Source organism: Streptomyces sp. NPDC050759 (assembly GCF_044456945.1).
In the GTDB taxonomy this organism is placed as follows: Bacteria; Actinomycetota; Actinomycetes; order Streptomycetales; family Streptomycetaceae; genus Streptomyces.
The window spans coordinates 447801-503628 of sequence record NZ_JBITGI010000002.1; the positions used below are offsets into that span (position 1 = coordinate 447801).

The 55828-nt window shown below is 70.2% G+C and carries 53 protein-coding genes (1 of these 53 running past the window's edge); 23 read left to right on the forward strand and 30 right to left on the reverse strand.

All coding sequences use genetic code 11. The annotated features are described in order from the left end of the window. The first annotated feature begins 15 nt into the window (after positions 1-15). Positions 16-1776 carry an NlpC/P60 family protein gene (locus ACIBJB_RS07900; RefSeq protein ID WP_398927629.1) on the forward strand — a complete coding sequence of 587 codons (1761 nt, stop codon included), beginning with the start codon at positions 16-18 and terminating at the stop codon, positions 1774-1776. 377 nt (positions 1777-2153) lie between these two features. Here ACIBJB_RS07900 and ACIBJB_RS07905 read toward each other — a convergent pair whose 3' ends face one another. After that, positions 2154-2978: a GntR family transcriptional regulator gene (locus ACIBJB_RS07905; RefSeq protein ID WP_398927630.1), complete on the reverse strand. Its 825-nt coding sequence runs from the start codon at positions 2976-2978 to the stop codon at positions 2154-2156. A gap of 157 nt (positions 2979-3135) precedes the next feature. Between ACIBJB_RS07905 and ACIBJB_RS07910 the strand changes: the two genes are divergently transcribed. Together ACIBJB_RS07910 and ACIBJB_RS07915 are read left to right on the forward strand one after the other, a co-directional pair. After that, positions 3136-4005, forward strand: coding sequence for a (2Fe-2S)-binding protein (locus ACIBJB_RS07910; RefSeq protein WP_398927632.1), 870 nt, complete (start codon positions 3136-3138; stop codon positions 4003-4005). A gap of 315 nt (positions 4006-4320) precedes the next feature. Continuing rightward, complete coding sequence (locus ACIBJB_RS07915; protein WP_398927634.1) at positions 4321-5361, forward strand: DUF2637 domain-containing protein; 1041 nt, start codon at positions 4321-4323, stop codon at positions 5359-5361. A gap of 104 nt (positions 5362-5465) precedes the next feature. Here the strand turns inward: ACIBJB_RS07915 and ACIBJB_RS07920 are convergent, their stop codons facing one another. The 3 genes from ACIBJB_RS07920 to ACIBJB_RS07930 all read right to left on the reverse strand — a co-directional run bounded on the left by ACIBJB_RS07920 (position 5466) and on the right by ACIBJB_RS07930 (position 7776). Further along, on the reverse strand, positions 5466-5888 hold the full coding sequence (locus tag ACIBJB_RS07920; protein ID WP_398927636.1) for an ATP-binding protein: 423 nt from the start codon (positions 5886-5888) through the stop codon (positions 5466-5468). A gap of 714 nt (positions 5889-6602) precedes the next feature. Next, on the reverse strand, positions 6603-7067 hold the full coding sequence (locus tag ACIBJB_RS07925) for a hypothetical protein (RefSeq protein WP_398927638.1): 465 nt from the start codon (positions 7065-7067) through the stop codon (positions 6603-6605). 97 nt (positions 7068-7164) lie between these two features. Continuing rightward, on the reverse strand, positions 7165-7776 hold the full coding sequence (locus ACIBJB_RS07930) for a hypothetical protein (protein ID WP_398927640.1): 612 nt from the start codon (positions 7774-7776) through the stop codon (positions 7165-7167). A 212-nt stretch (positions 7777-7988) separates the two neighbouring features. Between ACIBJB_RS07930 and ACIBJB_RS07935 the strand changes: the two genes are divergently transcribed. After that, the gene (locus ACIBJB_RS07935; protein WP_398927642.1) at positions 7989-9578 is read left to right on the forward strand and encodes a helix-turn-helix domain-containing protein; all 1590 of its coding nucleotides are present in this window, start codon (positions 7989-7991) and stop codon (positions 9576-9578) included. On the opposite strand, the gene ACIBJB_RS07940 is transcribed toward ACIBJB_RS07935, so the two are convergent. The 3 genes from ACIBJB_RS07940 to ACIBJB_RS07950 are packed head-to-tail and all read right to left on the reverse strand — an operon-like array spanning position 9575 to position 13193. Beyond that, positions 9575-9943 (reverse strand): bleomycin resistance protein, encoded by a 369-nt coding sequence (locus tag ACIBJB_RS07940; RefSeq protein ID WP_398927647.1) that lies wholly within the window; start codon positions 9941-9943, stop codon positions 9575-9577. The two genes, ACIBJB_RS07935 and ACIBJB_RS07940, sit on opposite strands and share 4 nt — an antisense overlap. Positions 9944-9971: 28 nt before the next feature. Beyond that, the gene (locus ACIBJB_RS07945; RefSeq protein WP_398927648.1) at positions 9972-11714 is read right to left on the reverse strand and encodes a pyruvate dehydrogenase; all 1743 of its coding nucleotides are present in this window, start codon (positions 11712-11714) and stop codon (positions 9972-9974) included. Between the two features lie 54 nt (positions 11715-11768). Continuing rightward, the gene (locus ACIBJB_RS07950; protein WP_398928419.1) at positions 11769-13193 is read right to left on the reverse strand and encodes a protein phosphatase 2C domain-containing protein; all 1425 of its coding nucleotides are present in this window, start codon (positions 13191-13193) and stop codon (positions 11769-11771) included. A gap of 1519 nt (positions 13194-14712) precedes the next feature. Between ACIBJB_RS07950 and ACIBJB_RS07955 the strand changes: the two genes are divergently transcribed. Together ACIBJB_RS07955 and ACIBJB_RS07960 are read left to right on the forward strand one after the other, a co-directional pair. Beyond that, on the forward strand, positions 14713-15198 hold the full coding sequence (locus ACIBJB_RS07955; RefSeq protein ID WP_398927649.1) for a DUF456 domain-containing protein: 486 nt from the start codon (positions 14713-14715) through the stop codon (positions 15196-15198). 97 nt (positions 15199-15295) lie between these two features. Then, positions 15296-15667, forward strand: coding sequence for a PPOX class F420-dependent oxidoreductase (locus ACIBJB_RS07960; protein ID WP_398927651.1), 372 nt, complete (start codon positions 15296-15298; stop codon positions 15665-15667). A gap of 18 nt (positions 15668-15685) precedes the next feature. Here ACIBJB_RS07960 and ACIBJB_RS07965 read toward each other — a convergent pair whose 3' ends face one another. From ACIBJB_RS07965 to rsgA, 3 genes are all read right to left on the reverse strand, one after another. Continuing rightward, the gene (locus tag ACIBJB_RS07965) at positions 15686-16168 is read right to left on the reverse strand and encodes a methylated-DNA--[protein]-cysteine S-methyltransferase (protein ID WP_398927653.1); all 483 of its coding nucleotides are present in this window, start codon (positions 16166-16168) and stop codon (positions 15686-15688) included. A 2-nt stretch (positions 16169-16170) separates the two neighbouring features. Beyond that, entirely contained in the window at positions 16171-17550 is a 1380-nt protein-coding gene (locus ACIBJB_RS07970) for a DNA-3-methyladenine glycosylase 2 family protein (RefSeq protein WP_398927655.1), read from the reverse strand. Between the two features lie 252 nt (positions 17551-17802). Beyond that, complete coding sequence (gene rsgA, locus ACIBJB_RS07975) at positions 17803-18903, reverse strand: ribosome small subunit-dependent GTPase A (RefSeq protein ID WP_398927657.1); 1101 nt, start codon at positions 18901-18903, stop codon at positions 17803-17805. 326 nt (positions 18904-19229) lie between these two features. On the opposite strand from rsgA, the gene ACIBJB_RS07980 reads away from it, so the two are divergent. After that, entirely contained in the window at positions 19230-20054 is an 825-nt protein-coding gene (locus ACIBJB_RS07980; protein ID WP_398927659.1) for a hypothetical protein, read from the forward strand. A 398-nt stretch (positions 20055-20452) separates the two neighbouring features. Here the strand turns inward: ACIBJB_RS07980 and ACIBJB_RS07985 are convergent, their stop codons facing one another. From ACIBJB_RS07985 to ACIBJB_RS08015, 7 genes are all read right to left on the reverse strand, one after another. Continuing rightward, positions 20453-21298, reverse strand: coding sequence for a PaaX family transcriptional regulator C-terminal domain-containing protein (locus ACIBJB_RS07985; protein WP_398928421.1), 846 nt, complete (start codon positions 21296-21298; stop codon positions 20453-20455). Between the two features lie 18 nt (positions 21299-21316). Then, entirely contained in the window at positions 21317-21802 is a 486-nt protein-coding gene (locus ACIBJB_RS07990; RefSeq protein WP_398927661.1) for an acyl-CoA thioesterase, read from the reverse strand. Next, the gene (locus ACIBJB_RS07995; protein ID WP_398927663.1) at positions 21799-24174 is read right to left on the reverse strand and encodes a bifunctional salicylyl-CoA 5-hydroxylase/oxidoreductase; all 2376 of its coding nucleotides are present in this window, start codon (positions 24172-24174) and stop codon (positions 21799-21801) included. The genes ACIBJB_RS07990 and ACIBJB_RS07995 overlap by 4 nt, the downstream gene beginning before the upstream one ends. Further along, a complete protein-coding gene (locus ACIBJB_RS08000; protein WP_398927665.1) occupies positions 24171-25820 on the reverse strand; it encodes an AMP-binding protein in 1650 nt (549 codons plus the stop codon). The genes ACIBJB_RS07995 and ACIBJB_RS08000 overlap by 4 nt, the downstream gene beginning before the upstream one ends. Positions 25821-25947: 127 nt before the next feature. Further along, positions 25948-26868, reverse strand: coding sequence for an acyl-CoA thioesterase (locus ACIBJB_RS08005; protein ID WP_398927667.1), 921 nt, complete (start codon positions 26866-26868; stop codon positions 25948-25950). Beyond that, positions 26865-27347, reverse strand: coding sequence for a cupin domain-containing protein (locus ACIBJB_RS08010; protein WP_398927669.1), 483 nt, complete (start codon positions 27345-27347; stop codon positions 26865-26867). The genes ACIBJB_RS08005 and ACIBJB_RS08010 overlap by 4 nt, the downstream gene beginning before the upstream one ends. A 2-nt stretch (positions 27348-27349) precedes the next feature. Beyond that, positions 27350-28174, reverse strand: coding sequence for a fumarylacetoacetate hydrolase family protein (locus ACIBJB_RS08015; protein ID WP_398927671.1), 825 nt, complete (start codon positions 28172-28174; stop codon positions 27350-27352). A 116-nt stretch (positions 28175-28290) separates the two neighbouring features. Between ACIBJB_RS08015 and ACIBJB_RS08020 the strand changes: the two genes are divergently transcribed. Then, positions 28291-28710 carry a RidA family protein gene (locus ACIBJB_RS08020; RefSeq protein ID WP_398927673.1) on the forward strand — a complete coding sequence of 140 codons (420 nt, stop codon included), beginning with the start codon at positions 28291-28293 and terminating at the stop codon, positions 28708-28710. A gap of 351 nt (positions 28711-29061) precedes the next feature. Here ACIBJB_RS08020 and ACIBJB_RS08025 read toward each other — a convergent pair whose 3' ends face one another. Continuing rightward, positions 29062-29787, reverse strand: coding sequence for an alpha/beta fold hydrolase (locus ACIBJB_RS08025; protein WP_398927675.1), 726 nt, complete (start codon positions 29785-29787; stop codon positions 29062-29064). 146 nt (positions 29788-29933) lie between these two features. Between ACIBJB_RS08025 and ACIBJB_RS08030 the strand changes: the two genes are divergently transcribed. Further along, on the forward strand, positions 29934-30902 hold the full coding sequence (locus ACIBJB_RS08030; protein WP_398927677.1) for an AraC family transcriptional regulator: 969 nt from the start codon (positions 29934-29936) through the stop codon (positions 30900-30902). Between the two features lie 280 nt (positions 30903-31182). On the opposite strand, the gene ACIBJB_RS08035 is transcribed toward ACIBJB_RS08030, so the two are convergent. The 3 genes from ACIBJB_RS08035 to ACIBJB_RS08045 all read right to left on the reverse strand — a co-directional run bounded on the left by ACIBJB_RS08035 (position 31183) and on the right by ACIBJB_RS08045 (position 34253). Next, complete coding sequence (locus tag ACIBJB_RS08035) at positions 31183-32013, reverse strand: alpha/beta fold hydrolase (protein ID WP_398927679.1); 831 nt, start codon at positions 32011-32013, stop codon at positions 31183-31185. 148 nt (positions 32014-32161) lie between these two features. Next, the gene (locus ACIBJB_RS08040; protein ID WP_398927681.1) at positions 32162-33796 is read right to left on the reverse strand and encodes an amidohydrolase; all 1635 of its coding nucleotides are present in this window, start codon (positions 33794-33796) and stop codon (positions 32162-32164) included. A gap of 295 nt (positions 33797-34091) precedes the next feature. After that, positions 34092-34253, reverse strand: a complete 162-nt coding sequence (locus ACIBJB_RS08045; RefSeq protein WP_398927683.1) for a hypothetical protein — start codon at positions 34251-34253, stop codon at positions 34092-34094. Positions 34254-34580: 327 nt separating this feature from the next. On the opposite strand from ACIBJB_RS08045, the gene ACIBJB_RS08050 reads away from it, so the two are divergent. The 4 genes from ACIBJB_RS08050 (at position 34581) to ACIBJB_RS08065 (ending at position 37763) form a co-directional block, all read left to right on the forward strand. Further along, the gene (locus tag ACIBJB_RS08050; RefSeq protein ID WP_398927685.1) at positions 34581-35771 is read left to right on the forward strand and encodes an acyl-CoA dehydrogenase family protein; all 1191 of its coding nucleotides are present in this window, start codon (positions 34581-34583) and stop codon (positions 35769-35771) included. 11 nt (positions 35772-35782) lie between these two features. Next, positions 35783-36340: a flavin reductase family protein gene (locus tag ACIBJB_RS08055; RefSeq protein ID WP_398927687.1), complete on the forward strand. Its 558-nt coding sequence runs from the start codon at positions 35783-35785 to the stop codon at positions 36338-36340. Further along, the gene (locus tag ACIBJB_RS08060; RefSeq protein ID WP_398927689.1) at positions 36337-36645 is read left to right on the forward strand and encodes an antibiotic biosynthesis monooxygenase family protein; all 309 of its coding nucleotides are present in this window, start codon (positions 36337-36339) and stop codon (positions 36643-36645) included. Before ACIBJB_RS08055 ends, ACIBJB_RS08060 begins: the two co-directional genes overlap by 4 nt. 176 nt (positions 36646-36821) lie before the next feature. Beyond that, positions 36822-37763: an SDR family oxidoreductase gene (locus ACIBJB_RS08065; RefSeq protein ID WP_398927691.1), complete on the forward strand. Its 942-nt coding sequence runs from the start codon at positions 36822-36824 to the stop codon at positions 37761-37763. Between the two features lie 4 nt (positions 37764-37767). Here ACIBJB_RS08065 and ACIBJB_RS08070 read toward each other — a convergent pair whose 3' ends face one another. Next, the gene (locus ACIBJB_RS08070; protein WP_398927693.1) at positions 37768-38925 is read right to left on the reverse strand and encodes an ABC transporter substrate-binding protein; all 1158 of its coding nucleotides are present in this window, start codon (positions 38923-38925) and stop codon (positions 37768-37770) included. A 161-nt stretch (positions 38926-39086) separates the two neighbouring features. Between ACIBJB_RS08070 and ACIBJB_RS08075 the strand changes: the two genes are divergently transcribed. Then, a complete protein-coding gene (locus ACIBJB_RS08075) occupies positions 39087-39890 on the forward strand; it encodes a MarR family winged helix-turn-helix transcriptional regulator (protein WP_398928423.1) in 804 nt (267 codons plus the stop codon). A gap of 138 nt (positions 39891-40028) precedes the next feature. On the opposite strand, the gene ACIBJB_RS08080 is transcribed toward ACIBJB_RS08075, so the two are convergent. The 4 genes from ACIBJB_RS08080 to ACIBJB_RS08095 form a co-directional block, all read right to left on the reverse strand. Then, positions 40029-41030, reverse strand: a complete 1002-nt coding sequence (locus tag ACIBJB_RS08080; RefSeq protein ID WP_398927695.1) for an LLM class flavin-dependent oxidoreductase — start codon at positions 41028-41030, stop codon at positions 40029-40031. Further along, a complete protein-coding gene (locus ACIBJB_RS08085; protein WP_398927697.1) occupies positions 41027-41416 on the reverse strand; it encodes a TIGR04076 family protein in 390 nt (129 codons plus the stop codon). Before ACIBJB_RS08085 ends, ACIBJB_RS08080 begins: the two co-directional genes overlap by 4 nt. Before the next feature lie 64 nt (positions 41417-41480). Then, positions 41481-43019, reverse strand: a complete 1539-nt coding sequence (locus ACIBJB_RS08090; protein ID WP_398927699.1) for a sodium:solute symporter — start codon at positions 43017-43019, stop codon at positions 41481-41483. Then, on the reverse strand, positions 43016-43321 hold the full coding sequence (locus tag ACIBJB_RS08095) for a DUF3311 domain-containing protein (protein ID WP_398927701.1): 306 nt from the start codon (positions 43319-43321) through the stop codon (positions 43016-43018). Before ACIBJB_RS08095 ends, ACIBJB_RS08090 begins: the two co-directional genes overlap by 4 nt. 199 nt (positions 43322-43520) lie before the next feature. Between ACIBJB_RS08095 and ACIBJB_RS08100 the strand changes: the two genes are divergently transcribed. From ACIBJB_RS08100 to ACIBJB_RS08140, 9 genes are all read left to right on the forward strand, one after another. Continuing rightward, complete coding sequence (locus ACIBJB_RS08100) at positions 43521-44057, forward strand: helix-turn-helix domain-containing protein (protein WP_398927704.1); 537 nt, start codon at positions 43521-43523, stop codon at positions 44055-44057. 223 nt (positions 44058-44280) lie between these two features. Further along, positions 44281-44472, forward strand: coding sequence for a ferredoxin (locus ACIBJB_RS08105; RefSeq protein ID WP_398927706.1), 192 nt, complete (start codon positions 44281-44283; stop codon positions 44470-44472). After that, positions 44469-45647 (forward strand): cytochrome P450, encoded by a 1179-nt coding sequence (locus ACIBJB_RS08110; RefSeq protein ID WP_398927708.1) that lies wholly within the window; start codon positions 44469-44471, stop codon positions 45645-45647. Before ACIBJB_RS08105 ends, ACIBJB_RS08110 begins: the two co-directional genes overlap by 4 nt. Before the next feature lie 10 nt (positions 45648-45657). Next, the gene (locus tag ACIBJB_RS08115; protein ID WP_398927710.1) at positions 45658-47046 is read left to right on the forward strand and encodes an MmgE/PrpD family protein; all 1389 of its coding nucleotides are present in this window, start codon (positions 45658-45660) and stop codon (positions 47044-47046) included. 1 nt (position 47047) lies between these two features. Beyond that, a complete protein-coding gene (locus ACIBJB_RS08120; protein WP_398927712.1) occupies positions 47048-47869 on the forward strand; it encodes a mesaconyl-C4 CoA hydratase in 822 nt (273 codons plus the stop codon). A gap of 4 nt (positions 47870-47873) precedes the next feature. Beyond that, complete coding sequence (locus ACIBJB_RS08125) at positions 47874-49100, forward strand: NAD(P)/FAD-dependent oxidoreductase (protein ID WP_398927714.1); 1227 nt, start codon at positions 47874-47876, stop codon at positions 49098-49100. After that, positions 49100-49894: an SDR family NAD(P)-dependent oxidoreductase gene (locus ACIBJB_RS08130; RefSeq protein ID WP_398927716.1), complete on the forward strand. Its 795-nt coding sequence runs from the start codon at positions 49100-49102 to the stop codon at positions 49892-49894. The genes ACIBJB_RS08125 and ACIBJB_RS08130 overlap by 1 nt, the downstream gene beginning before the upstream one ends. A 74-nt stretch (positions 49895-49968) precedes the next feature. Further along, positions 49969-50682 carry an alpha/beta fold hydrolase gene (locus ACIBJB_RS08135; RefSeq protein ID WP_398927718.1) on the forward strand — a complete coding sequence of 238 codons (714 nt, stop codon included), beginning with the start codon at positions 49969-49971 and terminating at the stop codon, positions 50680-50682. After that, on the forward strand, positions 50679-51743 hold the full coding sequence (locus ACIBJB_RS08140; protein ID WP_398927720.1) for a maleylacetate reductase: 1065 nt from the start codon (positions 50679-50681) through the stop codon (positions 51741-51743). Before ACIBJB_RS08135 ends, ACIBJB_RS08140 begins: the two co-directional genes overlap by 4 nt. A gap of 98 nt (positions 51744-51841) precedes the next feature. On the opposite strand, the gene ACIBJB_RS08145 is transcribed toward ACIBJB_RS08140, so the two are convergent. From ACIBJB_RS08145 to ACIBJB_RS08160, 4 genes are all read right to left on the reverse strand, one after another. Next, positions 51842-52933 (reverse strand): cytochrome P450, encoded by a 1092-nt coding sequence (locus ACIBJB_RS08145; RefSeq protein ID WP_398927722.1) that lies wholly within the window; start codon positions 52931-52933, stop codon positions 51842-51844. 104 nt (positions 52934-53037) lie between these two features. Further along, positions 53038-54297, reverse strand: coding sequence for an NAD(P)/FAD-dependent oxidoreductase (locus ACIBJB_RS08150; protein WP_398927724.1), 1260 nt, complete (start codon positions 54295-54297; stop codon positions 53038-53040). Positions 54298-54313: 16 nt separating this feature from the next. Further along, positions 54314-54640, reverse strand: coding sequence for a 2Fe-2S iron-sulfur cluster-binding protein (locus ACIBJB_RS08155; RefSeq protein WP_398927726.1), 327 nt, complete (start codon positions 54638-54640; stop codon positions 54314-54316). Between the two features lie 52 nt (positions 54641-54692). After that, positions 54693-55828: the 3' portion of a VOC family protein gene (locus ACIBJB_RS08160; protein ID WP_398927728.1), read on the reverse strand. 70 nt of this gene lie beyond the right edge of the window; the window shows 1136 of its 1206 coding nt (coding positions 71-1206); its start codon lies off the right edge, out of view; it ends in the stop codon at positions 54693-54695.

Sequence of the window (55828 nt, forward strand, 5' to 3'; positions counted from 1 at the left end):
CGGATCATGAAACACATGTCTGACACATCTCGACGAAGACTCCTCGCCGCCTTCGCGGCCTCTACCGCCGCCCCACTCACCGGTCTGGTCGCGGCGACCCCGGCGCGTGCTGCCACCGCAACTGCGGACGTGCCGGCCTTCCCGGGGCCGGATGGCCTGTCCTCGGCCCGTTCGTGGGTGCGCATGGCACCCCTGGACGCCACCTACTTCACCCCGGTGACCCTCACCACCCCGCTCACCACCACCGTGCTCGCCGGCACCCCGGCCCGCACCGAGGTCACATCCGGTGGCAAGCGCGTCGCGCTGCTGACGCACGGCGCGCGAACCGTCGTACTGCCCGGCCCGCAGCGGACGTTCGCGGAGAACAAGCGGCCCTTCGCGGACGAGTTCCAGCGGACACTGCCCGACCTCACGCTGAAAGAGGAGGACCGGGTGTACTGGGGCACCTCGCCGGGCGGCGGCAGGTGGATCACGTCCGACACCTTCAAGAACGACTTCTCGGTCGTGCCGGGCACCGGGATCATCGACCTCACGACCTCCGGGTCCAGCCGGCACGCCAGCCTGCTCGACGAGCAGATCACCGACGTCGACGTGCGCTGCACGGCCAGGTTCGACAAGGTCCCCACAGGGCAGGCCTGTTCGTTCGCGCTGACCTTCGGTTACGTCAGCACCCAGAACCACTACCGGGCGCGCCTGTCCTTCCTCACCTCCGGGGCGGTCGAGATGCGGTTGGAGAAGGAGGTCGACAACGACGTGACCGTGCTGGGAGCGGCGGTCACACTGGCCACGGGAGTGCGGGCAGGGACGGACTGGACGATCAGGGTGCGGCGCGAGGGTGCCCGGATCCAGGCGAAGGCCTGGCCGTCCGCGTCGACGGAACCGTCTTCGTGGGCCTTCGAACTCACCGACTCCACGCCCACGTTGACCAAGGGCCGGGTGGGTCTGCGCGCCTTGGCCAACGACGGCTGCACCAACCTGCCGGTCCGCCTGTCCGTGAGCCGCCTCGAGGCGGACGCCGCGAACTGGGCGGTCCTGCCGACCGTCTCCCACGGTGACTGGGTGCGTCTGCTGCCGGAGCCGTTCGACGGTACCTGGACGGCCGAACTGGAGCGGACGATCCGCGGCTGGGCCGGATCCACCGTCCCGGACGTCCTCGCGTACGCCGCGATGTTCCTCGGCGGCGCCGCGACGGTCACGGCCGGCGCCGGACCGGCGCAGGGCAAGCAAGTGCTGGGCGAGGCCGGGTACGGCTATCTCGACCCGCACGGCTACCGCCTCGAAGGCGCAGATTTCCACGAGTACATGAAGGTCGGCTGGACCTTCCCGGACGGCACGTACAAGGGGCCGTCCAGCAAGCAGGTCGGCAACCTCGACTGCTCGGGCTACACGCGCATGGTCTACGGCTACCACCTGGGCGTGCCCCTGGCCGCGGAGGAGGACACCTCGGGCACGCGGATCCCGCGCAAATCCCGGCACATCGCCGACTACGCGCCGGGCGTGGTCGTCGACCGTGCCACCGGGGCCACCCCGCCCGCCGCGGCCCTGCTCCAGCCCGGCGACCTGGTGCTGTTCAACGCCGACTCCGGTGACGACGGGGTGAGCCCGACCCTCGACCACGTCGGCATCTACCTGGGTCTCGACGCCGCCGGCCGACGCCGTTTCCTCTCCAGCCGCAAGACGGCCAACGGACCCACCATGTCCGACCTGGGCGGTGCTTCCCTGCTCGACGGCTCGGGGACGTACGCCAGGACACTGCACACCGTGCGCCGTATCTGAATCAAGTCGGGAGCCACCACGTCATGTCGTGGGGGGGGCGGGGGGGGGGGGCCCGGGCCGGCCCCCCCGGGGGGGGGGGGGGGGGGGGGCCGGGGGCGGGCCCCCCCCCCCCCCCCAACACCCCCGCGACAATGCCCGGGCGGGGGGGGGGGGGGGGGCGCCGGGCGGGGGGGGGGCGCCCGCCCCCCCCCCCCCCCCCCCCCCCCCCCCCCCCCCCCCCCCCCCCCCCCCCCCCCCCCCCCGGCCCCGACCCACCCACCGAACCCCACGCGCTACACAAGCCCCCACCGAAGCCGAAACGGGCCGCCGCAGGCATCCAGGGGCGCGGGGAACTGCGCAAAACGCCCGCCCCCACCGAACCCGCAGCCAAACACCGCTCAACCGCCGGCGGCGAAATGCCCGCCCACCAACCCCCGCACCACATCAAGATCCCGCGCGATCAACGCGTCCAACAGCGCCGTATGCTCCGCCGCGTCCGCAATCAGATCCGCCCGCCCCCGCGCCGCGGACCCACCCACCAGCGGCCACTGAGACCGCCGATGCAAGTCCTCCGCGACCTGCACCAGTTGCTCGTTCCCCGACAGCAACAGCACCGCACGGTGAAACGCCCGATCGGCCTCCGCGTACGTCGCCCGGCACCCCGACGACGCCGCCCGCACGCTCGCCTCCGCCACCGGCCGCAGCTCCGCCCACCGCTCCACCGACACACTCCGCGCCAGCCGCAACACCACCGGCACCTCGATCAGCGCCCGCACCTCGGCCAACTCGGCCAGCTCACGGGCCCCCCGCTCGACGACCCGGAACCCACGGTTGGGAACAACCTCGACGGCCCCCTCCAACGCGAGCTGCTGCATGGCCTCCCGCACGGGCGTGGCGGACACCCCGAACCGCTCCCCCAGCGCGGGCCCCGAGTACACCTCACCGGGAAGCAACTCCCCCGTGACCAACGCCGTACGCAAGGCGTCGAGGATCTGCCCCCGCACGGAGGCCCGCTGGACGACAGTCCGCGGAATCGGCACCTCACTGTGCGTGTGCTCACCCCGGACCCCGGAACCCACCTCGGCCCTGGCCCGCGCCGTGTCGGAGGCTCGCGCCGCATCGGAGGCCCGCATCTGCGGCGGCACCCGAACCGCCCCCGCGGCCAGGTCCACCTCCCGCTCCACACCCCCCGTCCCGGCGGAGCCCTGCGCACCCTGCTTCACGGGTCCTCCTCCGGACGTGTCGGTACTTGGGGTCATTAACGAGGGCTTGTTACTCACCCGTCAAGCACCTTAGGCGCAGAACGCTCCAGTTCAAATCCCAGGAGATCCAGGTAAGGTAAGCCTTACCTTTAGACGCCTCCGAATCGGTGCCCCCCACATGTCCCCACAGCCGCCCGCCCCCCGCCCCGCCCCCCGCTCCGCCGTCACAGCCGCCTACACGCGCGTGACCGAGGCCCTCCCGGCGCTGACGGTCACGGAGCTGCCCGAGGACACCCCCCTCCCCACCGCCGACGGCTGGGTCACCGCCGCGGCCCTCGCGGAGAACGGCACCGCCCTGGACACCTTTCTCGCCTGGGACGACGAGCAGGTCCTCAGGGACAACGCCAGGAAGGGCCGCCCGGACGTGATCGCCGGCTTCGGCCTGCACCGCTACGCCTGGCCGGCCTGCCTCCTCTTCACGACACCGTGGTTCCTGCACCGCAGGGTCCCCCGCTACCCGGTGACCCGGGTCTCCTACGACCGCACCCGGGGCCCGATGGCCCTCGCGGTCCACCCGGGCCCGTTCGCCTGCCTCCCGGACGACCCGGCCGCCGCGCTCCCCGGCGCGTACACGGTCCGCGACGAGGAGTCCCTGCGCGCCGAACTGAGGGACGCGATCGCCGAGCACATGGAGCCGCTCCTCGCCGCCTTCGGCCCGCGTATGCGCCGCCGCGGCAGGGCCCTGTGGGGCATGGTGACCGACGAGATCGTCGAGGGGATCTGGTACGTCGCCGAACTGCTCGGCGAGCAGGAGAAGCGCCGGGCCGAACACGCCCTGGAGCTCCTCCTGCCCGGGACGACGAAGCCGTACGTCGGCACCCCGGCCTTCCGCGTACTCACCGGCCCCGACGGCGGGCTCCTGGCCACCCGGGACCGGATCAGCTGCTGCATGTACTACACACTGGACCCGGACGACACCTGTGCGACCTGCCCGCGCACCTGCGACACGGACCGGATAGCCAAGCTCACGGCCGCTGCGGCCAGTTGAGTTCCCGTCAGAGGGGACCCCGCCGCAGACCGCCCTCCCGCGTCCCGTAAGATCAACGCCGACTGGGACGCCCGTTCGGTTACAGGCACTTCACAACTTCCTCACTTGCCGCAGGAACTTTCCGTGGAACCACCCGTACGGCTAGTCTTATTCGAACTCAACTCCCGCCCCTCAAGCGGCAGTTCGAGCAAAACGCCGCCCTGGGCAACCCCTTGCACTTCCTTGGCGGCCTCTTGCCCCGAAAACGCCTGAGGGCCGTTGGGATTGGGCCACTATGGCGGGCGTTACGCCCTATCCCAATGCAAGGGACCCCAGATGAGACTGACCGACATATCGCTGAACTGGTTGCTTCCGGGCGCCGTACTGCTCCTGGGCATGCTGGCGGCGGTGGCGGTGCTCGCGCGGAGCAAGCGGTCCGGCGGGGAGCACGCGAAAGACGACTCGTGGGAGCGGAGCGAGGAGCGCCGCAGGCGCAAGGAGGCCATATACGGCACCGCCTCCTATGTCCTCCTGTTCTGCTGTGCGGCGGTTGCCGCCGCCCTCTCCTTCCACGGTCTGGTGGGCTTCGGCCAGGAGAACCTCGGCCTCTCCAACGGCTGGGAGTACTTGGTCCCGTTCGGCCTGGACGGCGCGGCCATGTTCTGCTCCGTCCTCGCTGTGCGCGAGGCCAGCCACGGTGACGCCGCGCTCGGCTCCCGGATACTGGTGTGGACGTTCGCGGGCGCCGCGGCCTGGTTCAACTGGGTGCACGCGCCCAGGGGTTTCGGTCACGACGGCGCGCCCCAGTTCTTCTCCGGCATGTCCCTGTCGGCCGCCGTCCTGTTCGACCGCGCGCTGAAGCAGACCCGCCGGGCCGCGCTGCGCGAGCAGGGCCTGGTGCCGCGTCCGCTGCCGCAGATCCGCATCGTCCGCTGGCTGAGGGCGCCGCGTGAGACGTACAAGGCCTGGTCGCTGATGCTGCTGGAGAACGTGCGCAGCCTCGACGAGGCGGTCGACGAGGTCCGCGAGGACCAGCGTGAGAAGGAAGCGGCCCGACTGCGTCGGCGCGGCGAGCAGCGCGTGGAGCGAGCCCAGCTCAAGGCGATCAGCCGCGGACACCGCGGCTTCGTCGGCCGGGGCGGCGGGCGCCAGCAGTTGGAGTCCCCGGCGGCCCCGGCTCTGGAGCGAGCCTCCGCGGAGCCTGCCATATCCAACCCGGAGCCGCTGCCCGTACGCCAGCGTCCGTCTCTCCAGCCCGTCCGCGGCGCGTCTGAGTCGCACTCCGTCGACCTCACCGCGGAGGACGACACCATGGCCCTGCCGCGTCTCGACTCGCTGGAGCGCAAACTCAAGGACCTTGAGCAGCAGTTCGGCTGAGGCTGAGGCGAAAGCCAAAGCCAAGGCCTGAAGGGCCCGGCCGAGAGGCCGGAGCACCACGGGAGGGGGGCGTGACCGCATCGGTCACGCCCCCCTCCCGTGGTTCACGCCGTTCCGGCGTCGAGTTCGAACCAGACGGCCTTGCCCACGCCGTGTGCCCGTACGCCCCAGGCGTCCGCGAGGGACTGGACCAGGACCAGGCCCCGGCCGTGTGTACCGTCGTCGGCGTTCGGTACGCGCATCCGGGGTCTGCGGGCGACGAAGTCCCGCACCTCGACCCTCAGCGACCGGGCCCCCACCGTGGCCGTGACGACGGCGTCGTGGTCGGTGTGCACGAGTGCGTTGGTGACGAGTTCGCTGGTGAGCAGTTCGGCTATCTCGGATCGTCCGGGTCTCCCCCAATGTCGTAACAGCTCGCGCAAGGCCCTGCGTGTCTCAGGTACGGCCCCCAGGTCCGCCTGCTCCAGTCTGCGCCGGAGCTGAGGCGACTGCGCCTGCTCCAGGGCGCTGTCGGCCTTCTCCTCCATGGTCTCTGCCGAGAAGGCCCCTACTGTCGTGGGACCGCCTCCTCGTGCCTGCCTCTTCATGACCCCCGCCCGCGTGCCGATGTCGGTTTCCCTCCTGCTCGAACACGTTCACGGGGATCCATGCCCCGTAGTTCATGCGGCAGTCATGTCGAATCGTCAACGACCAGGTGTTCGGCCACGTTTGCGGTGGCGATCACGGCGATGCCGGCAGAGCGGACGAACCCGGGGCCACGCCCCGCGGCGGTCCGTACGGCCCGCCCGACTTCCGGCGTGTGTGCCACAGGTCCCCTCCGCGCGGCATGTGCCCCGGCGAACCGGTGTCGGAGTACCGGACGCCAGGGGCGCCGCGCGATTCCTTCACACCAGGAAGGCGCGGGAAACCACCTGGTCGGCCGGGGGGTTCCGAGGGACGCGAGGAGCGGCCGGACCTGGGCATCCGGGCGGGGACCGGCCCCGGATTCACACCTTCCGTCCCGGGCCCCGGGGCGAGGAGCCTGCTGTACGACGACCCGCGCGCCCCCTGAAACGGCGTGCACCCCCGCCCCCGGCATCCGGAGGCGACGGCCGGCCCCGCGGTGTCGCAGGGCTGCTGAGCCACGCGGTCCCGGGACACCGGGACCACCGGGCATGGGCCGAGCTGCCGACCCCGCGCTGCCGACCTCGCCGTATCCGAGGAAGGGGTGGGGCAGTCGGGAAACTGGCCGGAATCCGCCGCTACTTGCCCGCGAGGCCCTTGGTGCCGATGTGGAGGATCTTGTGGCTGCCGCGGGTCATGTCGACGACGAGGGTGCTGGTCTGGCCGGCACTCCAGGTGAGGGTGACGACGGCCTCCGTGTGGTCGGAGGTGCCGTTGTCGGTGACCTTCCAGGCGAGGGGCACGTTCTGGGCGCGCAGGACGCCGTCGGCATGCTCCTTGTCCTCCCACGCGTTCAGTTCCTTCTGGAAGGCCGGGGTGAGGTAGTGCGCGCGGAGCGCGTCCTGGAGATCACCGCCGCCCTCGTCGGTGACCGCGTCGATGTAGGCGCCGTAGAAGTCGGCGATGCGGGTGATGTTGTCGGAGGGCTTCCCGCTGACGCTGCGCGGTGCTCCGGCGGAGGCCTGGGCGGTGATACCGAGGCCGAGGGCCAGGGCGAGGCCGACGGCCAGGGTGGTGCGGCGGGCCGCCTTGGTCGTGTTCATGTGTGTTCCCCGTTTTCTTTCTGGTTCCTGCTTGCCGGTGATGCGGTGCGTGCGGGGCCGCCCGCCCGACCCCCGTGCGGGAGGGCGGCCCCGCTGGTCAGTGGAGCTTGTTCACCGCGGTGGCGGTCGTCTTCTTGAAGGCCTTCACCGGGGCGTCGGTGAAGTCGCCCATCTGGGACCACTCCACGACGGTGACGGTCCGGTCGTCCCGGCCGACGGACAGCAGGTGGATGTCGGTGGCGCCGTACGAGTGCTCCGTGTGCAGACCGTGCACCCGGGCGCCCTCCTCGACCGCGAACTTGCCGTAGTCCTTGTACGTCGCCTCGAGCTCCGGGTCGCCCTGTTCGAGGCGGTCCGCGCAGGTGCGGATCTCCTTGTTCATGCGGGCGGCGAGGGCCGCGGCCTTGGCCTTGGTGCCGACCTCGATGGTCAACTGGCGGGCGCTGGTGTCCAGGTCGGTGCGGAAGTCGCGGTACCGGGAGTCGTAGCCCGGCAGCGCGTCCTCGAGGCAGAGCAGCAGTTCGTCCGGGACGCCGGCGGTCACCTTGCCCGCCGTCCAGGCGGACGAGGGGTGTGGTGGGAGGTCGGCGGCCGAGAGGAACCTGGGCGCGGCCGGCGCGGCCCCGGCCTGCACGGCGAGTGTGACGCCCAGCGTGAGGCCGGTGAGAGAGAGTACGGTGAGCGCGCCTGCTCGGGTGCGCTTGGGCATGGGTGTCCCCCGTGAGATATGTGCATGAGTGTGGGATGCCACGACGACGGCGGATGGTCGGTCCGGCCCGGTCGGTGCGACACCAAGAGCATCAGCGGTCACACGGGGCGGATGCAACACGGGACACGGGATCCGTCGGCATGGAACCATCCCAGGCCGTCTGACGTGCGGGTATATGGAGTGCCTGGGATGCTGGATCAAGGGGGAAATCGTTGTCGGCACCAGAACCACAGGACGACGTCCAGGAGTTCGCGGCCCAGCTGCGGCGGCTGAAGGAGCGCACGGACCGCAGCTACGGTTCGCTGGCCCGGCGGCTGAACATGAACACCTCGACTCTGCACCGGTACTGCGCGGGCGACGCGGTACCGGTCGACTTCGCACCGGTGGAGCGGTTCGCGGCGCTGTGCGGGGCATCGGCCGAGGAGCGTATGGATCTGCACCGGCTGTGGCTCTCGGCGGTGGCGGCACGACAGCGGCCACGGGCCGGGGAGGCGCCGGGGCAGGACGAGGCGGAGACCGCGAGTGCGTCGGCGGGGACGGTCGCCGTGACGGCAACGGAAGCAGCGGTCGGCGAGGGCAGCGGGGCAGGACCAACTGACGGCGCGACAGCGACCGCCGCTGAGGCGACCGCGGCGGCGGGCGGCGACGCGGCGTCCGACAGCGCGCCGAGCGTCGGCGCGCCCGGCGAGGTGAGCGCGGCGACAGGCAGCGACCCGGCGGCGGACAGCCACGCGGCGGGCGACGACGCGGCGAACGTTGGCGCGGCGAGCGTCGGTGGGGGCGGTGAGGTGGGCGCGAGCGTCGACGGTGCGGGGGACGCCCTGCTCGCGGGGCGCGGTGCTGCTCCGTCCCGCCCCTGGTACCGCAGCCGGCGCGTCGCCGTGACCGTGGCCGCCGCGGTGGCGCTTCTCGCCACGCTGGGCAGCCTGTCGGCGCTGCCCTCGGGGCGTTCCGCGTCGGACGAGGTCGCCCAGGCCCCGGACCCGACGTCCCGTACGGCCACGACGGCGTCGGGCTCACCCGGCCACTCCCCGTCCACGTCGCCGAGCCCCTCCGCCACCTCCGGCTCCCCGTCGCCCAAGGGCACCCGGAACAGCACCTCCGCGTCGGCGGCGGATGGTGGCGCCGCCACGAAGGGCACCGGCAGGTCCGGGCAGCAGGGAACCGCCACCGGCACCCCGCTCACCTGGACCGTCAACTCCCATGTCTGGGACGCGGGCTGTGGCCACGACTACGTCATCGACAAGCCGCCCGCCCAGGTCCCGCCGCCCCCGACGGCCCAGGACGCCGCGAACTGGGCGGGCACGCTGGGCGCGATCCACGGCCGGCAGACCATGGTGCAGATCTCGGTGCAGGGCCGGAACTCGACGGCCGTCGTCCTGGAGGACCTCAGAGTCCGGGTCGTCTCGCGCGGGGCCCCGGCCAAGGGCAACGCGTACGCCATGGACCAGGGGTGCGGAGGCGCGCTCACCCCGCGCTCCTTCTCCGTCGACCTGGACAAGGACCGGCCGATCGCCCACTCGCAGTCCGGCAACGACGGCGAGAACGTCATCCCGGCCGTCAGGATGCCCTACCGCGTCTCCTCCGAGGACCCAGAGGTGCTGCTGGTCACGGCGGAGACCGAGGGCTGTGACTGCAGTTGGTACCTGGAACTGGACTGGTCCTCCCAGGGCCGCACCGGCACGGTCCGCGTCGACGACAACGGCCGGCCGTTCCGCACGACCGCCATCAAGGGCCTGCCCCGCTACTGGTACGGCACGAACACCGCGGGTGAGCGGGCCTGGGTGGACTACGACAGCTAGGAGCCGGCCGCGGACCCCACACGGTGAGCGGTGCCGTCGGGGTCCACGTAGGCGAACTCCCGTAGCCCGTAAGGCGTGTCGGCCGGCTCGACGAAGCGGCCCTCGACGCCGGACGCCGTCCACTCGGCATGGACGGCGTCGGCGTCACTCACGTACAGGTAGACGACGGCTCCGGTGCGCAGGGGGTCGTGCTCGGACCACTCACTGAGGTGCATCGAGACCGCACCCCGCTCGACGAAGCCGTACCGCTGCGGACCGTCGTAGGCACGCGCGGCGAATCCCAGCCGACGGTAGCGCTCCAGGGCGGCAGCGAGATTCCGGACCGGGACGACGGGCGCGACGTCGGTGAAGGCGATCTCTGGCATGCGGCCAGTCTTGCATCCACGGGGCTCCTCAGGGCCGTGGCACGTTACGGAGGTTGGATCGGGCCATCTGGAGCATGCGGCCGACTCCTCCGTCGAGGACGATCTTCGAGGCGGACAGGGCGAACCCGGTGACCATCTCGGTGCTGATCTTCGGCGGGATGGAGAGGGCGTTGGGGTCGGTGACGATGTCGACGAGGGCGGGGCCCTTGTGCTTGAACGCCGACTTCAGTGCCCCGGCGAGGTCCTTGGGCTTCTCCACGCGCACGCCATGGGCACCGCAGGCACGGGCCACGGCCGCGAAGTCGGGGTTCTTGTTCGTGGTGCCGTAGGAGGGGAGCCCGGCCACCAGCATCTCCAACTCCACCATGCCGAGGGAGGAGTTGTTGAACAGGACGACCTTCACGGGGAGGTCGTACTGGACGAGGGTCAGGAAGTCGCCCATCAGCATGGAGAATCCGCCGTCGCCGGACATCGACACGACCTGCCGCCCGCGGTCGGTGAACTGCGCCCCGATCGCCATCGGCAGCGCGTTCGCCATGGATCCGTGCGAGAAGGAACCGATGACCCGGCGGCGGCCGTTGGGCGATATGTAGCGGGCGGCCCACACATTGCACATGCCGGTGTCGACGGTGAACACCGCGTCGTCGTCCGCGAGTTCGTCCAGTACGGAGGCCACGTACTCGGGATGGATCGGGACGTGCTTGTCGACCTTGCGGGTGTACGCCTTCACGACGCCTTCGAGTGCGTCGGCGTGCTTCTTGAGCATCTTGTCGAGGAAGCGCCGGTTCGTCTTGGCCTTCACCCGCGGTGTGAGGCACCGCAGGGTCTCCTTCACATCGCCCCAGACGGCGAGGTCGAGCTTTGAACGGCGGCCCAAGTGCTCGGGGCGCACGTCGACTTGGGCGATCTTGACGTCGTCGGGGAGGAAGGCGTTGTAGGGGAAGTCGGTGCCGAGCAGGATCAGCAGGTCGCACTCGTGGGTGGCCTCGTAGGCGGCGCCGTAGCCGAGCAGGCCGCTCATCCCGACGTCGAAGGGGTTGTCGTACTGGATCCACTCCTTGCCCCTGAGGGCGTGTCCCACGGGTGACTTGACCTTCTCCGCGAACTCCATGACCTCGGCGTGCGCGCCCGCCGTGCCGCTGCCGCAGAACAGGGTGATCTTGTCGGCCTGGTCGATCATCTCGACGAGTTTGTCGATCTCGGCGTCGCCGGGGCGGACGCTGGGCCGGGAGGTGACGAGGGCGGTCTCGGCGGCCTTGTCGGGGGCGGGCCGGTCGGCGATGTCGCCGGGGAGGGTGACGACGCTGACGCCGGAGCGGCCGACGGCGTTCTGGATGGCGGTCTGCAGCAGCCTCGGCATCTGCTGGGGGCTGGAGATCATCTCGCTGTAGTGGCTGCACTCCTGGAAGAGGCGGTCGGGATGGGTCTCCTGGAAGTAGCCGAGGCCGATCTCGCTGGAGGGGATGTGCGAGGCGAGGGCGAGGACCGGGGCCATGGAGCGGTGGGCGTCGTAGAGGCCGTTGATGAGGTGCAGGTTGCCGGGCCCGCAGGAGCCGGCACACGCGGCCAGGTTCCCGGTGATCTGTGCCTCGGCGCCCGCGGCGAAGGCGGCGGTCTCCTCGTGCCGTACGTGCACCCAGTCGATGGCGGCGTTGCGGCGGACCGCGTCCACCACCGGGTTGAGGCTGTCGCCGACGACGCCGTAGAGGCGTTTCACCCCGGCCTTGACGAGGATGTCCACGAACTGTTCGGCGACGTTCTGTTTGGCCATGGATCGACGCACCCCTTCGGTCTCCTTGGGTCCATCAATCCACAATGGCCGCGATCACGCCTCCCAAACAGCTGCGGCTGTACGGTCGTCGGCGTATCCCTTGACCCGGACTTGGGAGTCGGCGAGGAACGTGGCGAGACCGGGCGGGGGGCCTGACCACCTTCCCGTGAGGTACTCGCAGAGTTCGGGCTCGCCGCGCAGGGGGTCGGCGAGGCCTCCGGTGCACATCAGGAGGGTGTCACCCGGGCGGGCGACGGAGGCGCGGAAGCGGAAGGGTTCGCGGGGCGGCTCCGGGGCGGGTTCGTAGGGGCTCGGGGGCGTGGGAATGCCGAGGTCCATGGTGAGGCGGTCGCCCTCGGGGGTCTCGGTCGGCAGCGAGCCGAAGCCGACGACCGGTTCGCCGGTGACGTCGGTGATACGGGGTTCGATGTCGTGCCACTCGCCGTCGCGGAGGCGGAACAGGCCGCCCGCGCCGACGCCGAAGAAGACGCGGATCCGGCAGTCGGGGTCGGCGGGCAGGAGCAGACAGCGCAGGGTGGCGGCGTACTCGTCCGGGTCGATGCCCTGCTCGACGGCGCTGGCGCGCAGCTTTCCGAGGCTGCGGTCGGTGAGCCGGTGCAGCCCGGACTTGAGGTCACCGCGGCGCGCGGCGCTGATGTCCTGCGCGAGCCGGGCGTGACTGCGCCCTATGGCCCGGCCGATCCAGTGACAGGCCTCGGCGGCGGCGCGGTGGGCACCGGGGGTGGCGCGGGCGCCGGTGGCCATGGCGACGAGGATCAGCGCCTGCTCGCCGGTACCGAACCGGGCGGTGAGCAGGGAGTCCCTGCGGGGCTCGCCGCGGAACCTGGCCGAGTCCCCTCGAACGGACACCGCTCGCAGCGTGCACGCCCCATACCTGGCGCCGTCCAGCACGGTGTCCGCCACCAGGTCGTCGAGTTCGTCGGGGTCGGCGGGTGGGAGGGCGGTGGGTTCGGCGTCGTAGGTGGGAGGGCCGGATCCGACGAATCCGACGGGGGCGGGAGGGAGGGTGGGGATGTCCACGCGGGTTGCGGTGCGGGGCGCCTGCGACGCGGGGGCGGGGTCCGGGTCGGCACCTTCGCGGTCTTGGGTGGGTCCGTCCTGGCGGGGGCCGGCGGTCCGGTCACGTCCGGCCGGCTCGGGGGGCTCAGGGGTCGGGTTGGGCTGAGTGGAACCCGGGCCGGCTGCGGGGGGTTCCTGGGCGGGGTCGGCTTCGACGTCAGGTGCCGCGGCCCACCAGTCGCCTTCGACCCGACGCGCACCGGCTCCGCCTCGGCCCGTGGTCCGTGGAGGACTCTCGGGGCCGCGAGATGTGGGCACGTCCTCGGCGCCGCCTACGGGGGCACCTGTGTCCGAGCCGACCCTGTCCGGGGCGCCGCCACGCGGGTCGACTCCACCGACACCGCGCTCTCCGGAAGCGCCGCGGCCTGGCGAACCGACCCGATCGGCGTCCTGCGGCAGAGCGTCAGCGACACGACCCCGTGAAGCCGCTTCACCGGCGCCACTCCCACCCGAGCCGCCACCGTCAGGTGAAACGGCCCGGTCACCGTCCTGCGGCGGACCGTCACCGGCACCGCCCCGCGTGACCGCTGCACCGACGCCACGCGCCGCGGAATCGCCGCGGCCGGAGGAAACGACCCGGTCACCGCCCGGCGGCGGACCACCAGCGGCACCACCCCTGCCGGCCTGGTCGGCGTCCTGCGGTGGCGAGGGTGGACCCGCGGGGCGAGGTGGGGCTGAGGGGTGTGGGGGTGCCGCGGTCGGCGGCCTCGGGGGCTCGGTCGGCATCCGCGAGGTCGGAACGGTCGTGGCCGGAGGCGTCTCGGTGGACGTGCGGCCGCCGAGTGGCGGGGGCGGGCGGTCGTCGGCGGGCCGCTCGACGAAGCCGGGCGGCTTGGGGCCGGGCGGGAAGGACGCCGGGCCGTCGGATGCGTCGGGTGGCGCCTGCCAGGGGACGCGGTGCCGGCCGGTTGAGGGAGCCGTCGCTTCAGGGAAGCCTGTCCGCGGCGCGGGGACCCCGGTACCGGGGGGACGGCTCTGCTCGTCCGCAGCCCCCGGCTCAGAACCGGACTCTCCTTCACCGGGCCCTGCCCCAGCACCGGCCCATCCACCAACCCCGGCCCCCGAGCCCGGCTGACCCTCACCAGACCCTGCCCCCAAGCCGGGCCGTCCCTCACCAGGCCCCGCCCCCGAGCCGGGCCGTCCACCACCGGGCCACGCCCCCGGGGGCGGCTGGTCCTCACCGAGCCCTGCCCCCGAGCTCCGCTGCTGCCCCACACCGGGCCCCGCCTCCGACCCCGGCTGACCCACACCGAGCCCCGCCCCCGGCCCGGGCCGTCCACCACCGGGCTGTGCCCCCGAACCCGGCTGACCCTCACCAGACCCCGCCTCCAAGCCGGGCCGTCCCTCACCAGGCCCCGCCCCCGGCCCGGGCCGTCCGCCACCGGCCCCCGTCTCGAAGCTCAGTCGCCCGCCCCCCGACCCGTCCCGCACCGCCCCCGCTGCCGAGGCGAAGCGGTCGTCCAGGGTGTCCGGGGCCGGTGTGGGGCCCGTGTCGTCGGTGGAGTCGTACAGCTGCCCCCACCAGTCGTCCTCGTGACCGCGACCGGTGGGCGTTCCCCCCTGCTGGCTCATGCCCCCAATTGTCCACCGCACGGGCCGTATGAAAACGGGGCATCCCGAAAATCAAGCCCCGCCCCGCGCATCGAACTGTGTAGCGAAGGGGTCGCCGGACGGTTCCACCCCCCAGGGAGAACCGCCCGGCGACGCCGAGTGACCCGGACTCCGATCCCCTACGGCGGACGCACGTCGTGGGTATCGGTCGGGTCGGCCCTGAGTGTGACCCGCTTCCCTGTCGCAGAGCTGTGACGGACGACGGCCCGAGTGCCCACCGTCGCGAGGCCGATGCGCGGCTCTTCATCACGGTCCGGGCCGATATCGCTGACCTGCGCTTTCTGCCTGCCTCCTGCACCCTGGACTCATGGGAGTGTGGGACCTCCTGCTGGTCGGCCTGGTCATGCTGTTCGGCCTGGTCGGGGTACTGGTGCCCGGGGTGCCGGGGTCGTGGCTCGTGTGGGCCGCGGTCCTGTGGTGGGCGCTGAAGGATCCGCAACCGGTCGCGTGGAGCGTGCTCGTGGGGGCCACGGTCGCCCTGTTCCTCTCCCAGGTGGTGCGCTGGTCGCTGCCGCCACGCCGGCTGCGGGCGAGCGGGGCCACCCCGCGCATGGGGGTCTACGCCGGAGCGGGCGCGTTCCTCGGCTTCTTCCTGATCCCCGTGCTCGGCGCGATCCCCGGGTTCATGGGCGGCATCTACCTCTCGGAACGCCTCCGCCTCGGCCGCCACGGGTCGGCGAAGGCCGCTCTGCGCACGGCGATGCACTCGGGCGGCTCCAGCGTGCTGGCCGAACTGTTCACGTGTCTGCTGATCATGGGCGCGTGGCTGGGGGCGGTGCTGTGGGGCAGCTGACCCAAGTCCCAGGGCCAGGACCTAGGACCGCGGCCCCGGACAGGCCTAGGACCCGATTCCGATGTGCGGGCGGCGCGGGCGTGTTTGGGTGGCTGCCATGACCGAATTCAGCGAGGCCGAGCGCGCGTACCTGAAGTCCCAGCGGCTGGGACGACTCGCCACCGTCGACCCGCAGGGACAGCCGCAGGCGAACCCGGTCGGCTTCTTCCCGCAGGACGACGGCACCATCCTGATCGGTGGCTACGCGATGGGCCGCACGAAGAAATGGCGCAACCTCCAGAAGAACCCGAAGGTCGCCCTGGTCGTCGACGACATCGTCAGTCTGAAACCGTGGACGGTGCGCGGCATCGACATCCGCGGGGAGGCGGAACTCCTCACGGGCCCGCACGACTTGGGCCCGCACTTCAGCGAGGAACTGATCCGCATCCATCCACGACGGATCCACAGCTGGGGGCTCGAGGAGTCCTAGAGCAGTCCTAGAGGAGTCCTAGAGGGCGCCTTCGAGGGTGAGCAGGGCCGTCTTGCGCTCCAGGCCGCCCGCATACCCGGTGAGCAGGCCGTTCGCGCCGATCACCCGATGGCACGGGCGGAGGATCAGCAGCGGGTTCGCACCGATCGCGCCGCCCACGGCCCGGACGGCGACGCGGGAGGCACCGACGCGGGCGGCGATCTCGCCGTACGTCGTGGTCGCCCCGTACGGAACGTCGTCGAGGGCGTCCCAGACGCGGGTCCGGAACTCGGTTCCTTCAGGTCGCAACTCCAGCTGGAACTCCTTGAGTTCACCGGCGAAGTAGGCGGCGAGCTGCTCCTCGGCCTCCCGGAAGGGGGTGGGGTCGTGGACCCAGTCCTCCTGGACGGTACGGCCTTTCTTCTGCTCCGGAACGGACAGCGAGGTCAGCGCGCCGGTCTCGTCGGCGGTGAGCAGCAGGGTGCCGACGGGGCTGTCGAGACGGGTCCAGCGGATGGCCATGATTACTCCAACTCTCCTGCTGTGCGCAGGTGTTGCCAGGCGTAGGAGCGCCAGGGGCGCCAGGTGTCGGGGGTGTCGAGGCCCGGTGGGGCGACATCGGGGTCACCGAGGGCGCGGGTGCGGATGACGGCGACCGTACGGGCGTCCAGGCCGGGCAGGGCGAGGAGTGCCTGCTGCACCTCGTCGCGGTCGGCGCCCGGATCGAGTCGTACGGCCCCGTCGGCCAGGGCGGTGGCCAGCGCGCCCAGCGGGCCGGCCGCCTCCGTCAGGGCCGCGGGCTCGGGGAAGAGGTGGGTGAGGCTGCCGCAGGGTGCGTCCAGGGTCTTGCCGTATCGCCGGACGAGCCGTTCGGATGCGCTACGGCCCACCAGTGCCCGTACGGCGAACTCCTCGGGGTCGGCGGCGCCGGGCGACCGGAGTCCTGGGCGGGCGGCGACCAGGGGAGCGAGCCGGGTGTCCTCGCCGAGCCGCTCGTCGACGGCGTAGGGATCGGCGTCGAGGTCGAAGAGCCGCCGCAGCCGTCCGACGGCGGTGGTCAGGTCGCGGGGGTCGGTGAGGTGGAGGTGGGCGTCGAGCCAGCCGCCGGGGTTCGCGCCGGAGGTGGTTCCGGTCGTGCCGGTGCGTTCCTGGACGGCGACGATGCCGGTGCCGTGCGGGAGGCGGAGGGTACGGCGGTAGGTGCGCCGCCCGGGTGCCCCGCTCACCTCCTCGACGCCGGGTACGGCCTCGCTCTCCAGCAGGTCGAAGACGGCTTCGGACCGGTACGGGCCGCGGTGGGCCAGCCGTAGCGGAATGCCCGCCGTGGGGGTGGCCGCGCGGCGTGCGGTCCGGGCGGCGGCCCGCAGGTCGCTGGGGGTGGCGGCGTAGATCTCCCGGACCGTGTCGTTGAACTGCCGCACGCTGGCGAAGCCCGAGGCGAACGCGATCTCGGTGACCGGCAGGCCGGTGGTCTGGAGCAGGACACGCGCGGTGTGGGCCCGCTGGGCGCGGGCCAGGGCGACGGGGCCGGCGCCGAGTTCGGCGGTGAGCTGGCGCTGGACCTGGCGGGCGCTGTAGCCGAGGCGGCCGGCGAGCCCGGCGACGCCCTCCCGGTCGACGACACCGTCGCCGATCAGGCGCATCGCCCGGCCGACCACATCCGCCCGTGCGTTCCAGTCCGCGGAACCGGGGACCGCGTCCGGGCGGCACCGCCGGCAGGCCCGGAACCCGGAGCCCTGCGCGGCGGCTGCCGTCGCGTAGAAGCGGACGTTGCGACGCTTCGGGGTCACCGCGGGACAGCTGGGCCGGCAGTAGATCCCGGTCGTCTCGACAGCGAAGAAGAACTCCCCGTCGAACCGGGCGTCCCGGCTGCGAACGGCTTCGTACCTGGTGTCTTCGTCCATCACGTGTTCCAGTCTCCGCCGTGGGCGAGGATGCCGCTGGCGGAAATCGGACACGGTGATGGGGGGTGCCGCGAGGTCGTGGGCGGGTGCGGGTCGGTCGTGGCTGGTCGCGCCCACGCGGCGGCAGCCGCAGTTCGACACAGCCCCGCGCCCCTGAGTGGGTGCAGTCAGCGCTTACCCAGCTGCCCCCACCTAGGGGCGCGGGGAACTGCGCGACCAGCCCCCACCCCGCCGCGGCCGAACCACTACCCGCTAACGCCAAGACCCCCGCTTCGCCTCCATCGCCGCCTTCCCCACCGCCCCCCTCTTCTTCCACTCCTTCCTGATCTCCGAACGGAGCCTCGCATCCGTCTTCGCCACGATCCGCTGGTTCTCCCGGATCAGCTTCCGGTAGCTCTCCAGCCGCCGCTCGGGCAGCTCACCGGAGTCGATCGCGGCCAGCACAGCGCACCCCGGCTCACTCTCGTGCGCGCAGTCGTGGAAGCGGCACTGTTCGGCCAGGGCCTCGATCTCGGAGAACACCTGTCCGACACCGGTCTCGGCGTCCCACAGCCCCACGCCCCTGAGGCCCGGCGTGTCGATCAGCACGCCCCCGCCCGGCAGGGCGAGGAGGTTGCGGGTCGTGGTCGTGTGGCGCCCCTTCCCGTCCGCGTCCCGTGCGGCCTGCACCGCCATCACGTCCTCGCCGATGAGCACGTTCGCCAGGGTCGACTTCCCCGCGCCGGACTGCCCGAGCAGCACGGTCGTACCGCCTGAGACGACCGCGACGAGTACGTCGAGCCCCTCCCCGTCCAGCGCGCTGACGGTCAGCACCGGGACGCCCGGCGCGGTCGTCTCCACGTCCTGCACGAGGTGCGAGAGCGTCACCGCGTCCGGCACGAGGTCGGCCTTGGTGAGCACGACCACCGGCTGCGCGCCGGACTCCCAGGCCAGGGCCAGGAACCGTTCGATGCGGCCGAGGTCGAGTTCGACGGCCAGCGACACGGCGACGATCGCGTGGTCGACGTTGGCCGCGAGGATCTGCCCCTCGGACCGCTTCGATGAGGTGGAGCGTACGAATGCGGTACGGCGTGGCAGATACGTCCGTACATAGCGAGGGTTGCCCGCGGGCTCGACGACGGCCCAGTCACCGGTGCACAGGACCCGCATCGGATCGGGCGGGGTGACGAAGGCCGTGTCGGCCCGCATCATCCCTTCGGCGGTGACGAGGTCGCACTGCCCGCGGTCGACTCGGACCACCCGTCCGGGCTGGAGCCCCTCGGGCTCGTAGGGGGCGAACTCGTCCGCCCAAGCCTCGTCCCAGCCGTAGGGAGCGAGAGCGGAGAAATCATGGGAAGTGGAGCTGGAAGTCAAGGGAAACCCTTCACAAGGGTGGCCCCGGCACCAGGAGTTGGTGTCAGCCGACGGCCACGGAGGTGGACTTGATGATCTGGATGCGAGCAGCGCTCATCGCAAAGACAGCCATCGGTCGACACCTCCCTCATTCCTCGCTCACGGGGCACGGCAGCCATGAGCCGCCGTGTGAAGCGGTCTCACCCTAGAGGCGCCGGCGTCGGGGGCGCCACCGGTTTTCCGGCCCCGGTGCCGTCGCCCCCCTCACTCGAACAGCCCGGTGCGCTGGTCGTACGGGAGGAGCGGTTGTGGCATGGAAGCACCCCTCATCTCCAGGAGACCGCGTGATGACCCACCGTCCGGCCCGCCCCTTCCGCGTCCTCGCCTCGGCCCTGGCGGCCGGAGCCCTGTTGACGACCGCCGCGTGTGCGGACGGTGACGACGGTGGTCCGGACCGCGCGGACACCACGGAGACCGCCACGGAGATCTCCTCCACGCCGCTCGCACAGCAGTCCCCGGCCGCGCTCACCCCGGCCGGGGCGCGTGCCGCGCTGGTGACGGAGGCGGATCTGGAGGACGACTGGACGCAGGTCAAGAACGCGGCCACGTGGCGCGACAGCCTGCTGGTCGGCCAGGTGGACGTCGCCGACTTCCTCACCGGCAAGGCCGACGCGGCCGACTGCCAGAAGCTGCTCGACCGGCTCTACGACGACGAGCTCCTGGGCAAGCCGTCCGGAGCCTCCGCGCTCACCGGCTTCAAGGAGGGCGAGTCCCGGCTGCTGTACCAGGTGGCCGCCTATGACAAGGCCACGCTGGACACGTCGTTCGCCTGGTTGAAGAGCCTGCCGGTGAAGTGCGACCAGTTCACGGTGAAGGGCAGCTCGGGCGGGCAGCGCACGGTCCAGGTCGTCGCGACCTCCCTTCCCAAGGAGGGCGATGCCCGGCAGGGGCTGCAGGTCACGGTCCGGGGCACCTCGGGTGGCGAGCCCACCACCCTCACCCTCGACGTCGCTGCCCTGCGGTTCGGCACGGACGCCATCACCTTCACCAACGGCGGCCTCGACGGAGCCGACGACAACACCACCGAGCAGGCGGCAAAGCTGGGCGCGGCACGTCTCGAGGACGTCCAGGCGGGCCGGACCCCGTCCGCGGTCCCGAGCGAGATCGACTGACGGCCCGGCGCGTCCCGCCCGTCACGCAGCCCGTGGTGAGGGCCACCCCGGCGGGCGCAGTGCTTCGCGCGTCTCACGCTGCAGGTGGCGATCATGCTTCGGCATGACGGCGAGCTTCACCGACGCCACGTTCGACATCGTCCTGGCCACAGCACCGGAGGCCGCGCCATGACCATCCAGCAACCGACTTTCACCTACGAAGCCTTGCCCATGAGAGTGGTCTTCGGCGCCGGAAGCCCCGCCCAGATCCCGCAGGAGGCGGAGCAACTGGGCCCACGCAGGCTGTTGGTGCCGGCCACGCCTGCGCAGGAGAAGCTGCGCAGGACCACGGCCAGCACATCGCTTCTTGCACCAGACGGCCTCAACTCCCGATACGCGCTGCGCTTCTGGACAGACGCTCAGGAGTCGGTCAGCAGGCCCCGCGCGAACTCGTGTGCCGGCTCCTCCAGAGCGCGCCGGAGCTCGAAGAAGAGGTCCGCCGCCGTTGTGCCGGACCACGTGGCCGGGAGGAGGGCGTCGGGCAGCCCCGGGTCGAGGTAGGGGAAGCGGCGCCAGGCTGTCAGCACGTGGACGTAGTCGACGAACGCGTCGCGGGCCGACGTCGTGTTCTTCTCGGCCTCGGCCAGTCGGGTGGCCATCGGCGTGAACTTGGCGACGAACTCGTCGTAGAGCCCCTGGAGCGCTTCCAGGTCCCACCAGCGGCTGACCTGTTCGGCGGGGTCTCCGAAGGCCACGTAGTCGCCCCGGAAGAGGTTGACGTACTGGTCCAGGCCGTGTCGGAGCAGGTGGTCGCGGGTGTCGTCGAGCGCGTGGGCGGGAGCGATCCATACCCCCGAGGAGACCGTGCCGAAGCCCAGCCATGCCAGCCGTGACCGGAGCTGGTGGCGGTGCTGCCGCTCGCTCTCCGGCACCGAGAAGACGGCGACGACCCAGCCGTCGTCGGGGGCGGTGTGGCGTTCGAAGATCCGGCGGTCGCCGGTCTCCAGGACGGAGCGGGCATACGGCGAGAGCGCGTAGCCCGCCCTGCCGTCCCGCCGCTCCGACACCAGGATCTCGCGGCGTTTGAGCCGGTGGATCGACGAGCGGACCGCCTGGGCGTCGACGCCGAGTTCGGCGAGCAGCCGTATCAGGGTGCTCACCCCGATCCAGCCGCCGACCTCGCGCGCGTAGAGGCCGTAGACCGTCACGATCAGGGATCGCGGTGGTGCCGCCTGGGCCGGGTCGTCGTCGAGGAGGTCGCTCATGGTCACGAATGCAGGATTTTACTGCGTGGAGCACTCTGCGCGACGCGCGGTCTCCGGCCTGCGCCTGGCTGCCTCCGCGGACGCCCCTGCTGTCAGCGCCGCACGCCAGGCGGCGGGCCATGGTGCGCTGCCGCCCGCCTCCTTGTCGGGGACGTGCACGGTGACATAGCTGCCCCGGGCGGCACGTCGGCGCGGCCCACTGTCGGCGGCCTCCCGCCACACCTCGAAGGCGAAGGTCATCGAGGATCGGCCGAGGCGGACGAGCTCGATCCGGGTCTCCACCTCCTGGCCGAACCGGAGGGACGCTTCGAACTCCACCTCGTAGCGCACTCTGGGCGCCACCGGGAAGTAGCCGGGGATGCCGTGCTCGCGCATCAGCGCGGCCTCCGCCGCCTCGGCGTACCGCACGACGGTGGTGTTGTGGTAGATCCCCGCGGCGTCGGTGTCCACCCACTCCACGCGGGCGCGGTGGACACCGGACGGGCGGACCGGGTCGTCGCTCATCCGGTCGTCCGGCTGGGCGTCCACCGCAGGTGGACGGCGTCCCGGGGGGTGTCGCGCAGCAGCGCCAGGCGCGGGCGGACCGCGTCGGTGCGTGAGGTCGGCGGCTTGCGGCGGCCGGCCGCGAACTGGGCCGGCCACTCGGCGCCCGGGCCGCGGTACTCCTGTTCGGCGGCCGCCTGCAGGGTCCACTGCGGGTTGTAGAGGTGGGTACGGCCGAGCGCGCACAGGTCGGCGCGGCCGGCCAGCAGGATCGAGTTGACGTCGTCGTACGACGAGATCGCACCCACCGCGATCACGGCGGCGCCCGCCGGGGCGGCGACCTCGTGCCGGATCCGGTCGGCGAACGGGGTCTGGTAGGAGCGGCCGAAGGCGGGCTTCTCGTCCTTGGTGACCTGGCCGGAGGAGACGTCGATCGCCGCCGCCCCGTGCGCGACGAACGCCCGGGCGATCTCGACCGCGTCGTGCTCGGTGTTGCCGTCCGGGGACCAGTCGGTCGCCGAGATACGGACCGTCACCGGGCGGTCGGCCGGGAAGGCGGCGCGGACCGCGTCGAAGACCTCCAGGGGGAAGCGCAGCCGGTTCGTCAGTGCGCCGCCGTACTCGTCCGTGCGGTGGTTCGCGACCGGGGAGAGGAAGGAGGACAGCAGGTAGCCGTGGGCGGCGTGCACTTCGAGCAGGTCGAAGCCGGCCTCCGCGGCCCTCCGCGCGGCCGCCGCGAAGTCGGCCACGACCGCGTCCATGTCCTGACGGGTCATCTCGCGCGGCACGTGGCAGCCCGCGCCGTAGGGCAGCGGGGACGGGCCGACGACCGTCCAGTTGCTCTCGTCGAGCGGCTGGTCGATGCCCTCCCACATCACCTTGGTCGAGCCCTTGCGGCCGGCGTGCCCCAGCTGGAGTCCGATCTTCGCCGTGCTGCGCTCGTGCACGAAGGAGGTGACCTCGGTCCACGCGTCGCGCTGGGTGTCGTTCCACAGGCCCGTGCAACCCGGGGTGATCCGTGCGTCGGGTGAGACGCAGACCATCTCGGTCATGACCAGGCCCGCGCCGCCGAGCGCCTTGGAGCCCAGGTGGACCAGGTGGAAGTCGTCCGGTACGCCGTCCACCGCCGAGTACATGTCCATCGGGGAGAGGACGATCCGGTTCTTGAGCTCCAGACCGCCGATCGAGAAGGGCTGGAACATCGCCGGAGCGGCCTCCGTGTCCGGCAGCCCCTGGGCCTTGGCGAAGCCTCGCTCGATCAGCTCGGCGAAGCCGGGGTCGCGGTCCTTGAGGTTGTCGAAGGTGATCCGGCGGGAGCGGGTGAGGAGGTTGAAGCAGAACTGCGCGGGGTCCTGGCCGGCGTACCTGCCGATGTTCTCGAACCACTCCAGCGAGGCCTGGGCGGCGCGCTGCGTGGACTCCACCACGGGCCGGCGTTCGGTCTCGTAGGCCGTCAACGCCTTGTCCACAGTGGGGTGTTCGTGCAGGCACGCGGCGAGCGCCAGGGCGTCCTCCATGGCCAGCTTGGTGCCTGAGCCGATCGAGAAGTGCGCGGTGTGGGCGGCGTCGCCGAGGAGGACCACGTTGTGGTGGTGCCAGCGTTCGTTGCGGACGGTGGTGAAGTTGAGCCACTTCGAGTTGTTGGTCAGCAGGGCGTGACCGGCCAGTTCCTCGGCGAAGATCTCACGGATCCGCGCGACGGCCTGCTCGTCGGAGACTCCGGGCGGGAACTCCGTGCCCTCGGTCTCGTCGAAGCCGGCGCGGCGCCACACGTCCTCCGCCATCTCGACGATGAAGGTCGAGCCGGAGTCGGAGTACGGGTAGCCGTGGATCTGCATGGTCCCGAAATCCGTCTGCCTGACGAAGAACTGGAAGGCCTCGAAGACCCGGTCGGTGCCCAGCCACATGTACTTGTTCGCCCGCCGGTCCAGGTCGGGGCCGAACGTGTCGGCGTACTTGGTCCGCACGGCCGAGTTGAGCCCGTCCGCCGCGACCACGAGGTCGTGGGACTCGCGCAGCTCGTCGACGTCCGGTGCGATGGTCCGGTAGTGCACCGTGACGCCGAGTTCTGCGGCCCGCTCCTGGAGGATGCGCAACAGGTCCTTGCGGGACATGGCCGCGAAGCCCTGGCCGCCGACGGTGAACGGGTGCCCGTTGAACTCGATGTCGATGTCGGTCCACCGGGCGAAACGGTTCTCCATCGCGTCGTGGACGACGGTGTCGGCGTTCTCGATGCCCCCGAGGGTCTCGTCGGAGAAGACGACACCGAAGCCGAAGGTGTCGTCGGGCGCGTTGCGCTCCCACACGGTGATTTCGTGGGCGGGGTCCAGCTGCTTCATCAGGGCGGCGAAGTAGAGCCCGCCCGGGCCGCCGCCGACGATCGCGATCCTCATGCGTTGTTCTCCTCGTTCGCCTTCTCGATCAACTGGCGCAGCAGGTAGTGCTGCAGCTTCCCGCTGGTGTTGCGGGGCAGGGCGTCGGTGAAGCGGACCGCGCGCGGGTACTTGTACGGCGCCAGCTGGGTCTTGATGTAGTCCTGGATGTCCCTGGCCTTGGCGTCGTCACCGGTTACCCCCTCGCGCAGCACGACGAAGGCGCACACGACCGAGCCGCGCTCGGGGTCGGGCTTGGCGACCACCGCGGACTCGACGACGTCCGGGTGCGTGTCGATCGCGGCTTCGACCTCGGGGCCTCCGATGTTGTAGCCGGAGGAGACGATCATGTTGTCCGTGCGGGCGCGGTAGTGGAAGTAGCCGTCCTCGTCGCGGACGTAGGTGTCGCCCGTGACGTTCCAGCCGCCCACGACGTAGTTCTCCTGGCGCCGGTCGTCGAGGTAGCGGCAGCCGACCGGGCCGATCACGGCCAGCCGCCCTTCGACACCGGGACCGAGTTCCTCGCCGTCGAGGCCGAGGACGGTGGCGCGGTAGCCGGGGACCGGTCTTCCGGTCGCCCCGAGGCGGATGTCGTCACCGGCGGCGGAGATGAAGATGTGGATCATCTCGGTGGCCCCGATGCCGTCGATGACCTTGAGCCCGGTCTCGGCGTGCAGCTGCTTCCACACCTCGTCGGGTATGTGTTCCCCGGCGCTGACCGCGGTGCGCAGGCCGCGCAGCCGGTCGGCCTTGCCCGCCTTGAGGATCTGCTTGTACGCCGTCGGCGCGGTCGCGAGGACGGTGACCCCCGTCCCGGCGACGAGGTCGGCGAGGGGCTCCGGCGCGACGGCCTCGGTCAGCAGTGCGCACGCGCCGGCGCGCAGGGCACACACGACGAGGATGCCGAGGCCGAAGGTGAACGCGAACGGCGCGGTGCACGACACGAGGTCGTCGGGCCGCACCCGGAGCGTGTGCCGGCCGAACGTGTTGTCGATGGACAGGATGTCGCGGTGGAAGTGGGTGGTGATCTTCGGTATGCCGGTGCTGCCCGAGGTGGGCCCGAAGAGGGCCACGTCGTCGGCCGCCGTGTCGACCGCGGCGAACTCCGCCGGCTTCCCCGCCGCCCGGCGGGTCAGGTCGTCGGGTGCGTCACCGCCGTACGCCACGATCGTGAGGTCCGGCGCAACGGTGTCGCGTACGGCCTCGACGTCGTGCGTGAACCGGTGGTCGACCAGTGCGACGGAGGGTCGGGTCTTCTCCGCGATCGGGGTGAGTTCGCGGGCGCGCAGCGCCGCCATGGTTGTCACTACTATGCCGCCGGCCTTGAGCACGCCGAGCCAGGCCGCGACGGTCCACGGGTTGTTCGGGGAGCGCAGGAGCACCCGGTTGCCGGGGGTCAGGCCGAGGTCCTCGGTGAGCACATGGGCGATCTGGTTGGCGCGACAGCGCAGTTCGCCGTAGGTCCACACCTCGCCCTCCGGCGTGCGCAGGGCGGGGCGGTCGGGGCCGAAGGTGTCGGCGGGTATGTCGATGATCTCGGTGGCGGCGTTGAGGCGCTCGGGATACTGGAGTTCGTCCGTGGTGAACTCCAGGACCGGCCACAGATGGCGTGGCGGGAGATGGTCGCGGGCGAACGTGTCCGGGTAGGCGGAGGGCGCGAGGTCCATCGGCGTTCCTTTCTGCCGGGGTTCCGTGCACAGGGTGCGGATCGTGCGGAGGGAGGGAAGGGGATCGGAAAGGCGTCTGCCTGGTCCGTCCTGTGCACCGGGTGCGGGCCGTGCAGAGGGATGGAGTTCAGGAGGCGGTGCGGATCAGGCCTTCCTGGACGACGGTGGCCAGATGGACTCCGCCGGCGGTGAAGAACCGCCCGGTGGCGAGACCGCGGCCGGACTCGGCGGCGACGGCCTCCTGGGCGTACAGGAGCCAGCCGTCGAGCGGGCCGGGCCGGTGGAACCACATCGCGTGGTCAAGGCTGGCGGTGACGAGTCCCGGCCGGGCCCAGGCCAGGCCGAGCACCCGCAGGACGGGTTCGAGGATCGTGTAGTCGCAGACGTAGGCGAGCGCGGCGAGGTCGCGCTGGGCGTCGGTCAGCCCGTCCACGGGCCCCAGCTTCTCGAACGGCCGTACCCACACGGCCTGTTGGGGTACTTGCTCACCCTCGACCGTGAGGTAGACGGGCCCTGGAACGTGTCGCATGTCGAAGCTGCGGCCGCCGCTCCAGTACGCGCGCGACGCGTCCGTCATCGTGCCCCGATGCGCCTCGGAAGCTGCGCCGGAGAGGTACGACGCCGAGCTGGGCAGCTCCTCGGGGGCCGGGACACCCACGGGTGGTTCGGCACTGTATGTCGCCGAACCAGGCTCGCCCGCCGCGAAGTTGGCGAGACAGACGTAGACCGGCTTGCCGTTCTGGAAGCCGCGGACCTGCCGGGTGGCGTAGCCGCGGCCGTCGCGCAGCAGCTCCACCTCGTAGCGGACCTCGGCGCCGATGTCGACCGGCCGCAGGAAGTAGGAGTGTGTCGAGTGCAGCGTCTTGCCCTCGACCGACCTCATGGCGGCGGCCGCGGCCTGGGCGACCATGTCGCCGCCGTACGCCTTGGGCCAGGGACAGGGCTGGGTGGTCGCGGTGAAGGCGCGGTCGTAGTGCTCGGGCTCGGCGGGCTTCAGCGTGACCGCCGCGGCGAAGAGCGCGGACGTCGGCTCCGTCCCGGCCGTCATCGGTTCAGCCAGTCGCGCAGGTCGGCGTCCGCGACGTCGGCCAGGTTGACGACGATGTTCTCCGGCGTACGGGTGGTCATCCAGGTCAGGGGCTTGGAACGTGAGAGGTTGCACTCGATGTGCGGCATGAACGGCGGTACGAAGACCCAGTCGCCCTCCGCCATGTCGACGTAGTCCTCGAACTTCTCGCCGAAGTAGATGCGCGCCCGGCCCGACAGGACGTAACCGCCGGTCTCCGCCTCGCCGTGGTGGTGGGTCACCGAGCGGTAGCCGGGCTCGTTGCGCACCTTTCCGAACCACAGTTTGGTGGCCGGTGTGTGCTGGACGGAGACGCCGGAGACACGGCTCGCGCCGGCGGACTGGCCGGTGGCGCCGACTTCGAGGCCGCCGCGGGTCACGACCGGGACGACCAGACCGGACGGATCGGCATACATCGAGTTGTCGCCCTCGAGTACGTACTTGGAGAGATCGGGTTCCATGCTCAGCTCCTGGGGTCGGTGAGGCGGAAGCGGTTGCGGAGGGTGCCGATGCCGGGGATCTCGGTCTCCAGGAGATCGCCGTCGGCGAGAAAGACCGGCGGGGTCATGCCCATCCCCACGCCACCGGGAGTGCCGGTCAGGACGACGTCGCCGGGGCGCAGGGTGGTGAAGGCGGAGACGTAGGCGAGCAGATCCGCCGCGTCGAACACGAGGGTGCGGGTGTTGCCGCGCTGGCGTTCGGCTCCGTTGACGCGGCAGATCACCTCGACGCCCGCGACCGGGTCGAGTTCGTCGGGGGTGACGACCAGCGGGCCGAGCGGGGTGGTCCGGTCCCATGCCTTGCCCTGGAACCACTGCAGGGTGCGCCGCTGCCAGTCCCGCACGCTGACGTCGTTGGCGACGGTGTAGCCCGCGATGGAACGTGCGGCCAGGTCCCGGTCCGCGCCGCTGAGTTCGGCGCCGACGACGACCGCGAGCTCCGCCTCCCAGTCCACGTCGAGGCCCTTGGGGAGGACCAGGTCGTCCTCGGGGCCCGTCAGCGTGTCGGCGTACTTGGCGAAGAGCGTGGGGTGGGCCGGCAGCTCACGACCCATCTCGGTGATGTGGTCGGCGTAGTTGAGGCCACAGCACACGACCTTGCGCGGTGACGGCAGCGGCAGCACCGGTACGGCGCCGGGCAGCTCGGCCCCGGCGAGGTCCGCGAAGCGATCGGGCGCCGTGGTGGCCAGCAGCGTGGAGAGGTCGTCGGCCGGCAGGGCCCGCCAGCGGCCGCCGTCGAGGACGGCGGCCGTACGACGGCCGCCATGGGCCACGGTGGCGAGCTTCATCGGAGTTCTCCCGGGGGCTTCGGAGCAGCTTTATAGCGAGATTTTCACGATCGTCGAAAACAGTCAATAGATGAGTTACGCTGACCGCACCCATCCGTCCCAGGAGGTACGCGCACATGACTCCGATCCCGGTGAACCCGCCCTCGCTCCCCGTGCCGAGTGGCTACTCGCACGGCACTCTGAGCGGGAACACGCTCCATCTGGGCGGACAGACCGCGCTCGACAAGAACATGCGGATCGTCCCCGGCGGCATCGTCGAGCAGTTCCGGCAGGCTTTCGACAACGTCCTCACCACGCTGCGCGCCGCCGGCGGGATCCCCGAGGACCTGGTGAGCATCACGCTCTTCCTCACCGACGTCCCCGACTACCAGGCCCACGGCAAGGAGATCGGGAAGGTCTGGCGCGAGCTCGCGGGCCAGGTCTACCCGGCGATGGCCGGCATCGGCACGACCGCCCTCTGGCAGCCGGAGGCGATGATCGAGATCCTCGGCGTCGCGGTGATCCCGGACGAACGGCTGATCCGCCCGGCGAGCTGAGAAATCCGACGTCAGGGGCCGGTCGCACGGGCATCCGAGCCAGCCCCTGACGCAGCAACGCACCAGGGCACCAACGCACCAACGCACCAACGCACCAACGCACCAACGCACCAACGCGGGAACGACATGACGAACGTCGCGCACGGCATCGCCGAGAGGCCGCGCCGAGTCGTGTCCCGGACGGACCACGAACCGGCCGCCCGCCCCGGGCATGGACCGGGTGGCCCGGGGACGCGATCCCCCCGCGCCACCCTGCCCCGGCGCGACAGCGGGTGGGACAGGAGTCGCCGACCGCTCCTGTCCCACCCGCACCCTCGCCCGGCCTCCGGCGCGTACGCCGGCCGCCGGGAATCAGGGCCGCCCGGCCTCGACGATCTTCTCGGCGAGAAGGGCCGGGTTGCTGAGCATCACCTCGTGGCTGCCGGGCATTTGGACCAGCCGGTACATCCCGAGGCGGCTGGACATACGCGGGTGCCAGGCCCACTCCCCGGGCGGGAGAGCGATGTCCTCGGTGCCGTTCAGGTAGGACCTCGGCGTCTCGAGGGCGTAGAACCGGGTCAGATCGAGCTTGTCCACGAACGGCTGGAACGGCTCCGACGACAACTGCTCGTACGTGCTCCTGGCGGTGTCGAGATCGACGTCCTGGATGAACGCCTCCCGCCAGATCGGGAACGGCATCGTCACGGTGTTGTCGTCGGACTCCGCAGCCAGCTGCGTGAACAGAGCGCGGTAGTGCGGGGGAACCTCGTCGAGCAGGCAGTTGCCCGGCTGGGGCACGAACGCGTTCCAGAAGATCAGTCTGCTGATCAGGTCGGGGATCTCCTCCGCGACCCTGGCGATCACGGTGCCGCCGAAGGAATGGCCGAGCAGGACGATGTCACTGAGGCTCTCGTCCTTGACGAAACCGACGATCGAGGCCACGCAGTCGTCGTGGTCCACCGCCTTGTCGACGCCCTTTCCGTGCCCGGCGATCGTCGGCCCGTACGCTGTGTGGCCCAGCTCCTCGAGTCTGTCGATCACCGGCTTCCACAGGGCGCCGTCGTGCCAGGATCCGTGAACCAGGACGAAGGTGGTCATGGCAGCTCCTCTCCTCGTGCGCGAGCCCTCTCGGTCCGCGATGCCGCGAACCGATCGCGCTTGTTGTCGCGCCACTGTGGAACGGCACGACCTGGTGCTCCAGCCCGAATACGCGGACACTGGCCACAGGACGCAGGTGAGTACAGATGCACATGACCCCTCGGGCGCGGACGCTCCTCGACACCCGTGATCTCGCTGAGGCGCAGACGCGCGTCGCGGCCAGCTACTGCCCGCACGAGCTCACCGTGACCCGCCGGCCGGGGGAGTTCCATGCCGTGCAGACGGAGGCACTCCTCGGCGAGGTCGCCGTGCACCAGCTGTCCTACGGTGCCGACGTCGAGGTCGAACCGACCCCGCTCGGCAACTGGGTCCTGGTCTCCACGCCCCTGCGCGGTGCCCTGACCATCAGGTCGGGGCGGACGGAGCGGATGCTGACCGTCGGCGACTCGGTGGCCATCGACCCGTACCGCCCGTTCGCCCTGAGCTGGGAGGAGGGGTGCCGACTGCAAACGGTCAGGCTGCCCCGTCACCTCGTGGACGAGGCCGGAGAGTCAGCCGGACTCGCGTCCGGCGGGACTGTCAGATTCGGACTGGGCGGACCGTTGACACCGGCGGCCGCCCGCAGTTGGCTCGCGGTCGTTGCGCTACTCCGGCACGAGGCGACCGAACAGGGTGAGTTCACCCGCTCCCCGCTGTTGACGTCGCAGCTCAATCGGATGCTGGCCGCGGCGCTCGTGGGCACCCACCCCGTGGTCGACACCGACGAAGGAGGCCGACCGGGCAGCGTACTGCCACGCGGACTGCGCAAGGTGATGGAGCTCGTGGAGCGGGAACCCGACGCCGAGCTCTCGGTGGCGGTACTGGCGGCAGCCGCCGCGTTGAGTCCGCGCACCCTTCAGGAGGGGTTCCGAAGGCATCTGGACATGACGCCGATGGAGTTCGTCCGCGACGTCCGGATGGCCCGCGCGCACCAGGCGCTCGCCCAGGCCGACCCGCACAGCGGAACGAACGTGGCGCAGATCGCCTACCAGTGGGGCTTCGCGAACCTGGGCCGTTTCGCCCGCGACTACCGGCGCCGCTACGGTCAGCTGCCGTCGACGACGCTGCGGACCTGAGCCGCCATGCCCGCGGCGGGCGAAGCCGCCTTCCCGGGAAAAGTCGTCTGCCATCGCGGCTTCGCACCACGTCAGCGGAGGTCTTCGCGGCCCTCCGCAGGATGTTCAAGGCGTCCGCGCTCAGCGGCGAAGACCGAAGATGCCTCGCAGTCGCGAAGCGTCAACGGCGCCTGGGCGACGGCCATTCTGGCGCAGCCTCCCCAGCGGCGTGCTGCGGCCAGTGAATGGCACCGGAGCGGTCAGCATCCGCATGGGACAGCAAGGAGGCTTCTGTCGACGCTCACGGCGCACTGGCTGGTGTCGCACCACCGGCCGCGAGCGCGTCCTGCGCGGTCAACGCGTCGAGCCAGCCCGACACCACCACCGCCAGCTCGCGATAACGCTCCAGGTGCAGGTAGTGCGACGAGCCTTCCCATTCCAGCGCGCGCGAGGCGGGATGACTGAACAGCGCCGTCTCCCACCCGGCGCGCCCTGGCAAGGCGGAGATCGACAGTACGGGGCAGGCGCGGCGGCGCAGGTACGCCTCGGCCTCGGGCGACGCGTGGAACATCCGCTCCGGACCCGCCGCGAGGCCGTCATAGGCGGCCCAGAACGAGACGGGGTGCATGGCCTCGACACGCCGGGCCACCCAGGTCAGCAGGAATGACTGCATCACCGGTGAGGTGAAGAAGAAGTCCGGGAGCTTGGCTTTCTTGTCGAGGGACTGGGCACGTTCCGCCTCCCACAGATCGATCACGAACGGTGGCAGGGCGTACGCCGCGTCGAGCCCGATGACGGCCTGTACGCGGTCCGGGTGCTCAACCGCGAGATGGGCGGCGATCGCCCCGCCCAGCGAGTGACCCACCGGCACGAAGCGCTGACAGCCGAGTTGGTCGGCGATCGCGAGGGCGTCGTAGGCGAAGTCGGCGAGCGCGGACCCTGCGGACGAGGTCGAGTGGCCGTGCCCACGCAGGTCGAACGACACGACGCGGTACCGGTCGCGAAGCAGCGGTACCACCCAGTTCCAGTCGTTCGAGTCGGTTCCGAGCCCATGCATCAGCATGAGGGTGACCGGCCCGGATCCCTCGTCGGTGAAGAAGATTCTCGCGTCGGCGTGTTCCAGGTACGGCATGAGTGAACTCCCTTGGATGGTGAACGTGTTGACGGGTCGTCAGGCACGTGGTCGAGCGGGTCACGAGTGAGCATGAGCGGGTGGCTGCACCGGGACGGGCGCAGGGTCACCACGGGAGCCGAGGCGGCCACCTCAGCCACGCGTTCTGTCAGCTGCTGCGGTACGCGAGCCGCCCTGCCACCACGGTGGCTGCAGGGGTGAGCCCGAACAGCTCGGCGTCCGGGCAGGTCAACGGGTCTGTGGAGTAGATCGCCAGGTCGGCCGGAGCACCGGGCACGAGCGTCCCGGTGGCTGGAGCGCCGAGCAGCCGTGCTCCGGTGACGGTGTAGAGCCGCAGTGCCTCCGCCCGGCTGATGGCCTGTTCCGGGCCGAGCACTCCAGCCGGAGTCTCCCGGGTGGTCATGCCGTGGATCGCACGCATGGGGTTGAGCGGACCGATGGGGTGGTCGGTGCCGGCGCTGACCCAGGCGCCGGAGTCGACAAGCTTGCGCCAGGGGAACAGGGCGGCCGTCCGTTCCCTGCCCCACGCGCCGATCAGGGCTTGGCCGAGCCCGTCCAGCAACGCCTGCTGGGCGGTGACGTGCACGCCCATCGCTACGGCGTCGGCGATACGGTCGCCGATGAGGCCACCGTGTTCGATCACGAGCCTCCCCGCGGGAATGGGGCCGACCTGCTCGGAGGCATCGCGGATGGCGTCGAGGAGCAGGGCGATGCCTCGGTCTCCCATGACGTGGGTGCCTACCGGCCAGCCCCGTCGTACGCAGGTCGCCAACGCGTGGGCGAGATCGTCGCGACTCCACTTGAGCTCGCCGTGGTAGTCGGGCCGGCCGGCGTAGGGCTGCTCCAGTGCTGCCGCCTCCACACCGCCGTCGAGGACGAACTTCAAGCCCCACAGGCGCAGAAGTCCGTCGCCGATACCCGGCTTGATCCCCTCCTCCTCAAGGGAGTCAAGATAGGCGTCGATCGATCCCGCGGCCTCGATGGCCTCCCTCGGGGAGAAGATCATGGCGTGGCTGCGGACGGACAACTGCCCGGCGGCCTGCGCCTTCACGTAGGTGCGCCATTCCTGAGGGGTCACCGCTGGGTCGCGCACGGTACCGAGTCCATGGGCGGCGTACCGCGCCGCCGTCTGGGCCAGGCCTGCCGCAAGGCCTTCTTCGGGAAGCGGGGGCAATACACTCCGCGCGAGTACGAGCCCTCCGCCCTGCACCCAGCCGGTCGGATGGCCGGCTGGGTCGCGTGCGATGAAGCCGCCAGGCATGTCCGGAGTGTTCCGGTCGATGCCGGCCGCGCGCAGCCCGGCCGTGTTGAGCACTCCGTTGTGGCCGCCTCGCAGAACGAGCACCGGGTGGTCGGTGGTGGCGCCGTCGAGCTCGGTGGCAGTGGGAAGCCGGCGTTCGGCCAGCTGCAGTTCGTGCCAAGCGGCACCGGAGACGACCCACTGCCCGGGCGGAGTGCGTTCGGCTCGCTCGCGGACGAGACCGACGAGCTGGGAGATGTCGCGGGCTTCGGACACCGGTACCCCGAGAACGTCACAGGCCGTGAGCATCAGATGGTTGTGCGTATCGACGAACGCGGGAAGCACCACCAGTCCCGGCTCGTCGAAGATGACGGTCTTCGGACCGCGCCAGGTGGCAAGCAGATCGCTTACCCCGTCGGGTCCTGCCACGGCCGCGATCATGCCGTCGCGCACGGCGAGGGCGGTCACCGGCGCGGAAGCCGCCTCCATGGTGTGCACCGCACCCGCCAGTACCAGCAGATCCGCCGTCGGTTTCGTGACCATTTTTCCGGTCTCCTTCTACTGCCGCCTTCGGTATGGGCGGCTCACGTCGTCAGGTCTGCTCGGCGCGGGACAGGGAGCCGCGGGCAAAGGTCCGCCTCTGTCAGCTGAGGCGCTGGCGGAACGCTACGACCGTCGCCGAGGGCCGGACTACCCACATTGCGCGGACACTGGCCGACAAGCGCGACAGCCGGACGGGCTGGTCAGGTGACATGGGAAGCCCCACGCCGTTGGAGACGGAGGGTGCGGGACACCGCGGTCTCCCCTGTCGTGTTCTTCGCGGTCCTGTGACTGGTCGTCAGGGTTGCCCGAAGCTGGAGTTCGCCCGATGACAGTGCGCCGTCACGGCCGCCGAGGGGTTGAGCGTCTCCTGAGCCGGCATCCGCGTGCGGCGCCGGCTGGGGCCGAACGCCACGCCGTGGTAGCCGCACACCATGTTGTCGCCGTCGAACCGGCCCATGGAAGGCGGAAAGGCCGGTGCCGGCAGGCGTCGGTCAGGGCAACGGGCGTTCCCTTGGCCGTGGGTGCCTGCCGCGCGCGACGGCCACACGAGCCGGACCCTGCCTCGGACGGCGGTCGCCTCCACCTGTCGGTGTCGAGGTCACGCCGGGTTCGGTACCCGGCCGCGCGGGAGCGGAGTCATGCGCCTGACGCATCACAGGCCCGAACTTCCGGTGAAGTCCCTGGTCTTTACGCCCCTCGAAACGGATACGCATGCTGGCTGACATCACTCCGTCACGTCGGTCATGACCTTCATCGGCCCACGTCGCTCTCTGGGAGAGGCACCATGACAATGTCGTCCAGCGCCGCAGTGCCGCAGCTCGAAACCCCTGACGCCGAACTGGTGGGCCGCGCCTCCAGCCTGGTCCCGCTGATCCGTGAATACGCCACACAAGGTTCCGAGGCGCGTCGGGTGGCCCCCGAGGTGATCAAGGCACTGGAGGACGCGGACGTCTTCCGTCTGCTCGTGCCCAACCGGTACGGCGGCCAGGGGGCGACACTGCGCACCGCCGTCGAGGCCGTGGCGGAGGTGGCCCGTGGTGACGGCTCGACCGGGTGGATCGCCGCGCTGATGACCGTCGGCACGGGCTTCGCCTCGACTTCCTCCGCCCAGGCCCAGGAGGACATCTTCGGTGCGAACGCGAAAGCGAAGGTGTGCGGCGTCTTCTCCCCCGGCAGCAAGGCGGAGCGGGTCGACGGCGGCTACCTGGTCAGTGGCCGCTGGCCCTACGCCTCGGGTTCCTTCTCCGCTGACTGGGGGTCTCTGGGCATACCCATCGAGGGCGGCGAGCTGGCGCTGGCGCTGATCCCGGCGGAGACCTGGACGATCGAACCGACCTGGTTCGTCGCCGGGATGCAGGGCACAGGCAGCGACACCATCGTGATCGAAGACCACTTCGTGCCCGATCACCGGATTCAGCCGGTCAAGGACATGTTCGAGGGACGCTATCTCACGCCGCACACCAATGAGCGCATGGCGTCGATGTCCTTCAACGCGGTCGCCGCCGCCATTCTCGTCGCACCCCAGATCGGTCTGGGCCGGCACGCGCTGGAGATCACCCGGGCCAAGCTCCCCCTCAAGCCGGTGGCCTACACCAGCTACCAGGAGGCCAGGCTCTCCCCCACCCACCAGATCGGCGTCGCCCACGCGGCCACCAAGCTGCACCTGGCCGAGCTGACGCTGAACCGCATTTGCCTCGACCTCGACCGGGCCGCCGACGAGCGCCGGCTGCCCGACCTGGAGACCCGCGCCCGGATCCGCAATGACACCGGCGTGGTGGCCGAACTGGTTACAGACGCGATCGGCACACTGCTGACCGCCAACGGCGCCGGTTCCTTCGCCGAGGTCAACGTGCTGAACCGCATCTGGCGGGACTCCGAGACCGCCGCCCGACATGCCCTCGTCACCCCCGAGATCGGCCGGGAGGCCTACGGCCGACTTCTGCTGGGCAACGAAGAACCGACGATCGCTCTGTGAGGACAGCGACCATGGAGAACACACCTGCCCTCGCCGCGCAGCAAGGCACCCCTGCCGCCACCGACGACCCCGTGGACTACCGGCGCGCCCTCGGGCACGTCCCGACCAGTGTGGCGGTGGTCACCGCGAGCGCCAGGTCCGGGCCCGTCGGGATGACCGTCGGCTCCTTCACCTCGGTGTCGCTGGACCCGCCCCTCATCGCCTTCTTCGTCGACCGGTCCTCCAAGACCTGGCCGCGCCTCTACGAGGCGAGCCACTTCGGCGTCAACGTCCTCGGCCACGGCCACGGCGAGTTGTGCAAGGCGTTCTCCCGGCGCAGCGAGGACCGCTTCCTCGACGTGGACTGGCACCTCTCGGCCCGCGGCCTGCCCCTCCTGGACGAGGCGATCGTCACCATGGAATGCACGAGGTTCAAGGTCGACCTGATCGGCGATCACTACCAGGTGGTCGGCCGCGTCGAGTCGCTGGAACTGCGCGCCACCGATCCCCCGCTGATCTTCCTGCGCGGCGGCTTCCTGGACCTGAGCGCCTCGGGCACCGCGCCCGGACACGACGAGGGGGACGGATGATCTACGAGCACGCCGAACTGCTCGTCCACCCGGGGGCAGGCGGCCGGCTCGAAGCGGACTTCGCCACGGCCCGGCACCTGCTGCTGGAGACTCCCGGGTGCCGGTCCGCCGAACTGCTGCGCAGCGTCGACCAACCCGACACCTACCTGCTGCGCGTCGGGTGGGAACGACTCGAGGACCACACCGAGGTCTTCCCCGGAACGCCGCAGGCGAAAGCCTTCGCCGAGGCCGTCGCACCGCATTGTGTCGCCAGGCCCCGCGTCGTCCACTACGCGGCGCAGGAAGACGGCACCACCGCCGGGTGACCACCCGCGGCAGCCCCCGGCCCGCGTCGCCTTCACTGCTTCGGCGCCTCGCTGCCCCACTGCCCCACTGCCCCACTGCCCTTGAGCCTGCAGGCCCTCGTGCCCGACAGGCCGGCTCTGTTCGCACGCTGACGTGCGCTGCAGACGTTTCGAAAAAGACGAACAGGAGACACACCATGGGTCGCATCGTCATCAGCGGGGCCTCGGGAGACTTGGGGCACCGCGTCACCGACCTGCTTCTGGCCGCGGATCCGGATGCCGAACTGACGCTTGTGACGCGCACCCCGGAAAAGCTCGGCCGGAGCGAGACACAGCGGCTCCGCGTCCGCCGGGGCGACTACCGGGACGCCGGTTCCCTGGACGCCGCGTACAGCGGCGGTGAGATTCTCTTCCTGATCAGCGGACTGAATCTCGGGCGAAGGGTTTCCGAGCACCGGAACGCGATTTCCGCGGCACAGCGGGCTGGTATCCGCCATATCGTGTACACCTCGGTGGGAGGCGTGCAGCCGAACAATCCGGCTCTGTCCTCACAGGACCACTGTCAGACCGAGATCGATCTGCGAGCGTCCGGTCTGGCGTACACGATTCTCAGGAACTCTCTCTACTCGGAAATCGTGAGCAACGTTCTTGTGGCGCCCGGGTTGGAAACCGGTCTGCTCAGGCAGGCGACGGGCGACGGCTTCCTCGCGCCGGTCGCGAAGAGCGATGTCGCCGACTGCGCCGCCACGTGCCTGCTGCAGAACGAGCGGCACGCCGGCGCCGTCTACGAGATCACCGGCGGCGAGTTGCTGAACTTCCACGACATCGCGGCGATCGGTACGGAAGTCCACGGCGTCCCCGTCAAGTACGCGCCGGTCTCGGCCGAGGAGCGCCTCGCGTTCTACGACTCCGTGGGGATTCCCCGGACCTACGACCCCGACATGCCGCCGAGCGCGGACGGGCACATGTGGGCCAGTGACGAGTTGGTATCCGCGGAAGTCGCGATTGCCGAGGGCTACCAAGCCGTCATGTCCCACCATGTGAAGCACATAACAGGCCAGGAACCTGTTTCTTTGCGCACTGTGATGGAGCGTTGCAAGTCATTGCGCTACGACGAGATAGCCGCGCAGGTTTCATAGCACGCTATGCGCCGGGGTGCAGCCCGAGTGAGCCCGGTGTGGGGGCGCCCTGGACCTCGCCGAAGTAGAGGGCGAAGGTCTGCTTCCAGCGTTCGACCTCGGCGCGGTCCGCCATGAAACGCGGGAAGCCGTCGAGATGGGCGTTGGGGTATTCCCAGATCGGCTTGAGCCCGCCTGCGGGAGTGACGTCGGTGCGCACCGACCAGCCGTCGAAGGACTGCTCCTGCACGGCGCGGGAGAGCTGCCAGTTGAGGTAGAGCTTGGCCGCGGCGGGGTGCTTGGCGCGGGCGAGGATCGCCGCCCGCTGCCCCCAGGCCATGAACGGGTGGCCGTTCGGCGCGGCCCACTTCACGCCGGGCGCGATGGGCCCGGTCAGCGAGCCGGCGCCACCGATTCCGACCGGCTTCTGCTTGCTTGCGACGGAGACGATCGGGGTGAAGCTGCCGCGGCCGAACTCGACGTTCTGTGCGGCGAGTCGGCGCACCCAGTCCCAGCCGTACGCCTCTGTGTAGAGCTTGTACAGGTAGAGGACCGCGTCGTCGTCGTGCGGGTAGGTGGAGGAGATGGCACCCTTCCACCGGGGGTCGACCAGGTCCCGCGGTGTGGCGGGGCCATCGCTGCCGAGGGTTTGGTCGTACATGTAGCTGAAGGCGAAGACCGCGATGCTCACCCATGCGCCGTCCGGGTCCCTGAACTGGGGGTACAGCGCGGAGAAGCCGGCCGGCTTGTACCGCTGGAGTACGCCCATGGCCTTCCACCGGGCGAAGTCCTGCACGGTCTGCAGTTGCACCACGTCGGGGACGAGCGTGTCCGTGGCGAGTTGGTTGTCGATGCGTACGTCCTGGTACTTGCTGTAGTCGACGACCATGGTGAGCTTGATGTCCGGGAACTGCGACACGAACGCCTGCTTTGTTGCGTCCTGCTGGTCAGGGAGGTCGCCGCCGGCATAGATGACGAGTTCGCCGCCCTCACGTCTGGCGTCCGCGTACAGCTCGTGGAGCGACTGCTTCTCCTCCCGCACGTGCCTGCCGGGCCGGAACGCCGAGTGCGCGGTGCCCCTGGTTGCCGCAGCGGCACTGCCGGTGAACGACGCGCCCAGTGCCGTCGCGCCCAGGGCGGCACCCGCGCCGCCAATTATCCGCCGCCTGCTGAATGAGGTCATGGGACCGAGCCCTTTCAAGGTGACTGAGACTTCAAGTAACTGGTGGCGACACTATGACCATCTACTTGAGGCGTCAAGTATTGCTCGGTGTCGCACCGACCTCTCCCGCACCAACCGCACGGGCCGGACAGAGCTGTCGTATCGTCGGTGCGATGGAACAGGTGCCGTGGTTGACCGCACGTGAAGAGCGGGTGTGGCGGCTCTTCGCGGCCGTGCTCTTCCTGCTGCCCGAAGAGGTGGAGGCGCAGCTGCAACGCGACGCCGGCCTGACGCAGTTCGGGTACGGGGTCCTCTCCAGGCTGTCGGAGGCACCGGCGCGGGCCATGCGCATGACCGACCTGGCATCGATGGCTCACGGCTCTCAGTCACGGCTGTCCCATCAGGTGGCGAGCCTGGAGCGCCGGGGATGGGTCCGCCGCGAGCGTGCGGCCGAGGACGGACGGGGCAGCGTCGCCGTACTGACCGACGCGGGATACGCCAAGGTGGCGGCCATCGCCCCGGGCCATGTGGCAGCGGTGCGCTCGGCGGTCTTCGATGCGCTCAGCCCCCGGCAGCTCGATGAGCTGGAAGGGATCTGCACGGCGCTGCTGCAGTCCAAGATCCGTGAGGAGCTGGGCGATGGCCCTGCCTCGAGCAGGCAGGCCCTCGCTGGTGGTCATCGCGGTCATCTCGAAGATGACGCCGACAGTTCCGGCGCTTGTCCTCATGATGAGGACATCAGGGCGTCCGTCGAGACTCAGGCCGGCGAGGACCTCAGCGCCGGCTTGGCCCGGATATCCGACGCCCGCAGCGCTGTCGACTTCACCGAGCTCCAGCTCATCGACCGTGCCCGCGCCCAGGGGCAGACCTGGGAACAGATCGCCGCTGCGCTCGGCATGCCCGACCGCCGTCAGGCCCAGACCCGGTTCCGTCGGCTGCGCGAGCGGTGGCCCGAGTACGTACCCATGTCCGCAGCATCGCGATAGATCAAGTGCCTGACTCGCGACGTTTCACGCCTGCTGGGAAACCGTGGACTGTCAGGCGGGGATCGGGTCATCCTTCTCCGCGACCCTTCCACGGGGAGTGGCCGATGCGGCACATGCGTGTCTGACGAGCGCGACGGGTCAGGGGCCGAGCAGCGGAAGGACCCGGGTCCCGAGCAGGTCGACACCGAGGTCCTCGCTCAGGCCGTGCGGGGTACCGAACTCCACCCTGCTCACCCCGGCGTCGATGAGTCGCCGAGCCTGAACGGCGACCTGCTCGGGGGTGCCGGAGAAGGCGAACAGATCGAGCAGCTCGTCCGGGATGAGCGCTCCCGCGTCGGCCGCTCGCCCTTGGGCGAGGAGGGCCTTCACGCGGGCCAGCAGGTCCGCGGGCACGTCGACGGTGGGGTCGAGTTCCGCCACCACCGCCAGGTACATGGCAACTTCGGTGCGTGCCCTGGTGCGGGCGAGTGCTCCGTTGTCATCGACGACCGTCACGGCCCCCACCACGATGCCGGGCGCATCCACCAAGTGGTTCGCGCCATCAGCGCCTGGAGAGATACGGCCGCGCATCACCTCCACCATCGCGGGATTCGCCGTTCCACCGATCTTGACCTCCTGGGCGATCCGCCCGGCCATCGCCGCCGTCTGCGCTCCCCAGGTGCCGATCAGCAGGGGAACCTGGGGCCGATGGGGCGGGTATGCCAGGCGCGTTCCTGGGGCGAGCTGGAACACCTCCCCCTGGTAGCCATCCGGCGAGCCGGACAGTAGCGTCCTGATCAGTCCGGCGGCGTCCCGCAGATGTGCCAACGGCCGACGTTGGCTGATGCCCACGTCCCCGAGCCAGGAGCCCCGGGCCAGGCCCAGGTACGCCCGGCCGGACGAAGCCAGGTCCAGTGCGGCGACCTGGCCCGCGATCTCGTACGGGTGCATCGAGTACGGGTTCCAACACGCGGCGCCGATCCGTACTCGGCGGGTGACTCGGGCCATCTCCAACAGGGGGAAGATCGGTGGCTGGTACATCAGATCCCCGAAGACCGACAGGACGTCGAAGCCGTAGTCTTCGGCCTTCGAGGCGAGCCGGGCGTAGTCCACGGGGTGCTTGTCGCTCTGGAACCCCAGTCCGATCTCCGTTCCTTTCACGTCAGTTCCTCTGTGTTGAGACTGCAGCGGCCGATGCGGTCGATGCGCATGATCAACCTTTCTTCGGGATCAGGGCAGCACACCAGCGTGTCGCGCTCCAGCCAGTCGCTCTCTGGCAGGGCTCGCTGCTTGGCGGGTAGCAGCGGCAGTACCGCTTGGAGGGCGTAGACGCAGAAATGCCGTCCCTGGGGTATCCGCAACTCGGCGCTGTTGATCAGTTCGAAGTAGTCTCCCGCCGACATACCGCAGACCGACCGCCCCTCGATGCGGTCCACGGTGACTCTCAGGTCGTAGAGCTCAGTCAGCAGGGGGCCGGACCGGCCGCCACCGTGGGCGGCCTCCGGAGGCGGAAACGGCGCGGGAGTGCCGGTGGTGCCTTCTTCCACGGGCTTTCCTTCCTGAGGTTGGGTTCCTGGGGGCGAAGGCCGGAAAGGGCCGGACGCAGTGCTTTCAGGCGGGCGACGCCTCTCCTGTACGCGGGTCGGGGACGGCTTCTCGTGTGACGAGAACGGTGGTCGGTGCCGTGAGGTCCAGACCCACCGCTACGGCCCGTGCCCTGGGTGCGGGCGTGCACAGGCTCACCAGCACCGCCACCAGCGCGTTGATCGCCATGGCGATCAGACCGGGTTCCCAGGCCGGCAGGTGCGCGGCCCAGAAGTCCTTGGCGAATGGCGCGAGCAGCGCGACGAACCCTGCGGCGATGCCCAGCAGTACTCCGGCGGCCGACGTCCTGCGCCACAGGAAGGACAGGAAGACGCCCGGCGCCAGCATGCCGATCGCCGAGTAGGCGTAGAGCAGGATGTCCACCAGCGAGTTGCTCTGACCGAGCGTCAGCCACACCGCGACCGCGGCGAACGCGGTCATGGACAGTCGGCAGATCCACAGTGTGCTGCGGTCGGACAGATCCCGCCCGGTCAGTCCGACGACGTTACGGGCGAAAAGTGATCCGCTGGTGAGCAGCAGGACGGAGCCGGGTGCTAGAGCGAGCAGGAAGCCCGTACCCGCGACGAGGCCGATCACCCAACCCGGATACTTGTCGGAGACGAACTGCAGCAGGGCCGCGTTGAGGTTTCCGCCCTCCGGCTTCGTGCCGGCCACGAGCGCCGCGAAGCCCAGCAGAATGATGAAGAAGTACGCGAGCGAGTACAACGGCTGCCAGATCGCGTTGCGCCGGATCGAGGTACCCGAGGCCGCCGAGTAGGACACCTGGAAGAGGTGAGGGAAGACCCAGTTGCCCAACGCCACGTTGAGCGCCGAGGTCATCAGCCACACGGATGTCGTCGGGGACTTCGGATCGATGCCGGGGAAGCTGCCGATACCTGGATGCTGCTGTTCGGCGATGTGGAAGACGTCGAGGAACGACGACGCTCCCACTTTGCCTGCCACGGTGGCGGTGAGGAGCACCATGACCACGATCATGAGGATGTCCTTGACGCCGGCCGAGAAGGCGGCCGAACGCAGCCCGGCCAGGAACACGAAAGCCAGCATCAACAGGGCACCGATCACGACGGCGGCGTCCGGGGAGACCGAGCTTCCCATGGTCAGCCGCACGATCAGGCTGAGGCTGACGAGCTGGATCTGTACGTACACGATGAGCGCCGCGATGCCCACCAGGGCCGTCACCGCGCCCAGCCAGGGCGCGTCGAATCGTGCGGTGAAGAAGTCCGCCTGGGTGATCAGCCCGTGCTTGCGCCCTGCCCGCCAGATCTTCGGCATGATCCAGTAGCCGAGGGCGTAGCTGAGCGAGACGGAGGTGAAGGCGAGGTACGCCGGGGCGCCCAGGGCCCAGGCGTATCCGGAGATTCCCAGGACGGCGAAGGTGGTGTAGATCTCTCCGGCGTTCATGAACCAGAACAGCACGGTGCCGAAGCGGCGGCCGCCGACCGCCCAGTTGGACATGGTCCTCGATGAGGTGCCCGCCCGCCGCCCGAAGCCGATGGCGCCGAGCGTGGTACCCAGGACGATCACGATGGCGATGAGAAGCGTCATGAGCGGTCACCTCCGTGCCGCTCGGCGTCGGCGGTACCTTCGGTGGCGGCGATGAAGTCGGCCTCCTCGGCCGCCGCTCCGGCCCGTTCGCCGAGCAGGAAGACGACTGCGATGACGGCCGAGGTGACCAGTACTCCGGCCATCTGCCAGACCATGGGGAAGGGGATGTTGAACGGCGCGGAACTCACGTCGTTGACCACGGGAACAAGGGCGACCTGCCAGACGAAAGGCAGGACGAGGAGCCAGTGGTGGGGGCGGGGTCTGCCGTTGTGCCGTTGTCTGCGGCGTTGAGTCGATGTCATGGTCTCTCCCAAACGTGGAGTACAGCCGGGGACACGACTACGGTGTGCAGTGCAGGTGCACAACGTGCTGCGACTGTAGGGTGGCCTGAATTGCACGTCAAGGCCAGCGCCTTGAAGCGTAGGTGTGCATGTACGCAGGGGTATCCCAAGCGGGCCGACTGGCAGGCCGTTTGTGCAGTGGAGATGTACAGGGAGAGAGATGATCGGGACCCAGCTCCGTGAGCTTCGCTCGAAGCGAGGCCTGAGCCTGCGCGCGCTCGCCGCCGAGACGGGGCTGTCACCGACGCTGCTGAGCCAGGTGGAACGTGGCGTGACGGATCCCAGCCTGGCCACTCTGCGGCGGCTCGCCGCTGTGTTCGGCGAGTCCGTGTCGTCCTTGTTCGACGACGCCGCGGCGCCTGCCGTATGGGTGAGCCGACCGGGCGAACGCACCATGCTCAGCGGCCCGCGGGGGCTCGTCGGCTACGAACGCCTGACGCCAGGCAACGGCCAACTCGAAGTGCTGCGTGCGGTACTCCCGCCTGGCGCGGCCACCAGTACGGAGCCCTGGGCGCACCCGTCCGTCGAGTGTGCCTTCGTCATCGCCGGACCACTGTCCGTGGAGATCGCCGGACGGACTCACCGGGTTGCCGGAGGGGAGGCGATCACGTTCGACTCCCGACAGCCGCACCGCTATCTGAACGAGTCGCCTGATCCGGTCGAATACATAGTTTCGGTCAACCCTCCCTCTCCGTGAGGGTTTTCGCGTCGGCTGAATTCTGACTCTTCCAAGATGCAGGGTCCCCGGCACGGATCCCATCCCATACCTCTGCTGTATGGATGAGGAAAACTTTTGATATTTGCCAGATGCCGTGGCCTGACTCAGTGTTGAGGCACAGCTGGAGCCCGCCCCTCTTGGCGCGACACCGATCCACCGGGACCGTTCCACCGGGAGGGCTCCGCGAGAAAGGAGTCCCGCGATGGTCGAGGTCACAGTGGATTTCGCCCGGTGCGACGCCAACGGCACCTGTGCGGCACTGATGCCGGACGTGTTCCGGATCGGTGAGAACGGCCTGCTCGAGCAGTTGACCACCGAAGTCGGGGACGCTCGTGCGGACGAGCTGGAGGAAGTCATCCTCTGCTGTCCGCTGGGGGCGATCTCACGCTCATGACCACGACACTGCCGCACTTCGAACCGTTCTCCCCGGATGCCCTCGCGCACCCGGGCGGCGCCCTGACCGAGGGCCCCCTCGCGCTCGGCTCGGCCGGCTACACCGTCCTGAGCTTCGAGCTCGCGACCTCCGTGCTGCGCGACAAGCGATTCCAGAACGCCGCGCTCAAGCTGATGGAGGACTTCGGCATCACCGACGGTCCGGTGCACGACTTTCGTGCCCACAGCCTGCTCATGGCCGACGGCCCGCGTCACCTCCGGCTGCGCACGCCGCTGGCCCGTTTCATGGGACCGGCGACCGTCGAGAACATCCGCGGCGCCCTGCGCCGGATCATCCAGGACCTCGCCGCCGACCTCGACCCGTCCGTGCCGGTCGACTTCCACAGTGCCGTCGACCGGCGCCTGCCCGCGCGGGTGTACTGCCACCTCGCCGGCGCACCGGTCGAGGACGCCCCCAAGGTCGCGAGCCTCTCGGAGCGGACGCTGTCGCTGCTGAACCGCGACCCCAGCCTCACACCGGTGATCGTCGGCGCGTACGACGAGTTGTTCGCCTACCTGGAGGACCTGGTCGCGCGCAAGCGTGCACAGGGCCTGGGCGACGACATGCTCTCGTTCCTGATCGCCCAGCACGACGCCGGCAAGCTCTCCGAGAAGGAGCTCTTCAACGAAGCGGCCGCCATGCTCGAGGCGAGCTCCGTCAACACCACGCACCAGACAGGCCTCGTCGTGTGGACGCTGTTGCGCGACCGGGCGGTCTGGCAGCGGCTGGTCGAGGATCCGGCGCTGATCCCGGCCGCGGTCGCCGAAGTGCTTCGGCTGTACCCGCGGCCCGGGGTCATCAGCAGGATCGCGACCGAGGACGTCGAGCTGAACGGGACCGTCATTCCCGCCGGTTCGGACGTCCACGTGGCGGTGTGGTCGGCCAACCGCGACCCGGCGCGCTTCGACAGCCCGTCGGACTTCCTGCTCGAACGTGAGCGCAACCAGCCGCTGACCTTCAGCACAGGCAGCCACAACTGCCTCGGGCAGGGGCTTGCGAAGGTCGAGATGGAAGAGGTCGTCAGCTACCTGGTCGAGCACTGTCCGAACGCCGTCGTGGTCGAGGAGGACACCGAGATCGGGCAGGCCGGCGGCCGGTGGCTCGTGAAGTCGCTCACCGTCGACCTCAAGTCGTAGGCGGGGCGTGATGACGGACACCGAAGGGTCGCTGACGGAACGTCTGGCCGCACACTGGGCCGGCCTGCCGTTCGACGAGATCCCGGCCGAGGTCGTCGGACGGGTCAAGGACAACATCCTGGACACGCTGGCGGTGGCACTCGCAGGGGCGCGCACCGAGGAGGCGCGGCGGGTCAGGGCCGCCCTGACCAGCGTGCAGCAGACCGGGGCGGGCAGCCTCGTCTGGGGGACACCGTTCCTGCTCCCGCCGTCGCACGCCGCCCTCGCGAACGGGACGTCGGCGCACGCGCGCGACTTCGACGACGGAGGCGGACCGGGCCACGCGGGTTCCACCGTGCTGCCGGCGGCCCTCGCCGTCGCCGAGGCGACCGGGGCCGACGGGCGGGCGCTGATCGCGGCGACGGTCGCCGGGTACGACATCGGCTACCGGACCCTGCAGGCGCTCGGCGGCTTCGCCGCGCACACCGACCGGGGCTGGCACTCCAGCGGCACCATGGGCAGCTTCGCCGCTGCGGCCGCCGGCGCGAAGGTTCTGGGCCTGGACGCCGAGCGCTTCGCCGACGCGCTCGGCATCGCCGGATCGTTCACGGGCGGCGTCTGGGCGTTCATCGACGACGGCGCGTGGACCAAGCGGATCCATCCCGGCAAGGCCGGGGAGACGGGTGTCGACGCGGCGCTGCTCGCGCGCGCCGGGATCACCGGCCCACGGCGCATCTTCGAGGCCGAGTGGGGCGGCCTGTTCGCCGTCTACAACGGCGGGCAGGGACACGCGGAGCAGGCACTGCACGACCTCGGCGCCGACTTCAACGTCGCGACCGCGTACATCAAGCCCCACGCCTGCTGCCGCGGAAGCCACTCCACGATCGACACGGTGCTCGCTCTCATCCAGGAGCGGGACATCAAGCCCGAACACGTGCGGCACATCTCGATCACGGCCGGGGAGACAGCGGTGAACATGCTGTCGGTCGACCCCATCCAGACGGTGTTCGACGCACAGTTCAGCCTCCCGTACGCCGTGACGATCGCTCTGCACAACAGGAGCGTCGGGCTTGACCAGTTCGACCCGCCCCGCATCGACGAGCCCGGCATCCGAGCCACGTTCCAGAAGATCTCGATGCACGTCGACAGCAGCATCCAACTGGAGGACGGGCCGCGGCTGGCGGTGGAGTTCATGGACGGCGAGACGGTGACGCTCCCCGCCGGCAACCCCACCACCGCCAGAGGGTCGGCGCAGAACCCGCTCTCCCACGCGGAGGTCGTGGACAAGGCGGAGGCAGTGCTCGCGCCCTACGGACACGAGGTCGCGCGAGACCTGGTGCGTGCGGTGGAGAACCTGGACGACGCTCCGGACCTGTCGGAGCTCCTGCGCGCTCTTCGCGCCGGAAGACAAGGAGAATGACATGGTCACGAGCGAGGGGACGCGAACGGTCGAGCGGACCGAGGTCATCGCGTCCGAGCCGACGGAGGCCTTGGCGGCCGCGCTGGACATCGAGATCCCGCACGCGGCGGGAGACCCGGTCCCCCCGCTGTGGCACTGGATCTACCTGCTGGAGCGTGGCCCGGAACGCGAACTCGGCGAGGACGGCCATTCCGCGACGGGAATCCCCGCGCCTCCCGGCCCGGGACGCCGACGGATGTTCGGCGGCGGCCGGGTGACGACGCTGGGCCGCCTCGTGATCGGGCAGCCCGCGACCAAGGTGACCTCGGTCAAGCGATCCGTCGACAAGGTGGGCAGGACCGGGCCACTGACGCTGACGACCGTCCTCCAGGAAATCTTCCAGGACGGCGAACTGGTGATCCGGGAGGAACAGGACATCGTCTACCGCGCTCCCGGCTCCGGTGCGCTGCCGCCGCCGCCCGCGACGACGACACCCCCGGCGGGGCCGGCGCTGGCCCTCGCGGTCGACGAACGGCTGCTGTTCCGGTTCTCGGCGCTGACCTACAACGGGCACCGCATCCACTACGACCTGGGCTGGTGCAGGCGGGAGGGATACGACGGTCTCGTCATCCACGGGCCCCTGCTGGCGCTCATGACGGGCGAGCACCTCCGCCGCCAGGGCATCGATCTGCGGGGCCGCACCTTCGGCTACCGCTTTGTCTCCCCGCTGACCAAGCCGCAGACCATCACGGTCGTCCCCGGCGCGGACGGGCTGGAGCGCGGTGCCGAGGCACGCGGCGCGGACGGAACCGTCGCCGCCGTGAGCACCCTCACGGAGGTCTGAGACCGTGACCGCATCCACCACCGATGTCGCCATCGTCGGCGGATCGACCGCAAGCCTGCGGGCCGCGGAAGCCGTCGCGCGACACGCCCCGGAGCTGCGCGTCACGGTCATCAGCGACGAGCCGCACCTGCCGTACGAGCTCCCGCCGCTGTCCAAAGTCGCCCTGCACGACCGGCTCGACGTGGACGCGCTCGTCTATCCCTTCGCCGCGGGCCTGCGCGACCAGGGGGTCGACTTCAGACTCAACACCCGTGCCCAGGCGCTCGACACGAAGGCGAACACCGTCCTCCTGCCGGACGGAACGCTGACGTATCGCGCGCTCGTCATCGCGACCGGGTGCGAGCCGGTGATCCCGCCACTGTTCGCCGGTCGTTCCCGCGTGCACGCGCTGCGCCGCTTCGAGGACGCGACCGCCCTGCGTGCGGCGGTCGCCGATCCGGCGGCCTGTGTCGCGATCGTCGGAGCCGGCTTCATCGGTGGCGAGTTCGCCTCGACGCTCGTGAAGGCGGGCCGGACCGTTTCCGTCATCGACCTGGCGGCAAAGCCGCTGGGGCGGTTCGGCGAGCCGGTCGCCGAGGCCTACGCGGCACTGCACCGGGAGGCGGGCGTCGGCCTGTTCCTGGGCTGCGGTGTCGTGGACGTCAGCGAGCACGAAGGGTGCCGCTCGCTGGTGCTGGACGACGGCACGCGGGTTCCCGCCGACGTGATCGTCGTCGGTGTCGGCGTGCGCCCGTCGATCGACTGGCTCCGGGACTCCGGCCTGACCTTCGACAACGGGATCCTGGCCGATGCCACTCTCCGGGCGGCGGACAACGTGTTCGTCGCCGGCGACATCGCCCGCTGGCCGAACGCGCGGTTCGACACCGTGATGCGGATCGAGCACTGGACCAGCGCCGCCGAGCAAGGACGCGCCGCGGGAATCAACGCCGTGAAGCTCATCCGCGGGAGCGAGGGCGAAGGCTTCACGAACGTGCCGTACTTCTGGTCGGACCAGCACGGCGTCCGCATCCAGTTCGCAGGTCATCTGACCGGCGACGAGGAGATCGTGGAGAGCCGCGCCGAGGACGGCTCGCTCTTCCTCTACCGGCGTGGCGAGGCGGTGACGGGCGTGCTGGCCTTCGAGCGGCGCGCCGAGTTCGTCAAGCTGCGCGCGCGCCTGCGCCGGGAACTGAGCTGGCAGGCCGTCGGCGAGTTCGTGCCCTCAACAGTCTTCAGCGAGGAGTATCAGTGATGGGTGACGTGGCGAACCGGCGGACAGCGGTCATCACAGGGGCGGCCCAGGGACTGGGGGCAGCGATAGCGTTCCGGCTTGCCGGTGAGGGATACGCGATCGCCCTCCTGGACCTGCAGAAGGAGGGCCTGGAACACACCAGGGAGAAGATAGAGCGCCGGTTCGCGGACACCACGGTCACGACGATCCCGGTCGACCTTTCCAGCGAGGAACTCGTCGCGGACGCGTTCGGGGAGATCGACGCCGCTCTCGGGCGCGTCGACGTGCTCGTGAACACCGCGGGCGGCAGCGGGACCGAGCAGGTGCGCGACATCGAAGACCTGTCGTCGCAGACCTGGCACACCGTCCTGGACAACAACGTCACGAGCGCGTTCCTGTGCTGCAGGTACGCCGTCCCGATCATGCGCCGGAACGGCTACGGCCGGATCGTCAACTTCTCGTCCGCGGTGTCACGTGGCCTCTCCGGCCCGTCCGGGACCGTCGGCGCGCGGCTTGCGTATGCCACATCCAAGGCGGCGATCAACGGCTTCACCAGGCAACTCGCCAAGGACCTCGCCCGCAGCGGGATCACCGTGAACACGGTCTCCCCCGGGCTCGTCCTGCCCGAGGAGGGCCGGGTGAGGAGGGTGTTCGACGCACTCCCCGACGCCGACCAGGCCGCCATCCGGGCGGCGATACCGGCCGGTCGAGCCGGTACGGCCCATGAGATCGCCTCGGCCGTCGCCTATCTGGTCTCCGAGGACGCCGGCTTCACCTCCGGCACCATCCTCAGCGTCGACGGTGCCGCCTCCTAGTGCCCCGCCCTTGGGAAGCCTCGCACCTGCCCGCAACCGTCACGTATCAAAAGAACAAGAAAGGGAGCAGGCCCGTGCTCCAGTATCCGTTGGTCCTCGTGCCCGCTCTGGGCTGCGATGCCCGGCTGTGGCAGCCGGTCATAGACCGGGTCCACGACCTCGTGGAATGCGTGGTCGTTCAAGGCAGCGGGACCTCGATCGCGTCCATGGCGGACGACGTACTCGCCCAGGCACCGGACCGGTTCTACCTGGCCGGGATCTCGATGGGAGGCTATGTCTCCTTGGACATCGCGCTCAAAGCGGCTGGGCGGGTCGCGGGACTGGCGCTGCTGAACACGTCCGCGATCGCCGCACCACCCGACCGCAGGCAGAGCTCGATCGGCGTCATGGAACTGGCCGAGTCCGGCCGGTTCGACGAGGCGGTGGATCTGGTCAGTGGTGCCGTCGCGCCGGCCCGCCCCGATGTGACCGCCCTCGCGGCCGCGATGGCTCGCGACCTCGGCGCCGAGGTCTTCAAGGCACAGCAACTCGCGGTGCTGCACCGTCGCGATCGCACATCGGAGATCGCGAAGATCGCGGTGCCCACATTGATCGTCGCGGGTGATGCCGATGTGATCACTCCACTCCGGCTGAGCGAGGAGATGGCGAGTTCGATCCCCGCTGCGGAGCTGAATGTGCTGGAAGGGATCGGCCACCTCTCCCCCCTCGAAGACCCGGCCGCAGTCGCAGCACGCCTCGGGGACTGGCTTGTGCGCAGTGACGGCCGAGCCCGGAGGACAACGCCATGACGCTCTCGTTCGATCACACGACGCACGGCCAGAGGGTGCTGTTCGGCACCAATGCCGCCATCGCCAACGCGGTGGCCGCGGTTCAGGGCCTCGGCGCGAAGCGGGTACTGCTCATCGCGGACACGTTCGCGATGGCGCTTTGCGACGCGATCGCCGAACGGACCCCCGTCGTGGCGCGGGTCCACGAGATCGTCCAGCATGTGCCGGTCGAGAACGCCACGCGAACCGTCGCGCTTGCCCGAGAGCACCAGGCCGATGCGGTCGTCACGATCGGCGGCGGCTCCTCCATCGGCCTGGCGAAGATCGTCGCCCGCGATGCCCACCTGCCGATCGTGGCAGTACCGACCACCTTCGCCGGCTCCGAGGCGACGAACGTGTGGGGCGTCACGGAGCGCGGGCGCAAGACCACAGGCGTCGACGACAAGGTACTGCCGAAGGTCATCGTCCACGACGCGTCCCTGATGGCGAGCCTGCCCGGACAACTGGCCGTCTCCAGCGGCCTCAACGCGGTCGCACACGCCGTCGACGGGTTCTGGGCACCCCGGCACGACCCGATCAACAAGGCGATGGCATCGGAGGGACTGCACGCCCTCTTCCCCGGCCTGCGCGCCCTGCACGCCGACCCGGACGACATCGGGGCCCGCGAGCAGACGCTCTACGGTGCCTACCTCGCTGCGGTCGCGTTTGCCTCGGCGGGTTCCGGAATGCACCACAAGATCTGCCACGCGCTCGGCGGCACCTACAACATGCCGCATGCCGAGACGCACTCCGTAGTCATCGGCTACGTCACGGCGTTCAACGCCCCGTACGCCGCTGACGCCGCCGAACGCATCGCCGCGGCCATCGGCGACGGCCGCACCGCTGCTGCCGGGATCCACGCACTCCGGCAGGAGGTCGAGGCCCCGATGTCGTTGCGGGAGCTCGGCCTCAAGGAGGAGGCCATCCCCGAGGCGGCCGGCATCATCCTCCCGGCCGTCCCGCCGTCCAACCCCCGCCCGGTGACCCGAGCCGCCCTCGAGGCGCTGCTGCGCGCGGCCTGGGCAGGGGACGCTGTCGAGTGAGAGACGCGGCCGCGACCGTGCATGCCGTCTCCGGCGAGCAGGCTACGCGCCAGCAGTAGACGAAGGAGACTCGACCGGGGTGCCTCTGCTGCACCCGCTCAGTTCCAGGTCACCGGAAGTGTGGTGAGCCCGCGGAAGAACCAGCCGTGCCATGCCTCTTGGCGACGCGGGTCGGTGCGGAGCCCCGGAAGTTCCGTGTACAGCAACGGTATCGCGATCTCCCCGATGCCGATGCGGGCGGCCCAGTGACCGGCGCACAGGTGCACGCCGCTGCCGAAAGCGAGGTGCGGCTGTCGGGGGCGGGTGATGTCGAACTCATCGGCGCGTTCGAACTCGGCGGGGTCACGATTGGCCGCGCCGACGACAACACCGATCGGTGCGTGCGCCGGAAGCGTCACATCCCCTAGCACAACCTCACGCGTCGTCACCCGACGGTACATCCCGATCGGGGACAGCCATCGTACGGTCTCGTCGAAGACCGCCGGCCACAGGGCCGGATCGGCGAGCGCCCGCTCGCGTTGGCCGGGATGGCGGCTCAAAGCCCACACCGAGCTCGTGATCGCGTGCTGCGGTTCGTTCATGCCTCCGGAAATGATCAGGTTGATGTTCGCGATGACCTGCGGCAGCGGGAGCTCTGCGTTGGCGAACGCGGACACGATCGTGTCGTCCGGGTGGGACCGGTAGTAAGGGATGAGTTCGTCGAGCAGGGCATCGACCTCCTCGCGGGCCTCGTCGTTACGCCGCCAGATCTCCGGATCGTCGAAGAGGTTGCCGATGCCCGCGACGAAGGCGTTCGACCAACGCCGCATGTCCTCGATGTCGACGTCTTTGAATCCCAGCAGGTCGATCAGGTTCTGCGAGGCGACGGGGGCAGCGTAGTCGCGGTTGAGCTCGGCCTGGTCGGGGCCCTGCTCGCGCAGGACGGCGAGGTGAGTGCGAGCGTTGTGTTCGAACACCGGGGCCCAGCGGGCGCGCAGGTTCTTGGGCCGCAGGGTGGGGTTGATCACTCGCCGCTCGGTCGTGTGGTCAGGGTCGTCCTTGCTGAGCATCGGCCGGGCGCCCACCGCCCTGGCCATGGTGCCGCCGTCCCCGGTGGGCTTCGCGCTGTAGGTCTGCTGGTCCTCTTCGATGGCCCGGCACGCCCGGGACGAGGTCACCAGATACAGGTTCAGCGGGGGGACCCATGCCACCGGAGATTCGTCGAGCAAACGGCGGTAGGTCGGGTATGGATCGGCGGACATCACCACGGGGTCCACCCAGTCCGCACTGGGCACAGGAGAAGGCGACGTCATTGTCATGGGAGCTCCTCGGAGGAAGTGCGGGTACTCAGCGGGCCGCCATGGTCTCCCCGGGCGAACTCCTTGAGGCTGAACCCCGGATCGCGCAGTTGTCCGGGTTCTGGTGAGCGACCGGCCGTCAGCACGCGCCGCGCCGCGACGTGGTCAGCGGGACGATTGAGCGATTCGACAGCGACGAGGCGGCCCCGCCGGTAGCAGCAGACCGAGAAACGGCCGGCGTCGGGATCACCGGTCACGACACTCTCGTCATCGGGCCGGCGCACGCCGGCGATCTGCAGCTTCAGCTCACCTTGGTGGGTCCAGAACCAGGGCAAGTCCGCATAGGCGTCAGTGCCACCGAGGATCATCGAGGCGACGTGGCGAGCTTGGTCGGTGGCGTTCTGTACCGACTCCACCCGCATCCGGACACCGGCGTGCACGTTGGGGTGGTTGGCGCAGTCACCGACGGCGTAGACCGCAGAATCGGCGGTGCGCAGATACTCGTCGACGACGATCCCGTCCGCGACCGGAAGGCCGGCCTGGACGGCGAGTTCGACCCGCGGCACGACGCCGATACCGACGAGTACCAGATCGGCCGGGTACCTTGCGCCCGTTGTGCTGATGGCACCGTTCACGCGACCGCCGTCGCCGGTGAACCGTGCGACCGCCTCACCGAGCCGTAGATCGGTGCCGGCCGCCCGGTGTGCGGCCGTGAGGTGGGCTGCCATTTCCGCGGACAGCGCTCGGCCCAGGGGGCGGTCCGCTGCCTCCAGGACGGTGGTCCGAAGCCCGTGCTTGCGGGCCGCCGCGGCGAACTCCAGGCCGATGAATCCGGCGCCGACGACGAGCACTGCCCGGCTTTGGGACAGGGCCGAACGCAGGGTGTCGGCGTCGCCGAGGGTACGCAGCGTATGGATACCCGCCAGGTCGGATCCTGGGACGGCGAGCGTGCGGTTGGCCGCCCCAGTGGCCAGCACCAGGACGTCGTAGGGCAACTCGCGACCGTCGGAGAGCCGAACGGCTCGCGATCGCAGTTCCACAGTGGCCGCGGTGACACCGATGTACAGGTCTATGCGGTGGTCTGCGAAGTACTGCTGCGCCCGCAAGTGCGGCGCCGTCCGTGTCCCGGCGGGCGACAGGTACTCCTTGGACAGCGGTGGACGCTGGTAGGGCAGGACGGGCTCGTCGCCGACGAGGGCCATGGGACCGACATGGCCGCCCTCGCGCAACGCATCCGCGACCTGGACCCCGGCATGTCCGGCACCGATGACGACCACGCGGCGCCCGGCAGGGTCAGACCTGGGATCCGGGCACATCGACCTCGACCTCCTGCAGATCCACGCCCAGCGTCAGCTGACACCCCAGGCGGCTGCGTCGCCCGTCGCGCGGGCTGGCCGTGCAGTCGAGCATCTCTTCCTCGTCCTCACCGATGGGCGGCAGCTCGCTCACGTAAGGATCACGAACGAGGACATGGCAAGTCGCGCACATCGCCTGCCCCCCGCACTCACCGACGATGCCGGCCACGCCGTTCTGCACGGCCGCCCGCATCACACTGACACCGGTATCCGCCTCGACGATGTCCGTCGTGCCTCCGGCATGGTGGAAGATGATCTTAGGCAACAGGACCTCTCTCGTAGCGCGTCATGAGCGACGGATGGCACGGCGGAGTGCGTCAGCCGAGCGGTCCCCAGAAGGTCTCGCCGCCGTAGGTGTCCGACAGCGGCGTCAGCGTCTGTGGCCACACGCCGGCCTGGACCTTCCGGCGCTCGTCCACGGGCCGTACGCGGCCGTCCCAGCCGACCTGCTCCATGTAGTAGTACAGCTGCATCACGTGCCCGTCGGGGGCGACCGCGTGGATCACGTAGTCGATCCCCGCGTGGATCTCCTGCGGCAGGTCGATGAGCTTGACGCCCTTCTCCTCCAGGAACCCCTTCGCCGCGCGGAGTTGCTCGTAGGAACCGACCTGTACACCGAAGGTGAGCAAGGTGCTGTCCTCGCGCGCGCCGAGCACGCTGCGCAGTTCCAGTGGGAGGAGCGTCAGGCTGTGGTGCTCGGTGTTCGCCCGCAGAAACAGGACGCGGTGGCCGGCGATCGAGGACTCCTCGCTCGTCCGCAGGCCGAGCCGCTCGGTGTAGAAGCGCTCCGCCGCATCGAGGTCCTCGACGAAGATGCTCACCGGTCCGATCCGCACCGGCTTGAACGGTCGTGCGAGCAGAACACCGCCGACGTCGTACGTCTTCGGCAGCTCATCCACCCAGCGGTGACCCGACGTCAGATCGATGCCCTCGGTGCGGGCTTCGGCGAGTTCGGTCGACTCCGACTTGTACGGCAGCTCGGGATGCTCGTTGAGCCACGGCCACGTCACCTCGGGCTTACTCAGGCCGTCCCAGCCGACCTGCTCGATGCCGTACTCCAGCTCGTTGGTGTGGCCGCTCGGGTCCGGGAAGTAGGTGTGCCAGTTGGACCCGGGGTCGCGGCCGTAGCGCCCGATCTTCTGCCCGAGCTCGGCGAGCCAGAGCCGCGCCTCGACGACCTCGCGGAGGCCGCCGACCTGCCAGGTGATCTGGTTGACGGTGATGTCGGAACGGGCCGGCGGCTCCCGGTGCTCGATCCACGGGCGCGGCATGAGCACGAAGGTGTGGTGGTCGCTGTTGTGGCGCAGGAAGTAGACGTGCTTGTCGGGCACCGAGTCGAGCCAGGGGCCCGGGTCGTACTTCTGGAGATCGAGGGCGTCGGACACCGCGAATCCGAGCACGTCCCGGTAGAACGCCGCCGACTCGGCGGTGTTGTCGACGCTGACGCCGAAGT

Coding starts and splice junctions, on each gene's coding strand:
- ACIBJB_RS08120 (WP_398927712.1), top strand. CDS start 47,048: ATGGTCACGAGCGAGGGGACGCGAACGGTCGAGCGGACCGAGGTCATC.
- ACIBJB_RS08020 (WP_398927673.1), top strand. CDS start 28,291: ATGACTCCGATCCCGGTGAACCCGCCCTCGCTCCCCGTGCCGAGTGGC.
- ACIBJB_RS07915 (WP_398927634.1), top strand. CDS start 4,321: ATGAGACTGACCGACATATCGCTGAACTGGTTGCTTCCGGGCGCCGTA.
- ACIBJB_RS08115 (WP_398927710.1), top strand. CDS start 45,658: ATGACGGACACCGAAGGGTCGCTGACGGAACGTCTGGCCGCACACTGG.
- ACIBJB_RS08035 (WP_398927679.1), bottom strand. CDS start 32,013: ATGCCGTACCTGGAACACGCCGACGCGAGAATCTTCTTCACCGACGAG.
- ACIBJB_RS08015 (WP_398927671.1), bottom strand. CDS start 28,174: ATGAAGCTCGCCACCGTGGCCCATGGCGGCCGTCGTACGGCCGCCGTC.
- ACIBJB_RS08065 (WP_398927691.1), top strand. CDS start 36,822: ATGGGTCGCATCGTCATCAGCGGGGCCTCGGGAGACTTGGGGCACCGC.
- ACIBJB_RS08130 (WP_398927716.1), top strand. CDS start 49,100: ATGGGTGACGTGGCGAACCGGCGGACAGCGGTCATCACAGGGGCGGCC.
- ACIBJB_RS07910 (WP_398927632.1), top strand. CDS start 3,136: ATGTCCCCACAGCCGCCCGCCCCCCGCCCCGCCCCCCGCTCCGCCGTC.
- ACIBJB_RS07970 (WP_398927655.1), bottom strand. CDS start 17,550: ATGGACGAAGACACCAGGTACGAAGCCGTTCGCAGCCGGGACGCCCGG.
- ACIBJB_RS08095 (WP_398927701.1), bottom strand. CDS start 43,321: ATGACATCGACTCAACGCCGCAGACAACGGCACAACGGCAGACCCCGC.
- ACIBJB_RS07920 (WP_398927636.1), bottom strand. CDS start 5,888: ATGGAGGAGAAGGCCGACAGCGCCCTGGAGCAGGCGCAGTCGCCTCAG.
- ACIBJB_RS08060 (WP_398927689.1), top strand. CDS start 36,337: ATGATCTACGAGCACGCCGAACTGCTCGTCCACCCGGGGGCAGGCGGC.
- ACIBJB_RS07925 (WP_398927638.1), bottom strand. CDS start 7,067: ATGAACACGACCAAGGCGGCCCGCCGCACCACCCTGGCCGTCGGCCTC.
- ACIBJB_RS07995 (WP_398927663.1), bottom strand. CDS start 24,174: ATGAGGATCGCGATCGTCGGCGGCGGCCCGGGCGGGCTCTACTTCGCC.
- ACIBJB_RS07955 (WP_398927649.1), top strand. CDS start 14,713: ATGGGAGTGTGGGACCTCCTGCTGGTCGGCCTGGTCATGCTGTTCGGC.
- ACIBJB_RS07930 (WP_398927640.1), bottom strand. CDS start 7,776: ATGCCCAAGCGCACCCGAGCAGGCGCGCTCACCGTACTCTCTCTCACC.
- ACIBJB_RS08100 (WP_398927704.1), top strand. CDS start 43,521: ATGATCGGGACCCAGCTCCGTGAGCTTCGCTCGAAGCGAGGCCTGAGC.
- ACIBJB_RS08025 (WP_398927675.1), bottom strand. CDS start 29,787: ATGACCACCTTCGTCCTGGTTCACGGATCCTGGCACGACGGCGCCCTG.
- ACIBJB_RS07945 (WP_398927648.1), bottom strand. CDS start 11,714: ATGGCCAAACAGAACGTCGCCGAACAGTTCGTGGACATCCTCGTCAAG.
- ACIBJB_RS08105 (WP_398927706.1), top strand. CDS start 44,281: ATGGTCGAGGTCACAGTGGATTTCGCCCGGTGCGACGCCAACGGCACC.
- ACIBJB_RS08000 (WP_398927665.1), bottom strand. CDS start 25,820: ATGGACCTCGCGCCCTCCGCCTACCCGGACACGTTCGCCCGCGACCAT.
- ACIBJB_RS07980 (WP_398927659.1), top strand. CDS start 19,230: ATGACCCACCGTCCGGCCCGCCCCTTCCGCGTCCTCGCCTCGGCCCTG.
- ACIBJB_RS08055 (WP_398927687.1), top strand. CDS start 35,783: ATGGAGAACACACCTGCCCTCGCCGCGCAGCAAGGCACCCCTGCCGCC.
- ACIBJB_RS08110 (WP_398927708.1), top strand. CDS start 44,469: ATGACCACGACACTGCCGCACTTCGAACCGTTCTCCCCGGATGCCCTC.
- ACIBJB_RS07965 (WP_398927653.1), bottom strand. CDS start 16,168: ATGGCCATCCGCTGGACCCGTCTCGACAGCCCCGTCGGCACCCTGCTG.
- ACIBJB_RS08090 (WP_398927699.1), bottom strand. CDS start 43,019: ATGACGCTTCTCATCGCCATCGTGATCGTCCTGGGTACCACGCTCGGC.
- ACIBJB_RS08030 (WP_398927677.1), top strand. CDS start 29,934: ATGCACATGACCCCTCGGGCGCGGACGCTCCTCGACACCCGTGATCTC.
- ACIBJB_RS08045 (WP_398927683.1), bottom strand. CDS start 34,253: ATGGGCCGGTTCGACGGCGACAACATGGTGTGCGGCTACCACGGCGTG.
- ACIBJB_RS07985 (WP_398928421.1), bottom strand. CDS start 21,298: ATGAGCGACCTCCTCGACGACGACCCGGCCCAGGCGGCACCACCGCGA.
- ACIBJB_RS08070 (WP_398927693.1), bottom strand. CDS start 38,925: ATGACCTCATTCAGCAGGCGGCGGATAATTGGCGGCGCGGGTGCCGCC.
- ACIBJB_RS08140 (WP_398927720.1), top strand. CDS start 50,679: ATGACGCTCTCGTTCGATCACACGACGCACGGCCAGAGGGTGCTGTTC.
- ACIBJB_RS07940 (WP_398927647.1), bottom strand. CDS start 9,943: ATGCCAGAGATCGCCTTCACCGACGTCGCGCCCGTCGTCCCGGTCCGG.
- ACIBJB_RS08005 (WP_398927667.1), bottom strand. CDS start 26,868: ATGACGGCCGGGACGGAGCCGACGTCCGCGCTCTTCGCCGCGGCGGTC.
- ACIBJB_RS08050 (WP_398927685.1), top strand. CDS start 34,581: ATGACAATGTCGTCCAGCGCCGCAGTGCCGCAGCTCGAAACCCCTGAC.
- ACIBJB_RS07960 (WP_398927651.1), top strand. CDS start 15,296: ATGACCGAATTCAGCGAGGCCGAGCGCGCGTACCTGAAGTCCCAGCGG.
- ACIBJB_RS07990 (WP_398927661.1), bottom strand. CDS start 21,802: ATGAGCGACGACCCGGTCCGCCCGTCCGGTGTCCACCGCGCCCGCGTG.
- ACIBJB_RS08010 (WP_398927669.1), bottom strand. CDS start 27,347: ATGGAACCCGATCTCTCCAAGTACGTACTCGAGGGCGACAACTCGATG.
- ACIBJB_RS08040 (WP_398927681.1), bottom strand. CDS start 33,796: ATGGTCACGAAACCGACGGCGGATCTGCTGGTACTGGCGGGTGCGGTG.
- ACIBJB_RS07900 (WP_398927629.1), top strand. CDS start 16: ATGTCTGACACATCTCGACGAAGACTCCTCGCCGCCTTCGCGGCCTCT.